This is a genomic window from Halosolutus gelatinilyticus (assembly GCF_023028105.1).
Taxonomy (GTDB): domain Archaea; phylum Halobacteriota; class Halobacteria; order Halobacteriales; family Natrialbaceae; genus Halosolutus; species Halosolutus gelatinilyticus.
Genome location: NZ_CP095491.1, coordinates 3487339 through 3542412, shown reverse-complemented (window position 1 = coordinate 3542412; position 55074 = coordinate 3487339). Strand labels below are relative to the sequence as shown.

Genomic DNA, 55074 nt, shown 5'->3' with positions numbered 1-55074 from the left:
GAGACGTGGGGCTACGTGATCGAGAAGGAACTGTAACCGGAGCGCCCGTGCGCGACGGCCCCGCGATCGAGCCGATCGGCTCGGGCGAAAGGCAACGCCTACGTACGTCCGGTCCCGAACTCCGATCGTGAAGCGCCGTACGGTACTCCGGTCCGCCGGCGTCGCCGCGATGGCGGGGCTCGCAGGCTGTATCGAGGGGATCCAGAGCCACTTCGGTGGAATCCAGGGCGTGATCCCGATCGAAATCACGAACGAGAGCGATCGCGCACAGAACATCCGGCTCGAAGCCTACACGACCGAGACGGATCGCCATACCTACGACGAAAGCTACTCGGTCCGGGCGGACGAACGCGTCCGTCCGCCCCACTTGAAGAAGACCGAACAGCGGTTCCGCGCGGTCCGGTTCGAGGGCCAAGAGTCGAGTTCCGTCGATACCACCCGGATTTCGCCCGAGACGCAACTCGTGTTGATTACCGTCTACGCGGACGACATCGCGATCGAACTCGTGTTCGACGAGAACGAGGCGGAGAACGTGACGGGTGACGGGAACGAGACGGCCGGCGGGAACGAGACGACCGACGACGCGGACCGCGAGACGGACGGCGGCGGCTGATTCTATCGTCTGTCAGGGGTACGGGTGGAACGGCCGATCGAGCCGCGGCTCGAATCCCAGGTCGGCCGGAACCGATCCGGCTCGATCGGCGAAGAACGGCTCACCGGTGAACAGCGGCTGTGCGCCCGGAACGACGACCCGTACGGCTTCGAATCCCAACTGTTCGACGTCGCGCGTGGTGAGCCGTGCCGCGTAGGGCGTCAGCCCGCACTCGGTCGTCCGTGAGACGAGCGTCTCGAGGGCGTCTCGGCCCGTCGGCGCGGGGTCCGGACCGACGCTCGCCGCCGGAATCGTCCGATCGACGTCGACGAACGTCCGCGCGGGCTCGGGGGAGGAGCCGTACTCGCCGATCGCGCCGGAGGCGTCGTCCGCGTCCTCGGGGCCCAGACCGCGCAGTTCCGTCCAGTTCTGAAGCGCCTCCGCGAGCGCCGACGTCGCGGCGGCGGTCGCGTCGAGCGCCGCCGCGGAGCCCGCGGCGAACGACGGCCACGCATCCGGATCCTCCCCCGCTCCGTCGGCGGGATCACGGTGGACGGCGACCGCGACGACGGGAACGTCGATATCCTGCGTGACCAGCAGCGCCGTGACCGCGAGCCCCTCGCTGCGAGCCCGTCGCTCGAGTTTGGCGAAGCGATCGTCGTCGACGTCGAGGCCGAGCGGCTCGAACGTCGAGTACCACGACAGCATCGTCGCGTCGCGTTCGAGCACCTCCGTCAGCCCCGACAGCAGGGCGTCGACGGTCGACGAGCCGAGACCGAGCCCGGTCGTGATCGCCGGCACCAGCCGATCGCCGGGCTGAGGGAACTGCACGGCGGCGGCCGGGAGGTGAACCGTCTCGCCGGTTTCGAGGTTTTCGCCCTCGACCCACCGGCGCTCCGCGCTCGGATCGTACGTCGAGGTGTCGTCCGGGCGAGCGAGGTCGGTCGGCGACACGACGCGCTCCAGATCGTCCTCGCTCGCGTGGACGAACTCCGCATCCCGGTAGACGCCGGCGCAGTACCGTTCGAGCCCCTCGCCGACGGCCTTCATGAACGCGGCGTTCCAGTCCTCGTCGACGCCCGCGGCCTGCTTCGCCGCGCTCGCGTCGCTGAATCCCGCCGTCTCTACCGTCGTCGCCAGGTAGTACGGCGCCGGGAACGACTCGGCCTCGCCGACGCTGGTCACCAGACCGACCCGATCGTCGATCGCCAGCTCGACGCGCTCGACGGCGGTTTCGAGATCGAACGCGTCGTCGTCCCGATCGAGCGATCGGTCCCGCTCGCCGGCCGCGCAGTCACAACCCGGGACGGGCAGAAACCGCCGCCGGGCGTGCGGAACCTCGATCGTGTGGCCGACGATCGAGCGCTCGTCGCCGCTGAAGACGCGGACGCACTCCCGTCCCGCGAGGGCGCCGGCGAACCGCGCCGCGCTCCGATCGGCTCGCGGCTGCTCGGCGGGCGAATCGAGCGTCGACGCGACCCGCGTTCGGAGGCAGTCGAAACAGCCTGTAGCCGGCGCGAAGCCGGAGACTGCGGCGTCGAGTTCCTCGATCGGGTGGCCGCCGACGCCGCCGATCTCGACGCCGATCCAGGGCGTCGATCCCGATCGAGCCGCCTCGTTCGCGCGATCGAAGGTCGCCGCGCCGGCGACGTCGCTGACGATCGCGAACCGAGCGCCGTCGAGGTCGGTCGGATCGGCGTCTCGAACCGTGACGTCGACGTCTTCGAGGGCGGCGACGATCGCCTCGCGGACCGAATCGCCGCCGACGACGTGGACTTCCATACTGCCACGGTTACCGGCGACGGGCAAAAACGCCCCGTTCGCGCGACGGGGCTTCGCCGCGGATCGAGGGCCGGCAACGCATGCGTCCACGCTTTTCCGCCGCGACGTTGACGTGTCGATATGAGCGCGGACGAGCGCAGTATCGGTACGAGCGAACGGATCGACGACGAGGTGAGTCGAAGCGACCTCGTCCACGCGCGGCTCCGCGAGTCGCCGCTCAAACGCTGGTTCCTCCTCGACGGGAACCGGTACGCGATCGCGGGCCTGTTCTCGGTCGTCGTCTTCGCCACGTGCGCGGTGATCGGACTCGCGGGGTACATCCCGGTCACCGATCCGACGACCGCGACGACGCTCGTCGGGTCGATCGTCGGCGGCACGCTTCCGTTCATCACGATCGTCCTCGCGATCAACCAGCTGGTCCTCTCGCAGGAACTCGGCTGGCCGGGAGACCTCGAAGATCGCTTCGAATCCATGGCCGCCTTCCGGCGCGAGGTCGAGGAGGCGACCGAGACGCCGGTCAGTCCGGCGGCGCCGGCCGACTTCCTGCAACTGGTCGTCGACTCCGTCGTCGACCGAACCGAGCAGTTACGACCGATCGCGGGTCAGCCGGACGATCCGCACCGCGCCGCGGTCCTCGAGGACTTCGTCGACGCCGTCGCGAACGAGGGCGCGATCGTCTCCCGATCGCTCGAAGACGCGGATTTCGGCACCTTCGATGCCCTGTCGTCGGTGCTGGGCCACTTCAACGGCGCCCACCTGTACGCGGCCCGACGGATTCGAACGCACTACGCCGACGAGCTGTCGGACGAAGCGATCGAGACGTTCGACCTGCTCGTCGACCTGCTCGGCCTGCTCGCGATCGCGCGCCAGACGTTCAAGACGCTGTACATGCAGTACGAACTCGCTCACCTCTCGAAGGTGTTGCTCGTGGTCGGGTTCCCGACGCTGCTCGGCGGCGGGATCTTCATGATGACCTACACGCGGATCATCGACGCCGTCGGCACGCCGTGGGTGCTCGTGCTCGTCGTCAGCGCCGTCGTGACGTTCGTCTTTCTCCCGTTCGTCGTCCTGCTGGTCTACACGTTTCGGATCGCCTCGATCACCTCCCGGACTGCGGATTTCGGCCCGTTCGTCCCGCGCGTGGAGTTCCGGGAAGACGGAAAGGGACTCGAGGAGAACGCGGACTGACAGCCGCGGAGATCACACCCTACGAAGCGATTTCGGTTTCGTTCGCGGATCGGTTCGATCGATCGACGATCGGAAGGGTGATCGTGAAGATCGACCCCTCGGGCTCGTTGTCGTCGATCTCGATCGATCCGTCGTACCACTCGACGAACGTCCGGACCAGGTGAAGGCCCAGTCCGCTGCCGTCGCTGCGTTCGCCCTTGACGCCGCGGTCGAAGATTCGGTCTCGCATCGATTCCGGAATTCCGGGACCGTTGTCCGCGATGTGAACGGCGATTCGGTCGTCAACCGTTTCGACCGAGACGTCGATTCGCGGCGTCTCTTTGTCGTTGTGGACCACGGCGTTTCGAAGCACGTTGCTGACGGCGGACGCGAGCGCACTGTCCGCGACGACGTCGACATTCGGCGTCTCGTGGAGTTCGAACGCTGCCTCCGGGAACGACTTCGCCGCCTTTTCCACCTCCTCTTCCAGGACCGTTTCGATCGAGATCGAACGGCCGCTGTCGCCCGGCGTCTCGACCGGTTGCGAGAGTTCCGTCGCGATCAACGTGAGATCGACGATGTGCCTGACGGATTGGTCGATACGCTCCAGATAGGGAGCCGTCTCGTCATCGAACGGCGTTCCCTCGAGCGTGTCGGTCAACACCTCCGTCCAGCCGAGCGCGACCATCGTGTCGTTGCGGATGTCGTGACGTAACATTTGGTTTAGCGTCTCGAGCTGTTCGTTGTGCTGTTCGAGGAGCTGATCGTACTGGATGCGCTTGGTGACGTCCTGGATGACCACGTGGTGGCCGTACTCGACCCCGCGCGCGTCGGTGAGTCGCGAGCACGAAACGCGGTACACCCCGCCACCGACCCGGATTTCGGGGTCTCGCTCCTCTGCGAGGATCGCGTCGATCCGTTCGGCCGGCTCCGAGAGCGTCGCGAGCGACTGGCCGACGATCGGACCGGTCACGTCCAGGAACGCGCGCGCGTTTCGGTTAGCCTCGACCACGCGGTGCTTGTCGTCCACGACGAGAACTCCGTTGGGCGTGGTCTCGAGCAGCGATTCGAATGGGACCGGGATGGTATCCAGTACCTGGTACTTGAACAGACTCCACGCGAACACGGACCCGGTGAAGACGAACAGGTACGGCTCGAGTTCGTACGCCGCGCTCAGATCGAACAGCGACGGGCCGACGTAGTAGTACAGCGGCGGGAGAACGACCAGCGGCGCGATGCCGACGACGAGGAGGCCGACCTGGTTGCGCTGCCCGGACGTCGTCGCGACGAACGCTTCGAACAACAACAGAAGCGCGATCCACAGCACCAGATAGGTGTAGACGGCGTCGATGTGGTACCACGGTCTGACGCCGTGATCGAGGTAGACGTCGTCGCCGACCGCGACCATCGTTGGATCCTGGATGATGAGCCCGGGGAACCAGGACGTGAATGCGAGTATGAGGGTGATCGTCGGCATGATCGCCAGCGCGACGATCAGGGAGCGGGTTATCCACCGATCGCGTCCGGTGTATTCGAGCGCGAACAGCAGCGCCGCCGGCGGAATGAGCACCCAGCCGAAATACTGGATCCGCCACCAGAAGAGGCTCCACTCGAGCGTCGTCACCGAGTACTCGAGAACCTTCGTGCCGGCGTAGAACGCACAGCTCCCCATCAACGCGGCGAACGGGACGGCAGCTGGCTGATCGCGGTATCGCCAGGCGATGATCGCGAGAACGGTGCAGATCACGAACGACGCGAAGACGATCGGGGTGTGGGGATTCCACTGAAGCGCAGCGGAGTGAATCGTCGACCAGACCATCTGTGTTACCGACCCACCGGTAGCGCTTCGCACTCGAAAGAGACGGACGGGACGTCACCCGATACACGACGTCCGTGTGACGCTTTCTGACGGTCGGCTTCGCGGGGCGTCGGACACCCGGCGACCGCACTCCGGAATACGATACTTGTCGGGAACGCAGCGATCCACTGCGGCGACTCGACGTCGCCGGGATCCGCGATGCCCGTGTAGGCGACAGTTCGACGGCACATAGGATCCATAGGTGTTACACGTACGCCCGGCACGGAGATAACGTGTACACCTGACGCGCCGCTTCGGAGCGCATTTCGTACGTTTCGTCCCCGGCCCGTCTTCGGACCGGGGCCGCGGCTCGGCCGGGCGACGGCGTCAGTCGTCGTCGCGCAACCGTTCGAGAACCTCGCGGGCGTTCTCGACCGCCCGCTCTTTCTTCGCCGGGTAGGCCTCGACTTTCGCCCGGAACGTGATTCCGTCACCCAGTCGAACTTCGTCCTCGAAGGCCGCCTGCTTGTCCAGTCGCAAGAAGAGTTCGGTGTTCTCGGTGACCCGATCGTCGAGCTCCGCGAGGACGGCGTCTAACTCCTCGAGGTCCGCGAGTCGCGAGAGGACGTGTCGGACGTCGTCGGCCGCCTCGACGCGCGCCGAGAGGACGAGAATCCGATCGCCGTAGTGGCCTTCGCTCTCGACCCGATCGATCTCGAACTCCTCGGGGAGGAACGTGCGAAGCGCCTGCTCGACGCGTTTCTCGTCCTCGGTGGCGTAGCAGAACGTCCGTACGTCGACGTAGTGAAGCGGAATCTGGGGCATCTGCGGACTGTGGATCGATCGCGGGTCGAAGTACCGGCGCGGCCGGTACCTCGCTTATTCGTCGTCTTCGTTCTCGTCGGCCGCTTCGAGGGAGTCCTCGGGTACGCCGGCTTCCTGGCCGTCCTCGAAGCTGATCGTGTAGGTGACGTCGCCGAACATCGACTCCATCGTCTGGGTGATGGTGCCGGTCTCTCCGTCGAACTCGCTGTGCTCGTCGTGCAGGACGACGCGGTCGTCTTCCTCGAAGCTCATGGGCGGTGCTTTCCCGCCTGCGTGTAAAAAGGGACTGATTTGGCCGTCGGCTCTCGATCACCGCGGCCCCGCCCGATCCCACGAAGAGCTGGCAGCGCCCCGAATACCCCGCGCCCGTATCGATCCGTATGCCAACGGATGGCTCTCGGGCCAGTAATTATACTCTATCTAAATATGTAGAAATAATTGTACAGTCACGGAAAGAAATGCTTATGATGCGACGCGCACGGTTACGACTTCAGTAGTAAACGTATGATTCAAAAGCCACTCGACGATTGCATCGGATTCGTAACCGACCACAATCGGATCGTGATCGCGGTGATGCTCGTGCTCACCGCGGGGATGCTGGTCGGAATAACGAACCTCGATACGGCCAGTCAGGCGGGCGGCGACGAGCTCGGCGACACGAGGCCGGCCCAGAAGGCCGAGTACATCGCCGAACACTACGACGACGGCCGCGACGAGGAGGACGCCGCGGTACCGGCGGCCGTCTACGTCCGCGATCCCGACGGCAACGTCCTTTCGAAAACGGCGCTGCTCGACTCGCTTCGCTATCAGCGAGCGGTCGTCGGCGACGATCGGCTCGCCGGTTCCCTGACCGAGCAGGACGGCGAGCGGATCGTCGGCGCCGCCAACCTGGTCGCGGCCCGGGCGGCCGGCGATCCGGAGGCGAGGCTTGACGAGCAGATCACGGCTCTCGAGGGCGCGAGCGACGAGGAGGTCGCCGAACTGGTCCGCGAGACGTTCGCCGAAGGTGCGTCGACGCTGCACCTGCTTCCGACCGACTACGAACCGGGAACGGCGTCAGCCACCGGCCACCGGATGCTCTTCTACCTCGAACCCAACGAGGACGGCGCCGCGCCGAGCGAGGCGACGCGGGTCCTCTACGAGGCGGCCGAGGAACGCGACGATCCCGAGTACTTCACGCTGGGAGAACACGCCATCGTCGAGGCCAACGAGCAGATCAACCAGGATACGGTCGAGCTGATCCTGCCCGTGGCACTGGCGCTCATCCTCGCCGTGCTGGCCTTCAGTTACCGCGATCTCGTCGACGTCGTCGTCGGCATGACCGGCGTGATCGTCTCTGTCCTCTGGATGTTCGGAATTATGGGCTGGCTCGGCGTGTCGGCGGGGATCACGATGATCGTCGGGCCGGTGTTGATCGCCGGGCTGAGCATCGACTTCGGGTTCCACGTGTTCAACCGCTACAGGGAGCAACGCGGGGACGGAGAGCCGGTTCGGCTGCCGATGCGGCGGGCGGTCCGCGCGGTCGCGATCGCGCTCGGACTCGTGACGATCACGGCCGCGATCGGGTTCCTCTCGAACCTCGTGAACCCGCTGGCCGTGATTCGCGATCTCGGCGTCGGGATCACCCTCGGCATCGGCTCCGCGTTCGTCATCTTCCTGACGCTCGTCCCGGCGCTGAAGCTGAGCATCGACGGGCTGCTCGAGCGGTTCGGACTCGATCGCCGCAAACGCCCGCTGGGTCACGGGGCGTACCTCCGGCCGCTCCTCGGCGGCGGCGTGACCCTCGCCGCCCGGGCCGCCCCGATCGTCATCGTGATCGCGGTCGTCGCGGGTGCCTCGGGCGCGGTGGCCTGGACCGCGCTCGACGAGAAGAGCTTCCAGCAGCAGACCGAGGAGACCGCGGAGTGGAAGCAGAACCTTCCCGGACCGCTCGCGTGGGAGGATCCCGACTTCATCCACCAGAGTCAGTACGTTCAGGACACGTACCGGTCGCCGGGAGACGACGAGAGCGACCGGGCGCAGCTACTGATCGAGGGCGACGTGACAGCCGACGGAACGCTCGATCGGGTCGATCGGGGCGTGGAGACGGCCCGCGATCGGGGCGTCGTCTTCGAACGGTCGGGCGTGAGCACCGTCGTCACGCCGGCGTCGGTGATCCAGTCGGTCGCGGCGGAAGATGAGTCGTTCGCGCAGACCGTCGCCGACGCCGACGAGGACGGCGACGGGGTTCCCGATCGCGACCTGGAAGGGGTGTACGATCACCTCTACGAGGTCGCCCCGGAGCAGGCCGCGCTGGTGGTCGAGCGGACCGACGGGGGTGAGGGATCCGACGGATCGCGATCCACGGTGGACGAGTCGTCTACCGACGAGTATCGATCGCTGCGGGCGATCGTTCCGGTCGAGCGGACGAGCGACCTCGACGAGCGGGCCAACGACCTGCGGGCGGCCGCGTCGACGATCGAGGACGGCTCGGACCTCACCGCGACCGCCGTCGGCGAGTCGACGATCGTCCAGGCGGAGCTAGCGGCGCTCACCGACGGCATCTTACAGACGCTGGTGATCGCGCTGTCCGTCATGGGGGTCGCCCTGATGGTCGTCTACCGCGTCGCCCAGGGCAGCGCGACGCTCGGCGCGGTGACGGTCGTCCCGATCGCGCTGGTGGTCGGGCTCGTCGTCGTCGGGATGTACCTGCTCTCGGTTCCGCTGACGCTGTTGACGGCGCTGTTGATGAGCCTGGTCGTCGGGCTCGGCGTGGACTACAACATCCACATCAGTGATCGGTTCGCCCAGGAGTTCGAACGAACTCCCGACGCGTACGGCGCGTTACGGACGGCGGTGACCGGAACCGGCGGCGCGCTCCTGGGAAGTACGCTCACGTCGGTGGGCGCGTTCGGCTCGCTCCTGTTGCACCCGCACCCGCAGATGACGAGTTTCGGAACGATGGTCATCCTCGCGCTCGTCACGTCGTTCCTCGTCAGCGTGTTCGTCCTTCCGAGCCTGCTTCTCGTCTGGGCGCGGTACGTGACGGAGGTCCCCGGGGCCGATCGAGCGAACGAGGACGGGGCCGCTCCGGCCGAAGACTGAGCCGTCCGACTTCGACGGACGGCAAGAATCTTCGACACGGACGGGAGGTTACGCCGACCGTCGTCCGCACCACCACTCGTACCCTGCGCCGACGGCGGACGCGATCCCGAAACAGCCGACCAGAAACGGCGCCCAGTAGATCCAGAACTCGAACCGCGGCGCGAGCGCGTTGCCGATCGCCGTCCCGATCGAAAAGAGCAGGTAGCCGGGCAACGCGAGCGGCGAGAACAGCTGCGTCTCGAACCAGCCGAGAGCGAAGGGAACGACCAGCAGGGCGTAGGTGCCGATCGTCGCGGGGCTCGTGGCGATCCGTCGAAGCGCCTCGACGCTCGGGTTCATCGCTCGCCCTCCGCGTCGAGCAGACCGTGCATGTCGAGGACGTGCGCCGCCGCCAGCCGCGTCAGCTCGACGCGTGCCTCTCGATCGAGCAGGAACTCGGTCGTCTCGAAGAGGTACGCGCTCGCGCCCAGCTCGCGGGCCGCCTTCTGAAAGAGCAACGGCCCCGACAGGTTGGTCTCGCTGGCCGCGAACCGGTGGAACGGCAGGTACCAGGGGACGGCGTCGTCGAGCGCGGCGGCGAGTTCCTCGCCGCGGGCGTCCGGCGAGTGATAGACCGCCTGGCCGACGAACTCTCGGTGGAGGCCGCGGATCCCGAGCGATCGGTGCAGATCGAGGACGACGTCGGGATCGTACCGCTCGACGGCGTCCCAGATACCGCGCGCGAGGTCGGTTAGGGGCTCGCGATCGGCCGGGAAGTGGCGGTTCAGGTCGCCGTCGACGCCCTCCCGCTCGCCGTTCTCGACGGCGACGCGGTTCGTTTCGGGAACCACGACGAGCGTTCCCGCGTCGGGGCGCCACTCGGCGACCTGCCGGGCGACGACGATCCCGCTGCGCTCGTCGCCGTGGACGCCGCCGAACACCATCGCCGTCGGTCCGTCCCGCGGCGCGTCGATCTCGTACAGCGTCGTCTCGTGATCGGTTCCCGGGAGGAGCGGTTCCGCGTTCGTGCTGGCTTCCCCCGCATCGCCGGGCCGACGGGCGGCCGAGAGCGAGCGGTGGGCGGTCGGCAGGCGGCTCGCGAGGCCGGCCGTCACCGATCCGACGACGACCCCGCCGGCAGCCAGAATCGTCCGACGTCTCATCGTCCGGGACAGATAACGCGCACCGTAAAGCGCCTTCCCATCGAGGCTCAGGAGCGGTGTCCCCACCGCTCGCCCGCCTCGTCGTACCGGGCGTCGACGATCCGGTCGAACTGGTCGTCCGACAGCAAGACGTCGATCGCGCCGACGTTCTCCTCGAGTTGCTCGACGGTGCGCGCGCCGACGATCGGCACGCACGCGAAGTCCGGCTGTTCGATCAGCCACCGGAGCGCGACCTGCGCCGGGGTGGCGTCCAGCTCCTCGGCGATCGCGCGGATCTCGTCGAGGACGCGCCAGCCGCGCTCCGAGAGGTAGAAGTCCTCGAACCGATCGTCGAACGACCCGCGCGCGCCGTCGGGACCCTCGAACGTCGTCGGATCGTCCTCGTCGACGCGTTCGTACTTGCCCGTCAAGAAGCCGCCCGCAAGCGGCGAGTACGGACAGACGGCGAGGTTCTGGTCGGTGCAGACGTCGAGATAGTCTTTCACGTCGTCGCGGTAGCCGGCGTGGAACAGCGGCTGAGTGACCTCGAAGTGCTCGTAGTCCTCGACGTCGCTCGTCCAGAGCGCCTTGGTGAGTTGCCAGGCGGCCATCGTCGACGCGCCGAGGTAGTGGACTTTCCCCTCGCGAACGAGATCGGTCAGCGTCGCCAACGTCTCCTCGATCGGCGTCCCTTCGTCCCATCGGTGGATGTAGTAGAGGTCGAGGTAATCGGTTCCCAACCTGTCGAGGGTGCCCTCGATCTGGGCGCGGATGTGCTTGCGCCCCAGCCCCGAGTCGTTCGGGCCGGGTTCGCCCCAGCCGTCGAACGGGAAGTAGACCTTCGAGGCGATCACGAAGTCCTCGCGATCGTAGTCGTTCAGCCACTCCCCGACGTACTCCTCGGAGGTGCCGTGGGGCGTGCCGTAGACGTTCGCGGTGTCGATGAAGTTGATCCCCCGATCCCACGCCGCGTCGAGCAGTTCGTGGGCCCGCTCCCGATCGGTCTCGACCACGCCGCCGGTCTCGCGACCGAAGCGCCACGTGCCGAAACACAGTTGCGAGACCGTCGTTCCCGTCGACCCGAGTCGCGCGTACTCCATACTCGACTCTCCGCTGCGACGGGCAAAATAGTGACGCGGCCGGCAAGCCGCTCGATCGCGCTCGCCGGAGCGTCGGACCGGACGGATCAGCTACCGATCAGTTCGTCGACCTCAGACGCCGAGTTCGTCGAGTAGCGTCCGCGCCGCGGCGCTCGAAGATTCGGGGCCGCGGCCGGTGATGAGATCGCCGTCGACGGTGACGCTCTCGTTTCGGTCGAGTTCGGCGTCCCAGTTGGCGCCGACGGCTCTCACCTCGTTTTCGACCCAGTAAGGGAGCTTCCGGCCGCTTGGCATCCGATCGTCCTCGTCGACGATGTCCGCCTCCCACTCGTTCGGGAAGCCGGTGACGTCGCGCCCGCTGGCGATGAGTTCCCCGTCGCTGCCGCGGGTGAACGCGAGGATGCCGACCGCGTGACAGACCACGAGCGCCGTGCCCTCGTGTCCCTCGACCGTGTCGCGGAGGATTCGGCGGGCGTGGCTGTCCTGATTGACGTCCCACTCGGTGCCGTGGCCACCGGGATAGACGACGGCGTCGTACTCGCCGGCGTCCGCTCGCGCCGTCGGGATCGGGTCGTTCAGCCGATCGTCCGTCTCGTGGACATCGCGGACGTGTTCGGCGGTCTCCTTGCCGACCTGCTCGGGATCGAGCGATCGCTCGTCGATCACGGGTTCGCTGCCGGACGGCGTCGCGACGGTGATCTCGATCCCGGCGTCGGACAGGGTCTCGAGCGGTTCGACGCACTCCTCGCCCCAGTACCCTTCTTCGCTGACGATGAATAGCGCGCGCGTCATGCTCGTTCGAAGCTAGGTCGAGGAACCTAAAAACACCCGGCCCACCCCTCGGTTCTGCCGCGATCGGCGATCGGAACCTGTTCGACGCGCTGACCGTCACAGCCGCCGGACGTGGGCTTTTTCGGCGTCGATCCCTTATCTCCGCTAGGTGATAGCATGGCAGATCGATCCAGCCCGTTCGACGGGATCGAAGAGTTGCTCGATCGACTGAACCGACAGTTCGAAACCGCGGCCCGATCGTGGGATCGAGACGTCGAGAGTCGGGGTCGGTTCGACCTCTCGATGGGAGACGCCGCGACGAGCGTGGACCTCGCGGACGAGGGCGATGAGTTCGTCGCCGTCGTCGACGTCCCCGGCTACGAGCACGACGACATCGACCTCCACCTCGCGGGGGATCAACTCGCGATCGAGGGAGAGCGCGATCAGGAGGTCGAAGAGAGCGAAGATCGGTTCATCCGCCGCGAACGGACGTCCCAGTCGTTCAGTCGCCGGCTGCAGCTTCCGGAGCCGGTCGACGCCGACGGTGCGAGCGCGACGCTCAACAACGGCGTGCTGACGATCACGTTGCCGAAGCTCGAACCCGGCGACGATTCGCAGTCGATCGACATCGAGTGACCGTCGAGCGGACGACTGGACGTCAGTGAAGCGATGCCGCGCACCGTCGCCGGTCCGACGACCCGGTCCTACTCGCCGTCGTGAATGGCGTCGAAGAACCGACGAGGGAGTCGATCGTCGAGGGTCTCCAGTAGGTCGTCGTCGTCCCCGAAGTCGGCAACGCGGTCGAGTTCGAGTCGGCCGCCGGCCATGTCGTGGTGGCCGCCGACGGAGCCTAGTTCGTCGTAGCCGTCGCGGAGCGTCTCGCCGATGTGGACGTTCGGATCGATCGAGCGTGCGCTCAGCCGGATCGCGCCGTCGACGACGCCGTAGGCGAGGACCGTATCGACCCCCTCGAGGTTGAGCAGGTAGTCCGCCGCCTGCGGGAGCGCGTCGGTTTCGGTGGTCGTGCCAACGCTGGCTACCAGGGAGGTGTTTTGCCGCTCGCGGCTCGCGATCGCCCGGCCGATCGCGTCGATCGTCTCCGGCGTGAACGCGCTCCCGTACAGCTGTTCGAGGGTTTCGAGGTCGGCGTACGGGTAGACGGCGAGCGCGGCCTCGTACTCGCGCCGGGTCGGCTCGCGGAGGAAGTCGAGTCGCTCCCGGTGGAGCGCGAACAGCAGCGCCGAGGCCAGCCGCGTGGTCCACTCGACGTCGAGGTCGTCCAGGTACTCGATGAAGATCGTCGCTGTCGCCCCGTACTCGGATCGGACGTCCGCGTAGGCGGCGTCGATCAGCGGCCCCGGATGGTGATCGACGACGATGTCGGGGCGGATCGACCCGTCGAGTTCCGTGTTGGCCCCCGGTTGCGAGTGATCGACGAACGCGAGCAAGTCGTACTCCTCGACCGCGGTTTCGGCCAGTTCCCGGAGGTCGATGTCGAGCATCCGAACGAACGCCCGGTTTTGCTGGTGGGAGATCTCCCCGCCGTAGGCGATCGTCACGTCGTCGACGGCCTGCTGATCGGCGATCGTCTCGAGGGCGATCGCGCTGGCGAGACAGTCGGGATCCGGGTTGTCGTGGCAGACGATGACCAGCGAGTCGGCGTTCGCGAGTAGGGAGGCCAACTCGGCTGCACGAGACATGGCGCCCAATACGAGGAGCAGACGTTTCAACCCCTCCGCCCGTAGTGTGCCGTAATCGGTCCGGCAACGGATCGTTGATTGAGGTAGGAACGGGATACGATCGGAGCGCGGATGGACGGCGGTCGGAAACCGATCGCCGGACACCGGTCCGAGACCCGTCCGCCGCGATCAGCCCTTCGCGTTCGGTACCGCGGCGTCGGACGTGAGTTCGACGACGTGACCGTCGTCGGCGTGCTCGCGCCACCACTCGTTGGCGTCGGAATACTCGTCAAACGATTCGGTTTCCAAACACGTGTTACATGTTGCCGTAAACATCATATCCATCCGTCATTCTGTGCGATAGCACCCGTTCCTGAGCAACAATCATCTCCCATGCGATCGCAGGGTCGCCCGCGTTCGACGGTGCTCGCCTTCGGTCCCGGGTTCAGGTCCCGAACCGATCGGCGACGTCGTCGCGGTCCGTCGGCACTCACCACCGCGGCGCTCTCGCCGAAGCGAGCGGAGGAAGCGATCGAAACCGATGGCGAACCGCGACGAAAATAACTCACGGTCGATCGTGAACTTATTTGCCGACGGGTGCGGAGATCCGGGTATGCGAGACGCGTATCTGATCGGCGCGGGGCAGTCCGACTACGGCGCCTTCCCATCGGAGAGCTACCGATCGCTGTTCCGGACGGCCGTCGAAGCGGCCGTCGAGAGCGTTCCGAAGGGGATCGTCGTGGACGAGATCGACGAAGCGTTCGTCGGTACCCTGGGCGTCGGCGGTCGACAGCTCGGGCTGTCGGGACCCGCGGTGACCGAGTACGCGGGTCTCGACGGGGTTCCCTGCACGCGGGTCGAAAACGCCTGCGCTGCGAGCGGATTCGCGGTCCGACAGGCCGTCCAGGCGATCAAATCCGGGATGGCGGACGTCGTCCTCGCCGGCGGCTTCGAGGTCATGTCCGACGCGAGTTCGGACGCGACGAAGTACTGGCTCGGCGTCTCCGGCGAGACCGAGTGGGAACGCCTCTCGGGAACCACCTTCTCCGGCGTCTACGCCCAGATGGCGTCGGCCCACATGGCCGAGTACGACACCACGCGCGAACACCTTTCTCGGGTCGCCGTGAAGAACCACGCAAACGGCGCGAAAAACCCCCACGCCCAGCTGGGTTTCGAGTGCTCGCTCGAGGACGCCCAGTCGGCGCCCGTCGTCGCCGACCCGTTGAACCTCTATCACTGCTGTCCGACCTCCGACGGGGCCGCCTGCGCCCTCGTCGTCGGCGAAGACGTCGTCGACGAGTTCACCGACGACCCGATCCGTATCGCCGGCGTCGGCGCCGGCAGCGACGCCGTCGGACTCTTTCAACGGGATTCCTACGTGGGGATTCCCGCGAGTCGGCGGGCGGCCGAGGCGGCGTACGGGATGGCCGACGTCGGCCCCGACGACCTCGACTTCGCCGAAGTTCACGACTGCTTTGCGATCGCCGAGCTGCTGGCCTACGAGGATCTCGGCTTCTGTGAGCGCGGCGAGTCCGGACGGTTGATCGAGTCCGGCGCGACCGAACTCGGCGGCGACCTTCCCGTCAACACCTCCGGCGGCCTCAAGTCGAAGGGGCACCCGATCGGGGCGACCGGCGCGGGACAGGTCGTAGAGGCGTTCAAACAGCTCTCCGGCGAGGCGGGCGATCGGCAGGTCGAGAACGCGAGGCGCGGGCTCACGCACAACGTCGGCGGGAGCGGTGGCGCCGCGGTCGTCCACGTATTCGAACGCGAGGACGCGGAGGCGAGCGCCTGATGGTCGCGATCACCGCCGTCGGCGCGTACGCGCCGCGCTTCCGGATCACCGCCGAGGCGTTCCGGGAAGCGTGGGGACAGTTTCAGGCCCCCGGCGTGAACGAGAAGGCGGTTCCGGGAGCCGACGAGGATGCCCTCACTATGGCGTCCGAGGCCGCCGTTAGAGCGCTGGACGCCGCCGGACTGGAAGGCGAGGCGATCACCTGGCTCGGCTTCGGGACTTCGAATCCGCCGCTCGAGGAGGGGGACCTGACGGCGCGACTCGGCGCGATGCTCGCCGTGCCCGACGACGCGCCCCGACAGGTCTTCGCCGGCAGCACGCGGGCCGGAACCCGGGCGCTTCGAGCGGGAACGGACGCGATCGCGGCCGAAGGCGGCCGAGGGTTGATCGTCGCCGCCGACGCGCCGCGGGGCGACCCCGACGACGCGATCGACCACGCCGCCGGCGCCGGGGCCGCGGCGTTCGTCGTCGCGCCGGAGGGACCGGCCGAAATCGTCGATCGGGCCGAGTACGCGGCTCCCTATCCCGGCACCAGGTTCCGCCAGTACGGGGCCCGGTCGACTGAGGGGCTCGAGATCACGCAGTACGATCGGCAGGCGTTCACCGAGACGATCGCCGGGGCCGTCGGTGGCCTCGAAACCGATCCGGAGCCCGACGCGGCGGCGATCCAGGCGCCCGACGGCAAACTTCCGTACCGGGCGGCGGGCGCGGCCGGCGTCGGCGCCGACGAGATCCGAGCATGCGCGACGGTCCACGACCTCGGCGACCTCGGCGCCGCAAGCGTCCCGGTGAGCCTCACTCGCGCGCTGGCCGAGGGGTGCGCGTCGATCCTCGCGGTCTCCCACGGAAGCGGCGCGGGCGCCGACGCCTTCGTGCTGGACGCGACCGCCGACGTGCCGACGAGTACCGCGCTCGATCGCGGCGGGGAGGACGACGCGGCGCTCTCGTACGCCGAGTACCTCCGCCAACGGGGCGTTGTCACCTCCGGCCCGCCGTCGGGGGGAGGGGCGTACGTCAGCGTCCCCTCCTGGCGCCGATCACTCCCCCAGCGGTACCGGCTGGTCGCGGGCCGCTGCGTCGAGTGCGGCGCGCTCTCGTTCCCGCCGGAAGGGGCCTGCGGGGAGTGCGGCGCACTGGCCGACTACGACCCGATCGAACTCGCGGGCGAGGGAACGATCGAGGCGGTTACCACGATCTCGCAGGGCGGCGCTCCCCCCGAATTCGCCGAACAGCAGGCGCAGGCCGGCGATTACGCGGCCGCGATCGTCGCGCTCGGAGCGACGGATGAAGACGAATCCGCAGGCGGGGAGCGCGACGCCGTCAGCGTCCCCGCGATGGGAACCGACGCCGCGCCCGAGACGTTCGCCGTCGGCGATCGGGTCGAGACGACGATCCGCCGGATCTACACGCAAGAGGGCGTCACGCGGTACGGGTTCAAGATACGACCGGCGGGCGACTGATGGGCGTTTTCGAGCCGATTTCCGGTCTGTTCGACCGTGGTTATCCCTCTTTTCTCGATCGTCACCGCCCTCGGACTGGCCGTCTATCTGCTCGATTTCCTGTACCAGTAGCTACTCCGTGTGCTGAAACCATACGGCCGTCCGCCATCACCCGGTCAGCGCCTCGCTCGCCGGTGCAAACGAGATTTCCGTTCCGAGACCTTTGTCGACCGCCCGCTCGTAGAGCATGTTCGCCGCCGCAACCGTCTCGATCCCGGTGCCGCCGCTGTCGAAGACCGTGATCTCGTCGTCGCTCGTCCGACCGGGTTTCGAGCCGGCGACGATCTCGCCCAGTTCCGCGTGGACGTGGTCCTCGGTGACGACGCCGGCGTCGAGCGCGGCGAGGAACGATCCCGCGTCGAACGTCGCCCGCTCCCGGAGGTCCGGGACGTAGGTCGCCCGCTCGATCGTCGTCGTATCCAGCTCCCGGGAATCGCGGCTGTACTGTCCCATCGCGGTAACGTGGGTACCGGGATCGAGTTCGTCACCGTCGAAGACCGGGGCGCTCGACGTCGTCGCCGTGATCACCACGTCAGAGCCGACCACGGCGTCCGCGCTCGTTTCGACGGGCCGGACCGTCGCGTCGAGGACATCGTCGAAGTCCACGGCGAACGACTCGCGGTTTTCGGGCGTGGGCGAGTAGACCCGCACCTCGGCGAACTCGCGGACGGTCGCCGTCGTCTTGAGTTGGCCCCGCGCCTGCGCGCCGGTTCCGATGATGCCGATCGTCTCGGCGTCGTCGCGGGCGAGTTCGTCGACGGCGACCGCGCCGGCGGCGCCGGTCTTGAACGGATTCATGCTCGCGCCGTCGAGCAAGGCGAGCGGTTCCCCGCTGTCGGCGTCGAACAGGGGCGTCACGAACCAGGCGTCCTCGGCGCCGAAGCCGGCCGTGTACAGATAGCCGCCCATCGCCCCTGTCTCCGGGAGAATGGCCGCGTACCCGGTGAGCATCCCCTCCGGGTCGGGATTGAAGAACTTCGATCGGGGCTGTGCGGGCGCACCGTTCCCTCGTTGCCGATAGCCGTCGCGGACGGCGTCGACGTACGCCGCAGGCGGTGCGAGATCCGTAACCTCGTCGCTGGTCAGAAACAGCGCGTCGGTCATACCGAACAACACGAAACGAAGCGGGAAAAGAGGGGAGAAGGCGGAAATCGAGGCGTTTTAATCCGCGTTGAACGGCGGACGGGCGGAGTTGGACTGGACGTCCTCGGAGGCGCCGGTCGGCGTATTAACGAACATTGCGTGGCCGATGATCGCCATCGAAGCGAGCGCACCGATCGGCACCGCTGCTGTCAACGAGATACCCACGAACGTCAACGCAGCGGTGATTCCGAGCAGTGCGACTGGGATGAGGCCAAGGACAATGTCGTAATATCCAGTCATAATCTATCCTATAGTATGGGAAATAGGCATATAAGTGTTTCCCATAATCGGCAGATAGTGCATTAGTCCATGACTCGTATTTGGAGCAGTGGATATACATAACTTATGAGTGAGTTTCAATCCGCTGTTTTCCAACCTCAAATGACGAAAGAAAACCGGCGGACCGACCAATATCTATGCTATCTATCATCTGAATATTAATAATCGCAAGACGACAAGGGGGTGTTTCGGCCGATACGTCGATCGTCACCGTCCAGATTCATAACCATCAATGGTGTTCTTTCTTCCGGACGATTCTTGAGCGTTTACGAGCCGTGATAGGTCACCGATGAGAAACGTCGATCGCGGGGGATCGTCCGGCCGATCGACGCTGGTCGTCGGCCCGCGGGCGTTCCGATCAGGACGTCGAGCGAACGAGCGTCGCGTACCCGAGGCGCCACCCGAGGAGCGCGAGCAGGCCGAATCCCGTCATGACGAGATTGAACGGCCAGACGGCTCCGCCGTCGAACGCCGGCGACGAGCGGAGGATCAGTCCGACGTTCGCCGCGGCGATCCACGCCACCGACACCGAACGAGCAGTACGAGGGGCGGACGTCGCAACGTCGCGAGCGTAGACGCCCGCAACGGGTGCGATCACGAGCCAGCCGAGCGCGAACGGGGCGATCGTCTCGAGCGATGTGATCGGGTCGGCGATCGGGTTGACGTCGTGACTGAGAAGGCCGACGGTCACGAAGCCGACGACCACCGCGACGTCGATCGCGCCGAGCGCCAGCGTTTCGCGGTCGGCGGTCGCGCCTCGGGTCGCCGCTCGGGATATCGCGTCCATAGCTGCGGATCGGTACCGCTCGCCTATTGCAGTCCCGGTTTCGATCGACCCGCGGAAAAAGACCTGACAGGAGAGGAGGATCGGCGACGTGCGCCGCCGAACGCCGTCCAACGGACAGAGCGTCTCCGTGCGAGGGTGGACCCCGCACGCTACTGCTAACGGCCGGGCCGGACTTTGTTATCGACGCCATTCGGAGCGCACCGGGTGGCGCCTCGGGGCGCGTAAGCACCGCCTACGCGCGCTGGAGCGGTACAGGGGACGCGCCGTCCCGGACGATGCGTTCGACGCGATAATTCCAGAATGGACAGCACTAATATAGGAAGAAGACAAATCGGTGCAATGATGGCTGTGGCCGGGAACCGTCAGGCTGGTTGTGAGGGATGCGGCCGAACGGTCTCCCTCGACGAACTGACGACAGTCACGATGCCGGACGGCGATCGGGTGGCTTGCTGTCCGACCTGCGCCCCGCACGCCCGTGCAGCCGCGAACAAGTCCCGCTCGCTCGATCAACGGCGCGGCACCTGCGACGGGTGCACCGGCGAATTTCCCGAAGCCGAACTCCGGGAGATCGCGTTGAACGACGGGCTCGTGGTCGCGTGCTGTTCCTCCTGTGCAGCGTCGGCGCCGGACGAAGACGGCGCGACCGGGGGTTCGTCCGCCGGACCGAACGCCGGCGGCAGAGCCGGCGAGCAGAACCTCTGCAACCAGTGTCACGAGTGGGTCGACGAGGAACTGTTCCGGGTCACGACGATCGACGATCGCACCGAACACCTCTGTACGCCCTGTACGGAACGCGCCGAGGAGAACGGAATCGTCAAAGACGTCGCCCTTCGCACCGCGCGGGCCCGAGAGCTCCTCGGCGTCGAGGAGGGGGCGAGCGACGACGAGATCCGCGCGGCGTTTCACGAACAGGTCAAACGCGCCCATCCGGATCGGAAAAGCGGCAGTGCGTCGGCGTTCCAACTGGTCACAGACGCGTACGACAGACTTCGGAAATCCGACTAGCGCCCGTCGTGGCCGCCGTCCTCCCGCCGGACGAATCCGATGGTGGCCGGGTCGAAGTAGTACGTCGCGTCGCACACGTCACACGGCGTCGATAGCAGGTGGCCGTGTTTGTGGAGCTTCCAGAGTTTCGTCTGGCCCTGTTCCAGTTCGAGCGTCACGGGATGGTCGCAGCCGGGAATCGTACACGGAAATCGGATGTACCAGTTCGGAACTGAGAGCGCCCCCAGCGGCGCGAGTTCGCTGCGAAGCCGACACAGCAGGTTGAAGATGGTAAACGAGAGGTTCTCCCGATCGATCGCCACGCCCTCGACCTCGCCGATGAACCCGCCTCGGAGGGACGGATCGGCGTACAACGGCAGCACCGGGATCCCCTTGGCCAGCGCGTAGCCGGTCTCCTGATTGATCCACGTGCTGTTCGCCGATCGCTCCGTCAAGACGGCGACGACGACGTCGCTGTTGGCCAGCCGTCCCTCGAGTCGTTTCCGCGAGCGGCCCGATTCGACCTCCTCTAAGGCGATGTGGACGCCGATCGGGAAGTTCTTGACCGTCGAGAACAGGTCCTGGACGAGTTCGAGGTCGCCCGGGGCGTGCGAGACGAACACCTGTTCTCCGGTCATACACCTATCTACGCGAGATAGTCGGCTGAAACACCATTAATCTACCTACTGTCCGTCCCGCCGATTCGTCCTCGTGTCGAGAACCCGCTGGGAAAACTCGAGTTCCGAGAGTGTCGAGCCGAGGGTCTCGAACCACGCCCGCTCGACGTGCCACTCGCCGCGCGGCTCACCCTCCGTCGTCGTCGCCCTCGCCTCTACCCGACCGGGCGTCCACGATCGTTCTTCGGCGATGGCGAGCACCGTCCGAACGACCGCGCTGACTTCCTGGCTCGTTATTTCGGGCGCCTCAGCTATCGTTTCGTACTCGACCGTGAAGCCGGCGCCGTCGTCCGGGTTCGAAACGGCGTCCGAGCCGTTCGCGTCGCCCGCGTCCGAATCGTGCCACGTGAACTCCGTGACGTAGATCCCGTGACTCATGAGGCGGTTTTCCAGCGCGACCGCCACGGGATGATCCGTGGTCATGGCTCACCCTTCGACGGGACGGCAAAAAAGCGATCGGGCGCGTTTCGGACGATCGGCTGTTCGACGCAGCGCGATACCGATCTTGCCGGCGCTCAGAGCGGCGCGACGAGGTCTTCGAGCGCCGCTTCGGGGTCGTCGGCCTTCGCGACGCCGCTCGCGAGCAGCACGCCTTCGGCGCCGAGGTCGGCCGCCGCGACGACGTCGTCGCCGGTGCTGATCCCGGCGCCGCAGAGCACGGACGCGTTCCGATCGACGTTCCGGGCCGCTTCGACCGCGTCCTCGACGACGTCGGGATCGGCCTGGCTGACCGGCGTTCCCGTCCCGATCAGTTCCGGCGGTTCGACGGCGACGGCGTCCGGCCCGAGCGCGGCCGCGGCGCCGATCTGCGCCGGGTTGTTCGCACAGACGACCGTCTCGAGGTCCGCGCGCCGTGCGGCCCGAACCGCTCCGTCGAGATCGGCCAGCTTCTGGCGGTGCTCGGAGTGGTTGATCAGCGTTCCCGTCGCACCCGCCTCCGCGACGGTCTCGGCGAGCGTGTGCCCGGTGTTGCTCCCGTAGTCGATCGGATCGACGTGTTGAGCCCACGTCTCCGCGCCCGTCTCCGCGACACGTTCGAGGTGCGCCGCCTGCGGGGCGACGGCCAGCCGGGCGTCCGTCGTTTCGTCGACATCGCGGACGGCTTCGGCGACGTCGACGGGATCACAGGGATACGTCTTGAGGTTTACGAGGACGAACATCGTGATAGGTGCTAGGCTCTCCCGCGTGCAAAAATAGCTTGCGAGTCACTCCGTCCCGCCCGCCGTTTGGAGCCACTCCACCTCACCGTTCGGTCGCCGCGTCGGCTACGAGCCCCAATCCCGAACGCGGCGGACGGGATCGCGGGGAGAGGAGTACAGGTTCCGGAGGGAGACGCCGACGGACCGGTCGGATCAGTCCTTACGCTTGACGACGTCGCCGAGCGTGTAACTGCCGGTCGAGGAGCCGCCCGACCACTCCTCGGAATCGTCGCCGCTGGCGCCCTCGGCGCTCAGATTGATGTCGAGGAAGCGCTCGAGTTTCGACTGCACGCGATCGCTCGGCAGCGTGTCGCCGCGCTCGATCTTGCGGATGAGACTCGCCTTCTCGTTGAGTTCGTTCGCGAGATCGGACTGGCTGAGTCCCTTCTTCTCGCGGGCATTGCGGACCCGGTCGTCGTAATCGGTCGCGAGTTCGTCCATGTCGTCGAACATGTCCTGGCGGCGCGATCGGCTCGACCCGCCGGCCGTCGACCCGGAGCTCGATCCGCCGCTGCTCGAACTCGAGGACGAAGACGAACCCGATCCGGTCGAGTACTTGGTCGACGTACTCGAACTCGACTGCTGTCTCACCTCAGTGCCGAAGTCGGTGCAGTTCGCACACACGTCCAACTTCGCGCCCTCGACTTTGATGGTCTTCGGGGACGACGTCTCGGCGCCACACATCTCGCACTGAACCATGTCACCGTCTATATCGCGGCGGGCCATAAACCATGCGGCGCTAGAAAACGTGTTCGGATCCGGATGGCGCGCCCTCGATACTGCGCCGATCGAGAACACCCTGAAAGCCCCTGACAGCCCCTTTCATCCCCGTTCGCGGTGGCAGCTCGGTCAGCCGCTACGGGTGGGGATGAAAGGAGGCTTTCGTGGTGTTCCTGACTGATCTGTCGGAGTCAGCGGTGAATGCAACACGAGAGAGAATAACCACGGGTCAATCGAGAGCCGACCAGGCGTAGGTGAACCGCTGAAGTGCGGTCACGTGGCCGACCGCCGCGAGGAACACGAGCAGCCAGCCGATCACCGTGAGACCGCCGTACTCGCCCGTAACCGGGTAGGCCACGAAGCCGACGACGCCGATGATGACGAGCCGATCGGCGCGCCCGACGACGCCGCCGTAGACCCGATCGAGGCCGACCGCCTGGGCCTGGGTGCCGAGATACGAGGTCATGACGACCCCGGTAACAGCGAGGAATCCGAGCAGGTAGTTTTCGATGCCGGCCGCCAGCCCGCCGATGATGATGATGTCCGCGTACCGATCGAGGACGTGATCGAGCAAGTCGCCGCCGGCGGAGGCGACCTGCTGTTCGCGGGCGAGCGCGCCGTCGACGATGTCGAGCCAACCGTTCAGGAAGACCAGCGCCGCGGCGACGGCGTACCAGACCGGAGCCGCGCGACCGCCGAGCGCGAACGCTGCGGCGGCCAGCACCGCCATCCCGAACGCCAGCACGCTCACGCCGTCGGGCGACATGCCGACCCGATCGAACCCCTTCACGAACGGGTCGAGGAAGCCGGAAACGTACGGACGAAGCCTGTCGAGCGTCATTGCAGGTACCCCACGAAGTCAACGTCCCCTGCACTCGGTTCCCGATCGCCAGCGATCACAGCCGCGAGTTCGTCCGCGACCAGCGCCGGCGGTCGATCGGTCGTGTCGATCTCGTAGACCGACTCGAGGCCGTGTTCCTCGACTGCCTCGGCGAGGAGCACGTCGAGCGCCTCGCTCTCGGCGTTCTCGCGAGCCTTGGCTTCGTTCTCGCCGCGATCGCGGAGCCGGGCTTCGAGCGCGTCGGGCCGACAGCGCAGGACGGCGACCCGATCGGCTTCGAAGTGGTGCGCCAGGTGGGATTCGATCACGGCGTCGTCGCGCCCATCGAGCCAGTCGGCGATCGCGTCGAGATCCGCAACCAGGCTCTGCCGATCGGCGTCGACCTCGGTGTACAGCTCCTCGGACTCGAGGACGTCGTTGAGGTGGATCACGTTCAGATCCGGCGCGTCCGCCGATTCGTCGGCCTCGAGTCGGAGTTCGAGCAGTTCCGTCGCTGTCGTCTTTCCCGTTCCCGGGGTTCCGGTGACGGCGACCCTCACGTGTCCGGCACCTCCGCGTTGGCGCTCGATTCCGGCGCGGCGTCGCGCTCCCCTTCGGAATCCGCGCTCGCCTCGTCAGGGTCGACGTCGAGATCGGCGAGCGCGGCGTTGAGCGTCTCGACGGCGCGTTCGGTCTCGGCCTCGGTCCCGCAGGTGATGCGGACACAGCCCGGGAGGCCGAAACTCGAACAGTCACGGACGATGACGCCTCGCTCCTGCAGCTCCTCGGCGACCGCCGACGCGTCCCCGACGTCGACGAGGACGAAGTTGCCCTCGCTGGGCCAGACGTGTGCGTCGACGTGCTCGCGCAGGTACTCGCGCGCGTCGATCGCCGTCTCGACGGTGCGATCGACGTGTTCCCGATCGCCGACCGCGGCGAGGCCGGCGCGGCAGGCGAGTTCGCTCGCCGCGAACGGCGTGTTCACGCGGGCGTAGGCGTCGGCCCACTCGTCGGGAACGATCGCGTAACCGAGGCGAACGCCCGCGAGGCCGTAGGCCTTCGAGAACGTCCGGAGGACGGCGACGTCGTCGCGGGCGTCGAAGCCGTCCCGACCCTCGATCAGGGAGACGGCGCTGTTCACGTCGGCGAACTCGCCGTAGGCCTCGTCGACGACGAGCAGCGTCTCGTCGGCCGTTTCGTCGGCCAGCCGTTCGATCTCCTCGAGCGCGATCGTCGAGCCGGTCGGGTTGTGCGGGCTGGTGAGCCAGACGATCCGCTCGTCGTCGTACCGTTCGAGGACGGTCGCGGCGTCCTGGGCGAAGTCGTTCGCGCGTTCGAGCGCGTACGTGCGAACGTCGCCGTGGTGGAACCGGGCGCTCATCCCGTAGTAGGCGAAGCCGGGTTCGGGAACGAGAACGTCGTCGCCCGGCTCCAGCGTCGCCCGGTGGAGGTAGTCGATCGCCCCGTCGCCGCCGTTGGCGAGCCACACCTGCTCGTCGGCGACGTCCCAGCGATCGGCGACGGCGCTCGTGAGGTCGGCGTGGGCGGCTTTCGGGTACGAGTTGACGGTCCCGGCGGCGTCGCGGAGGGCCACGGCGGCCGCGGGCGAGGGGCCGTGCGGGTTCTCGTTCGAGGCGAGTTTGACGAACTCCGAGGGATCGCGCTTGAGTTCGCGGGCGACCTCCTCGATGCCTCGACCCGCCTCGTAAGCGATGTGATCGGACAGGTCGCGCGGTTGCATACGCGAATTCTGTTTCCCGTGGCTCTTAAGGGTGCTTACCTGTCTCGGCCGGCGCGGTCTCGACCGCGTTGGGCGCTGGCTCTCTACTCGGCGCGCTCGTCGTAAAACCGACGGACCGGTTAACGCGATATTTCAGCTATCCTGATGTTAACTACGGGCGGGTGCGTATCCGGTCGATGATGCTCGACAGCCCTCTCAAACGCGTACTGAACGTACTTCGAGCGAACCGTACGACACTCGCGATGGTCGTCCTCGCGATCGGAGCTGCCGTCCTTCCGGTCCCCGTCGCGGCGGACCACGCATTGGCCGTGGTCGAGGGACCCGACGACTTTGGATTCGAATCCGCCCCCGACCCCGTCGAGGTCGAACCGCCACAGACCGCCGAGATCCGCGTGACCAACACCGGCGGCGATCCCTTCACATTCGAGCTTTCGCCCCTCGGCGACCACCTCCACTTCGAGGCGGAAATCGAACCCGAAGCCGACGACGTGACGATCCTCATCGATACCGGGAACGTCGGCGCCGACGAGCCGAAGTCCCTCGGGGCCGACGGGTCCGACCGGAAGTCGCCGCTCCGACGGAACGCGTCCGCAAACGACGCCAGTATTCGAATGGGTCCCAACGCGAACTGCGCCGCGGAACGGCGACCGATCGCGACGAACGAGCGGTCGGCTCATCGAAGCGCTTCGGCGGATTCGCGCCGCTCCCGGAGGTACCGGTAGCAGACGAACACGGTCGTTCCCAACGCGGCGCCGTACCATAGCGTCCCGACCCGGATGACCAACGTCGCGCTAACGGCGACCGTGCGCGAGTAGCCGAGCACGACGAGCGTTCCGACCATGCTGGCCTCGGTGGCGGCCAGTCCGCCCGGTAACAGACTCGCCGCGCCGACGATCGATCCGAGGCCGAACACGAACAGCGCCAGCAGGACCGACCCGCCCGGCGCAAACCCGTCCAACACGATCCACAGCGCGACGCCTTCGAGGCCCCACGCGACGAGGCTGATGCTCACTGCGACGACCAGCGGGCGGGGTCGAAGGAGCGCGTACGAATTCTCGTAGAACTCCCTGACGTCGTCGGCGTAGGCCCCGACGAGCGGCACCGACTCCAGTCCTCCCAAGATCCGAAGGCAGGCGGTTCGCCACCGGAGAAGGGCCAGTCCGCCGAGGAAGATCGCCGTGACGACGAGCAGCGTCGTCGGTGACTGTTCGTACACGGCCGCCCCGAGGAAGGCGAACGCGGCGAGGGCCAACAGGTCGGTGACGCGTTCCGCGCCGACGACCGACGCCGTCCGGTTCACGGATACGCCGCGAAGATCGCGCAGAAACCACGCTTTCCACACTTCGCCGGCCTTGCCCGGCGTGACGGTCATCATCAATCCGCTGATGAACACCAGCAGGCTCGTGCCGATCGGGACGTCGACGCCGAGTTCGCGGAGGTAGTACTCCCACTTGAGAAACCGAACGCCGTAGCCGACGGTTACGAGCGCGAACACGGTGCCGATCCGCCACCGTTCGAGGGAGAGGATCGCCTCGCTGACCGCGTCCGCCTCGCCGAACGCGAAGAGGCCGAAGAAGATGGCGACCGTCAGGATCGCCGTGAGCCACAGGCCGTGTCGTCGAACGACGGTCCGCGCCCGATCGAGCCCGCTCATACGTCCAGCAGCGAGAGGGCGTCCGAGAGTTTGGTGGCGACGTGTCCCGACACGTAGCCGCCGCGTCCGTCGGTTCGTGTCGCGCGCGCACGAATTGCCTCCAGAACGGGCCGATCGCTGATCGTGCAGGCCCGCCCGACTTCCATCGGAAAGTGCGCGTCGCTCCCGCCGGTGATCGCGAGGCCGTGGCTCTCCGCGAACGATCGCGCTCGACGGTTGAACCGCGGGAGCACGCACCGCGAGTTCGTCGCCTCGACGCCGTCGACGCGCTTCGCGATCGCTTCGAGATCGGCGGTGTAGTGTTCGCGGAGGCTGTCGAAGGGGTGCGAGAGAATCGCGAGTCCGCCCTGGTCGTGGACGCGGTCGATCACGGCGAGGGGATCGGCCATCGGCGGCACCTCGCTCACGTTCAGCGCGAGCAGATGGCCCTGCGTCGTCGTTACCTCGACGCCGGGAATCACGGCGAGGTCGTCGGGGGCGAGGGCGGCCACCGCTTCGTAGCCGTCGAGGGTGTCGTGATCGGTGATCGCGATGCCGTCCAGGCCGGCGTCCAGCGCCGCGTCGACCACGTCACGGGGCGAATTTCGCGAGCAGGGGGAGACGTCGGTGTGAACCTGCAGATCGTACCGTCTCACCGAATCACCTCGATCGCGACCGACGGCAGATCGTAGAGGACGGCGACGACCAGGCCGATCCACAGGAGGAGATTCGCGATCGACGGACCGTCCGTGAGGAGGTACTTGGGCTGGCCGGCGATACCCGTCGTGTGGACGAGGTGGTGGTAGCGAAACACGCCGAAGAACGCGAGGGGAAGGGTCACCATCATCGCGGAATTGGTGCGAAAGAACGTGTACAGGGAATAGGCCATCAACAGCGTCGACATGGTCATTACGAGCAGTTGATCGACGTCGTTCTCGGAATACGCCCCAAGAACCCGCCTGGTCTCCCCTGGATCGGTCGTGATCTCCAGTTCGTGGCGGCGTTTTCCGAGCGCGAGAACGAGCGCGAGGAGGAACGTGCTCACGATAAGCCACGGACTCAGGTAGACGTCGATGGCGACGACGCCGGCGATCGCGCGGAGCACGAACCCGATGGCGACGATCAGCACGTCGACGAACACGATCCGCTTCAGGTACAGCGAGTAGAGGACGTTCTGACTGAGATAGGCGAGCAGAACGCCGAGAAACAGCGGGCCGAGACTGTAGGCTGCTCCGAAACCGATCGCGGCGAGGAGGAGTCCGAAGGCGGCGCCGACCGGAACGGAAACCTGTCCGCTGGCGATGGGTCGGTGTCGTTTCTCCGGGTGCTTCTGATCCTCTTCGAGATCGTTGATGTCGTTGAAAATGTACGCCGCGCCCGCGATGGCGGTAAAGGCCGCGACGCCGACGAGCAGGTTGATCCACGCGTCGAGGTCGAGGAGGTTCTTCGAAAAGACGATGCCGAGGAACATTACCCCTTGCTTGTACCACTGCCACGGCCGAATTTCCCGAAGTAATCCGGTGACCGTGGGTACCGGGGTTATCGTACGTGAAGACTCGGCCATCCGGTCGTCAGCGAAAACGAGAACAAGAATGATAAAGGTTCTCCGCATCCGTTTGATATGATGGTCGAGACGGACCAAGAGGCGTCCCGAGAGCGACGGTACGACTCCGTGATCGTTACGGGCGGAACCGGGTTTCTGGGTCTCCACGCGTGTCAGTACTTCCGCGACCGAGGGTGGGACGTCACCGCCTTCGACCTGAAACCGTTCGACGACGAGGACGACACGGCGGGGATCGGCTTCGTCCGTGGCGACGTGCGGGACGAAGAGCGGGTCGCGGACGCGATCGAAGCGGCCGACGCGGACGTGATCGTTCACAGCGCGGCCGCGCTCCCGCTGTGGGACGACGACGTGATCCGGGAGGTGACGGTCGACGGGACGCGGTCCGTGCTGTGGGCGGCCCGCGACCACGGCGTCGATCGCGTGGTGTACGTCTCGTCGACGGCCGTCTACGGAACCCACGACGCCCATCCGATAACCGAGAAGTCCCCGCTGGACGGCGTCGGGCCGTACGGAGAGGCGAAGATCGAGGCCGAAAAGGTCTGCGAGGACTTCCGGCGGATGGGGATGTGCGTTCCGATCCTCCGTCCGAAAACGTTCGTCGGCCCGCAACGGCTCGGCGTCTTCCAGATCCTCTTCGATTGGGTCGAGGACGGCGCGAACGTGCCGCTCGTCGGCTGGGGAACCAACCAGTATCAGCTCCTGCACGTGGACGATCTCGTGCGAGCGATCGGGTTGCTGACCGACGTCGACGCGGACGCGGCGAACGAGACGTACAACGTGGGTGCGACGGAGTTCGAGACGATGAAATCGGACTTCCAGGCGGTGATCGACGAGGCCGGAACGGGCAAGCGCGTGATCGGGACGCCGGCTCTCCTGGCAGTGCTCGCGCTCCGCGTCCTGAACGCGCTCGATCTCTCGCCGCTGTACCCGTGGGTGTACGAGACCGCCCACGAGGATTCGTACGTCTCCGTCGAGAAACTGCGCGAACTCGGGTGGGAGCCCGAGTACTCGAACGAGGAGGCCCTGGTCGACACGTACCGGTGGTACCTGGAGAACTACGAGGAGCGGGGCGATCGGACGGGGCGAGATCACCGCGTCGCGTGGGATCAGGGCGCCCTGAAGCTGGCCAAATTCGCCTTCAAGCGGATTTGACCGCCGAAAGACGACGCGCCGTCCGTCCACGCGGTTGCGGAAGGTCACCCGTTGCTCGAGGTCCGTTCGAACCCGAACACCGTGATCCCGTTGTACCGCTTCTCCGCAACCGGACCGCGGTAGTCGGGCCGCTCGGCCACGGCCTCGAGAATCCGCTGCTCAGTCGACGAATCGGTGTACGAGAGCACGACCCAGACGTCGTCGTAGCCGTCGACGGACGCCCGTATCTCGTCGACCGACGCGTCGGAGTCGATCCGGACGACGGTCGCGTTCGACCGATCGAAGTAGAAGCTGAACGGCCCCTCCGCGAACGGTCTGCTGACGAGGACGACGTCGTCGCCGTCGACGTTCGACTCGACGGCGGCGGCGGCCTCTCGCCACTGCTCTTTCTGGTCCTCCTCGTAGTACGTCGGGAGCGGCGCCACGAGTCCGACGAGAAGCACTCCAACGATCACGTACCGAAGCGTCGGGCGGGAGAGCGTCCGCACGCCGATCGCGATCAGGAGGAAAAACGCCAGCGACGCCCCGATCGAGTAGCGATCCACGAAGATCGGCGCGACGACGTGCGAGACGGCGATCGGGACGAGTATCGGCACGACGAACCAGAGAACGACCGCGTAGACGCCGTTTACCGGCACATCCCCGTGATCGGTCGCCGCCGCTGTTCCGCGGTCGCTCGACGCCGCACCGCGATCGGATTCCGCTGCACCGCGATTCCGCGCCGTTGTCCAGCGGTCGCCCGAGAGTGCGAGCACGAGACACGCCGCGACGACGAGCGAGACGAGGATCGGGAGCGACTCGCCGAACAGGTAGCCGCCGAGGTACGCGGCGAACGTCTGCCTGACGGTCTCGGCCGTCGGCAGCGGAATCCACGAGACGTTGCTCGTTTCGCCGGCGTGCGCCACCATTGTCCGGCGGAACAACCGCACTAGCCATGGGGAGAGCAGTAGCGCGGTGATCCCCTGGAGAGCGATCCAGCGCCGGAGCGTCAGCCGCGAACGGGGGACGATCCGGACGACGGGCCGAGAGAAGACGTACAGGTTCTGGGCGAGGATCGCGAACAATCCGAAGACGTGCGTGTAGCCGAGCAGAACCGTGGCGACGACGTACCAGATGTCGTCTCGAACGTCGGTTTCGTCCGCTCTCTCTCGGTGGATCCGCACGAACCAGTAGAACGAGAGCGCGGTCAGCAGCGCGAGCAGGTTGTACATTCGAACCTCCTGGGAGTACCAGACGTGAAACGGCGAGACGGCGACGAGCGCTGCCGCGATCGCCCCGACTTCTCGATCGAAGAGCCGCCGACCGATCGCGTAGAGGACGAGTACGGTGGCGACACCGACGAGGGCCGACAGTAGTCGCGCGGCCGATTCGCTCGTTCCGAAGATCGCCATCCAGCCCGAAAGGAGGAGAAAGTACAGCGGCGGGTGGGGATCGTTCCCCGGTACGCTGACCAGGAGTTCGTACGGCGTGTTCGACGTGACGAGCGTCACCGAGACGACCTCGTCGAGCCAGTAACTCTCGGCCCCCAATCGGAACAGCCGGAGCGCGGCCGTGAGGACCGCGATCGGATACAGTTCGATCGAGACGCCCCCCGGCGAACGATCCCAGGGTCGTTCCCCGTCCGTATCGGCCGTCGGGGGCTGCGACATAGTCCGATTGCAACGATCTGCCGTATGAATGTTGGGCGGCGATCGAGACTCGCAACCGAGATGTTGTACGCAGACGAACACCGGCGGTGCGACTCGCCGTCGCAGATCGTTCCACCCCGCTATCGGCCTCGAAGCCGTTCGACCCGATCGATCGTCTCCGCGTCTTCGGGGTTCTTGTCGTGGCGGACGCCCACAAAACGCGGGAATCGAAGCGCGTACCCCGACGAGTAGGTCGGCGAGGTCTGGATCTCCTCGTAGCCGACCTCGAAGACGATCGCGGGTTCGAGTTCGACCTCCTGGCCGGATTCCGCGGCGACGTGCGGCTCGAGCAGGTCGGTCAACTCGGCGAGTTTCTCGTCCGTGATACCGGTCGCGACTTTGCCGATCGTCTCCAGGTCGTCCCCGTCGCGAACCGAGAGTTCGAACGTGCCGAGGTAGGTTGCGCGCCGGCCCTCGCCCCACTCGGCGCCGGTGACGACGCAGTCGAGCGTCTCGACGTCTGGCTTGCGCTTTCGCCAGTTCTTCCCCCGCCGGCCCGGCGAGTAGGCGGAATCGGGATTTTTGAGCATGATTCCCTCGTGGCCCGCCTCGAGCGCGTCGGCGTCGATCGACTCGATCTCGTCGGGGTCGCCGGTGAGCCACAGCAGCGAGAGCGCCGGGACGTCCTCGGGGTCCTGGTCGGGTTCCTCTGTGAGAACCGCCTCGAGCCGATCGTGTCGGGTCGTGAGGGGTTCGTCGAGCAGGTCGTCCCCGTCGACGTGTAGACAGTCGAAGAAGACCGGCCTGACGGTGACGTCCTCGCGGACTTTCGCGACGTCGTGTTTGCGCCGGAATCGCTTTAAGACCTCCTGGAACGGCAGCGGCGCCCCGTCGTCGTCGATCGCGACGACCTCCCCGTCGAGGATCGCAGGCCGATCGAGGTGGGCGTCGGCGAACTCGACGACCTCCGGGAGCGCGTCCGTGACCTCCTCCATGTTGCGGGAGAAGACGCGCGTCTCGCCGGTCGCGTCCGGATCCGCGGCGGGCGACGCCGAATCCTCGGTATCGGACTTCGGATCCGCGGCGGCACCCGGATCGTGGTGCAACTGCACCCTCGCCCCGTCGTACTTCCATTCGACGGCCGCCTCGTCCCACTCCTCGAGTGCGTCGGTCACGGTCCCGGCTTGCGCGAGCATCGCCTGAACCGGCCGCCCGAGTTCGAGGTCCGTCGCGTCGAGCCCCTCGACGCCCTCGTCGCGAGCGATTCTGGCCACCTCCCCGTAATCGTTCGACACCTGGAGAGCGCGTTCGACCCGATCGGCGGGCGCGTCGAACGCCGCGGCGATCGCGTCCCTAACCGTACCCTCTCCGACACCGATGCGCATCTCCGAGAGAACGAGTCGGGCGAGGTAGCGCGCCTCCTCGCTCGAACACCGGTTGAAGAGGCCGAACAGGAGGTCGACCTTGCGATCCTGGCTGCCCGCGCCCTCGGTCGTCGCGAGGTCGGTCAGCGTCTCGTGGACCTCGCGGACGGTGAGGTCGCCGGAGCCGCCGTCGTTCCCGTCGGCCCCGCCGCCGGTGAAGGCGCCCAGTCCCTGCTGACCGCCGAACTCGTAGCTTGCCGCCACGTCGCCGATCTCGCCCAGCTCCGCGAGCCGATCCTCGACGTCGTCGGCGTCCACGTTCGTTCCGGCGGCGCGGGCGATCGCCTCGTAACACGTGGTCGGGCCGATATCGAGCGTCGTCGACTCCCACGCCGGGAACACTCGCCCCTGAACGAACCGCGCGATGATCTCCAGATCGTCGCCCGCGTCGACGAGCAGGGCGGTCACGCGGTCGACGATCTCGAGGTCGGCGGGCTCGGCTTCGATCGCGGCGGCGCGATCGGCGAACGTGGCGAACTCCATCGACGGTGTGTATCGCCGGCGAAAATAAAACGGTTCGGAGACGCCGCCATCGGCGCGGGTGCGACGAGCGCCGCGGCGCCGACGGCTCCGTAACGGAGCGGCGGGCGATCAGCGGTAGCCGGACCGCGTCGACGTTCCCGGGAGCTTCGCGACGCCGAGCCAGAACGAGCCGATCTGTCGAACGAGGTCGTCGAACCGGTCCCGATCGGTCGGCTTCACGAGATAGGCGTTCGCGTAGCGACGGTACGACTCTTCCACCTTCGCCGGTTCGTCCGTCCGCGCGATCACGATCACGGGGATCGGATCGGCCTTGAGCGCCGTGAGGAGTTCGTAGCCGTCACCCTCCGGAACGTCGGGGTCGAGCAAGACGAGATCCGGTTTCATCTCGTCCGAGAACTCGCCGTTCCGACGAACGAACTCGAGCGCATCCGCCGCGTCGGACGTCACGTGAAGCGTGTTCGGCGCGTCGAGCGCCTCGAACGACTTCCGAAATCGCCGCGCGTCGGCGGGATCCGATTCGATCAACAGAATATCGTACGAATACCCGCGGGTGGAGGGAAGACCCATGTCGGTCACTGTCGACCGAGAGGGGCGGCGGCGGTATAAAGCTCACTGGGCTTATATACGGACTGAAAATATCGCATTCGGTACGGAGAACGAAACGCTCCGAAAGCCCGCGACACCCATCGCCGCGAGGCGGGCCGGAACCCCGCGAGGGCTGGGCGCGGCATGCCGATCCGATCGTAGTCGATCGTCGCGGCGTCGCCGTCGATGACCCCCAATTCGAGTTTCTCGGTTCGGTTTCGGACCGCGTTGGCCGCCATGCTGAGTGCGTCGGCGATCGCGGTGATCGGCGACATCGTCCTTCCGGAGGTGAGACGAGATCATGCGGTCGGGCTGGTCGAACGACGAAGCCACAGCCGCCGTTCGGTCGACGTTTGAAAGGCGGCGTTCCCGACCGTCGTCGGGTGTCGATCGCCCGCGACCGGTCCCGAGCCGCGGGTCTCCAGAGGGCTGCTTTAAAGACCGTCGAACACGCACTCGGAGGTATGCCAGCAGGAGACCTCGCGTCGCGGGTCGCGGACGTGCTCGCGGTCGACGCCGACGAGTTCCGGGAGCGCGCCGCCCAGGACGCCGACGTGATCGTCGACGCAGTTGAGGACGGGGTCTTCGACAATCCCCAGGCGATCGTCGGGTTCGAGTACGAGTTCTACGCGGTCAAGTCGGACGACTGTACGCTCCGACGGGTGCCCCGACGGCTGCTCGAACTCATCGGCTTCGAGAAGGAACTCGGGCTCCACAACGCGGAGATGACGACCAGTCCGCAGCCGCTGAACGTCCACGGACTGCGCGCCCAGGAATCGGAGGTGAAAGCGCGCCTGCAGACCGCCCTCGGCGTGACCAGTTCCGAACGGATGCGGCTGGTCAGCGACGGACTGTGGACGATCCCGCCGGAGGGAGAGGAGGCGGGGACGTATCTCACCGACAGCGTCGAACGGACCGTCGGCGGTCCCGACGGCGCCAGGTCGATCCGGATCGCGACCAACATGAGCGGGTCGGCGCGGTACCACGCGATGGCCAACACCGACCAGGCCGAGTCGGCGGGCATGTGCATCCAGGCGCCGCACGTGTCGCTGCGAGCGGACACCGTCATGCCGGAGAGCCTCATCACGTCGATCCAGCCCCACTACCAGGTCCCCCACGCGATCGACCTGCCGGACTACTTCAACTACGCGCTCCGGATCGCCGGGCCGCTGCTCGCGCTCGGAGTCAACTCGCCGTTCTTTCCGGCGGACCTGTACGACGAGGACGCAAGCGCCGAGGACGTTCTCCGGGACGGTTGGATGGAACACCGCATCAGCGTCTTCGAGACCGTCCTGAACGACCCCATGACCGGCGAGGGGAAGGTCCGGTTCCCCCGCGATCTGGGAAGCGTCCAGGAGGCGATCGATCGGATCGCGAGCGACGACACGATCGTGCCGATGCCGGTCGATCCGGGCGAGCGGTTCGACGATCGGTTCCCGCACTTCCGGCGCAAGCACGGCACCTACTGGCGCTGGGTCCGGCCGGTCTTCGACGGGCCCACGCGATCGGCCGCGAACGCGCGCATCGAGTTCCGACCGATTCCGGCGCAGCCGACCGTCCGCGACGGAATCGCCTTCCTCGCGGCCTTCGCCGGCCTCATGGAGAGTCTCACGCGACTCGAACACCCGGTCGTCGAACTCGACTGGCAGCTCGCTCGCGAGAACTTTTACGCGGCGATGCGAAACGGGCTGGACGCCGAACTCGACTGGATCACCAACGACGGAAAGGAGACGACCGACAGGCTCGCCGTCTACGAGGACCTGCTGGCCCACGCCGAGGACGGGCTGACCAACCGCGGACTGAACGACGAGGAAGCCGCGAAGTACCTGTACCCGCTGCGCCGGCGGGTCCGTCAGAACGTGACGCCCGCCTCCTGGAAGCGCGAACAGGTCCGCGGGGCGCTCGACGACGGCGCCGACCTCGCCGACGCGATCGCGACGATGCAACGGCGGTACGTCGATCGGCAGTCGAAGACGCTGCTCGAGGGGAGTTTCGCCGACTGGATCGGGGACTGAGCGCCGACCCGCGCGGTCGGTTCGCGGCCCGACGGCGACGCGACCGAGGCGAACGCAACCCGTGGCCGCAAGTGATTAAGTACCCACGTACGAGAGTGTGAGATATGGTTACCTTCCTCTCCGGGGGCACCGGGACACCGAAGTTATTAGACGGTGCTGCGGCCGCATTTTCGCCGGAGGAGACAACCGTCGTCGCCAATACGGGCGATGACATCGAACTCGGCGGGCTCTTCGTCTCGCCCGACGTCGACACGCTGCTCTTCCAGGGCGGCGGCGTCCTCGATCGGGAGACGTGGTGGGGTATCAACGGCGACACGCACCGGACCAACTCGGCGCTGATGGACGTCGCCGCGGCCGCGGACCTCCCCGACGGCCCGCAGTACCTCTCAGCGGAGGCGCAGACCGCGGGCAGGGAACTCGCGCGCTGGCGGCGCTTCTCCGGTATCGCGGAGTTCATGACGATCGGCGATCGCGACCGGGCCGTTCACATCACCCGGACGAGCCTCCTCGATCAGGGATTCACGCTGAGCGAGGCTACCCGACGCCTGGCCGACGCGTTCGGGCTGACGATCGACATCCTGCCGATGAGCGACGATCCCGTGGCCAGTCTGATCCACACCGATCGGGGGATGATGCATTTTCAGGAGTTCTGGGTGGGCCACGGGGGCGAGCCGACCGTCGAGAACGTCGAGTTCCGCGGCTCCTCCCGGGCCGAACCCGCGCCGGGCGTGCTCGAGGCGCTCGAGGAGACGGTCGTTATCGGTCCGTCGAACCCCGTCACGAGCATCGGACCGATGCTCGCGCTGCCGGGGGTCGCGAAGGCTCTCAGTCGGACTCCCGTCGTCGCCGTCTCGCCGTTTCTCGGGGACGACGTCTTCTCCGGCCCGGCCAAGGACCTCATGGAGGCCGTCAACGCGGAGCCGAACACGAACGGGCTGGCGACCGCCTACCCGTTCGCGGACGCGTTCGTCATCGACGACGACGATCCCACCGAGTTCGATCGGCCGACGGTCCGGACAGATATCCGGATCGACTCCCCCGAGGACGCCGCGCGGGTCGTGAACGCGATCGACGACGCGATCGACCTCGTCTCCTGACACCGATGTTCACGCCACCGCTCGCCCTCGCGAGTCTCAGCGGCGAGGCGGACGCCGGCTGGGCCCGCGCGGGCGCCGCCCACGCCGGCGCCGCGTTCCTCGGCGGCATCGCGCTCGACGACGACGCGAGAGAGGCTGCTCGAAAGCTCGTCGCCCGCGATCGAAACGAGTTCCTTCCGGCCGATCCGCTCCGGTTCGTCGATCGACAACTGGTCGCGCTCGCCGACGCCGAGATCCAGCCAGCGTTCAACGTCCGGAGTACGACGCCCGAGCCGATAGTCGAGGCCGCGCGGGTCTGTCGCGACCGGGACGCCTTCCTCGAGATCAACGCCCACTGCCGCCAGGACGAACTCTGCGCCGTCGGCTGCGGCGAGACGCTCCTTCGGGACGAACCTCGGCTTCGGGAGTTCGTCGAACGAGCGGCCGACACCGGCGCGACGGTCGGCGTCAAGGTCCGCGCGGAGGTTCTCGGCGTCGACCTGCCGGCGCTCGCGCGGACGATCGAGGACGCGGGCGCCTCGTTCGTCCACGTCGACGCGATGGACAGCGAGTCGGTGATCGCCGACGTCGCCGAGGCGAGCGACCTGTTCGTGATCGCCAACAACGGCGTTCGCGACGACGCGACCGTTCGGGAGTACGCCGACTACGGCGCCGACGCCGTCAGCGTCGGGCGGCCGAGCGACAACCCGGCCGTGCTCGAACGGGTGCGCGAGGCCGTCGATCGGCGGCTTGGATCGGCCTTCGAACTCGACGCCGGAACGCGCTAATACGCCCAGACGTTCGGATCGAGTATGAGTTGCCGAGCGTTATTCGGCGTCGACCTCCGCCGGGAGCACGATCACGGGGACCTGACCGGCCCTTGTGAGCTGGCTGGACAGGTTCCCGCTCAGAAGCGACGAGAGTCGGCCGCCCGGTCGTGGAACGAACGCGATCGCCGTCGCGTCGGCCTCGGCCGCGGCCGCGACGATCTCCTCGACGACGTCCGTGCCGTAGCGGCGTTCGGTCTCGACGTCGTACGCGGTCGTCCCGAAGTAGTTCTCGACGAATTCGAAGATCTCGTCCGCTTGCTCCTCCATCGCCGCCAGCGGCGCCTTGTCCGGCGCGCCGCCGCCTTTCTCGATGACGTTTACGACGTGGATAAGCACGTCGCTGTCGCCGAGGTGGGCGGACAGCGCCCGGCACGTCGTTTTCGCGTCCGACTCGTTCGCGATCGGAACGACGATCCGCTGGAGCAAGTGCGAGGACATTGGATCGGTCTCGACTCGAGGTACGGCCGAGCGCCACATCAAGCCTCCGACAGCGGGCCCGAAGCGGTGCCGGGTCGCCGTCGAGACGAATGCACAACGTTCAAGCCGATCTCGACAAGTGTCTCTGCATGTTTATCACCATGTCTGATTGGACTGTGCGCTCGCAAGGCCAACGCTATCGAGCGATCCCGTCCTCGAAGAGGTGACCCGACGTGAACGCTGACGAAGAACTCGCGAAGGACCTCGGTCCGATCGCCGCGCTGACGATCGGCGTCGGCACGATGATCGGCGCCGGCATCTTCGTCCTGCCGGGCTCCGCCGTCGGAGAACTGGGACCGCTGGCGGCGCTGGCGTTCGTGATCGGCGGGGCGATCGCCCTGCTCACCGCGCTCTCGGCGTCCGAACTCGGTACCGCGATGCCCGTTTCGGGGGGCGCCTACTACTACGTGAATCAGGGACTCGGTCCCCTGTTCGGCTCGATCGCCGGCTGGGGCAACTGGATCGGGCTCGCGTTCGCCTCGGCGTTTTACATGTACGGCTTCGGCGAGTACGTCAATCAGTTCGTGAGCGTATCGTCGCTGGCGATCGGTCCCGTCGGCCTCGAGTCCGCCCAGTTGATCGGGCTGGTCGGCGCCGCGTTCTTCATCACCGTTAACTACGTCGGTGCCAAGGAAACTGGGTTGTTACAGAACCTCATTGTCATCATCCTGGTCGGCATTCTCTCCGTCTTCACGTTGTTCGGTCTGCTAGACGCGAATGTGGAGACGCTCCGCCCGATTGATCCGTTCGGCTGGGGGGAGTTGCTCCCGGTGACCGGGATCATATTCGTCTCGTATCTCGGCTTCGTCCAGATCACGTCCGTCGGCGAGGAGATTCAGGACCCCGGCCGAAACCTCCCCCGAGCGGTCATCGGGAGCGTCGTCATCGTCACGGCGATGTACGCGCTGATTCTGCTCGCCATACTTGCGGCAGTCGAAACCGACGTCGTGGCGAACAACGAGACCGCAGTTGTCGACGTCGCGCGGCTGTTGATGGGGCCGGTCGGCGCCGCGGCGCTACTGTTTGGCGGCCTGCTGGCGACCGCCTCGTCGGCGAACGCGTCGATCCTCGCGTCCTCGCGGATCAATTTCGCGATGGGCCGGGACAAACTCGTCACGCCGAAGATCAACGAGGTCCACCCGCGGTTCGCGACGCCCTATCGTGCGATCGCGATCACCGGCGGACTCATCCTCCTGTTCATCGTGGCCGGTAACCTGGAACTGCTGGCGACCGCTGGGAGCGTGCTCCACCTCATCGTCTACGGGCTGTTGAACCTCGCGTTGATCGTCTTCCGCGAGGCCGATCCCGAGGGGTACGATCCCGACTTCGAGGTTCCGTTCTATCCCGTAACCCCGATTCTCGGCGCGGTGTGTTCGTTCGCGTTGATCGCATTCATCGAGCCGTTCGTGATCCTGCTGTCGATCGGATTCGTCGCCTTCGCCGCGATCTGGTATCTCGGCTACGCCCGCTCGCAGGTCGAGGTGCCGGGCGTTCTCGCGCAGTACGTTCTCAGGCGGTCCGAGGAGTTGCCGGACTTCGCGGTCTCCGCGACGACGGCCGTCCAACCCGGCGAGGGCGATTACCGCGTGATGGTTCCGCTGGCCAACCCGGCTCACGAGAAACACCTCATCACGCTTGCGTCGGCGATCGCCGACCAGCACGACGGGACGGTCGTCGCCGTCAACATCGTGCAGGTTCCCAACCAGACGTCGCTTGCGGCCGCGCGCGAGCAGGAGGAGCACGACGCGGCCGCGCACCTGCTCGACCAGGCGCGCGCGGACGCCGAGACACACGGCGTCGACGTCGAAACGCACGCGGTCCTCTCCCACCGCGGCATCGAAGAAGTGTTCGACGCGGCGCGGCGGTACGGCGCGGACACCTGCGTCATGGGATGGGGGCCGAACTCGCACCGATCGCCGGGCCGCGCCGAAACCGCGATCGACGAACTCGCCCACTCGCTGCCCTGTGACTTCCTGGTCTTTCGGGACCGAGGGTTCGACCCCGCTCGGATCCTCCTCCCGACCGCCGGCGGTCCCGATTCGGAGCTCGCGGCGACGATCGCGCGCACCCTCCGGGATCAGTACCGCGCCGACGTAACGCTGTTCCACGTCGCCGAGAACGGAGACCGCGAGAACGGCGAGCGGTTCCTCCGATCGTGGGCCGCGGAACACGGCCTCGGGGACGCGACGCTCAGCGTCGAAACGGGGGACGTCCAGCGGCGGATCGCGGATGCCGCTTCGGACGCGACGCTCCTGATCATCGGGGCCACGGAGAAGGGGCTGCTCTCGCGGCTCGTCCGCAGGACGCTCGTCCTCGACGTCCTCGAAGACGTCGACTGTTCGGTGCTGCTCGCGGAGAAACGCCACGAGCGGAGCCTTCGCGAACGGATCTTCGGAACGAAATCTCGATCGGCCGACCGGTCCGAGATCGGCGTCACGCCCGAACCGTCGACCCCCGATCCGACGGAGATCGAAGAGGAACCGCCGTGATCGACTAGATCGCTCGTCATTTCGAGACTCGCGTTGGCGGCACGGATACGCAGGCGACGGGTATAATCCTCGTCCGGTTCGAGATGCACCGGTCAGTCGTTTCGACAGGTCACTCGACCGATCGAAGCGCGACCGTCGAGCGAACACGCAGAACGCGAGCTATGAGGTACCTCATCATCGTCGGGGCGGGCGATATCGGCGGTCCGCTCATCGACATCGCGACGCGATCGGGAGCCGAAGTGGTAGTCGTCGAACGGAATCCGGCGAAGGCGAACTACGTCGCCGACGAGTATGACTGTCTGATCCTCAACGCGGACGCAACGATCAAAAATACGCTCGAGGACGCCGGCGCCGATCGGGCCGACGCCATCATCACGACGACCGACAAGGACGCGACGAACATCATGGTCTGTCTGCTCGCCAAGCAGTTCGACGTCCCGAGCATCGTGTCGGTCGTTCACGACCCCGAGCACATGGCGCTCTATAAGCAGATCGACGTGAACCTCATGGAGAACCCGCAGCAGCTGATCGCGGAACACCTGTTTCGGGCGGTCGATCTGCCGTCGATCGTCGACTACCTGCGGATCGGCAAGGAGGCGGAAGTGTTCGAGATCGTCGTCGACGAGGGCGCCCCCATCGCGAACAGGACGATCGACGAGGCGGCCAGGGAGGGGATCATCCCGAGCGACGTGCTGATCGTCGCGATCGAACGCGAGGGGGACGATCGACCGATCACGCCTCGCGGAAACGTCACGATACACCCCGGCGATCTCCTGACCGTGTACTCGGCGTTCGGCGCCGAACCCCGATTGACGGGCGTGTTTAGCGACGACGATCGGTGACGGGCGATGGGAGCGACGGGCCACCAGTACGAGCCGATTACTTGACTCGCGGCGGCCCGTCTCTCCGCGAGAACGCGGGCCCGACTGCCGACGAGTTCCGCTCGCCAGCGCGATCACACACTCGACCATGAAGGCAGCGAGGGAGGCGATCGCACGAGATATCGGCCGCATTCTCCAGGCACTGGCCGGACTGATGTTCGTCTCGGTTCTCGTTCCGCTCGTCTGGGGCGAGTACTACGCCGTCCCGGTCATGATCGCGTCCGGAACGGTTCCGTTCGCGCTGGGCCGGGTCCTCTCGACGAGGTTTCGGGCGGCCGTCGAACTCGAAAAACGCCACGGGATGATCGTCGCCGCGCTCGGCTGGTTCTTCGTCGCGATCTTCGGCGCGCTGCCGTTTTTCCTGCTGGCCTGGACGGTCGAACTCGCGCCGGCGTCGCTCTCGACCCCGCCGCAAACGACGACGCTCGCCGCCTTCACCGATCCGCTCAACGCGGTGTTCGAGAGTATGAGCGGCTTTACCGGCACGGGGTTGACGATGACCGACGACGAGGCGGTCCTTCCGCGGACCCTCCAGTGGTGGCGGTCGTTCACCCAGTGGGTGGGCGGCGTCGGCGTCATCGTCCTCACGACGGCGATCCTCGCGCGCCCCGGAAGCGGATCGCTGACGCTCTACGAGAGCGAAGCGCGCACCGAGAAGATCCACCCGAGCATCGTCTCGACCGTCCGGACGATCTGGTGGATCTTCATCCTCTTTACGCTCCTCTCGATCATGCTGCTGTGGCTCGCCGGGATGGGGCCGTGGGGCGCGATCAACCACGCGATGACCGGGCTCTCGACCGGCGGCTTCTCGATCACGGACGAGTCCATCGCCAGCTACGACAGCGTCGCGATCGATTTCGCGCTGCTTCCCGTGATGATCCTGGGGAGCATCGCGTTCTCGATTCACTACCTGATTCTACAGGGCCAGCTGAACAACTTCTACGACGACCTCCAGACCCGGTGGATATTCATCTACATGACCGCGGGTTCGATCGTCGTCTGGGCGATCGTCTACGGCTACGGCACGTACGACTCGCCGTTCGAAGCCCTCAGGTACGGCCTCTTTCAGTTCGTCTCCGCGGCCACGTGCACCGGCTTTCAGACGGCCGTCGACGAGACCAACGTCGCGCTCGGCCGGTGGCCGGTCCAGGCGCAGCTGACGATCTCGATCGGGATGGTGATCGGGGCCGCCGCCGGCTCGACGGTGGGCGGAATCAAGCTGATTCGAGCGCTCACCCTCCTTAAGGGCGTCCGGTATCGGATCACGGACGTGTTCTATCCGCCGACCGCCGTCCGCCGATTGCAGATCGACGGTCGCCGGCTCGACGAGACAGCGGCGAGCCGCGAGGTCGAAGAGGCCGCGATCGTCACCTTCCTTTGGATCACCTTCCTCGTCCTGGGCGTGCTCGTCCTGCTCACCGTCCTCCCTGCCGGCGAGTATCCGCTCGAAAACGTCATCCTCGAGGTGGCGAGCACGCAGGGCAACGTCGGGCTGTCGACGGGGATCACCGGATCGGAGACGTTACCGGCTCTCGGCAAAGTGATGTTCCTGTTCAACATGTGGATCGGACGGCTCGAAATCGTCCCGGTCCTGGTCGCGTTGCGGGCGCTGTTCCGCCGCGGAGGGCTGTACGAATGAGCCGCCCCCGATCGGCGGAACGACTCGTCGATGCGGGACCGGACGATCGGATCTACCGGTTGCTACTGCTGCTCGGTCCGTTCGGTGTCGCCCTCGTCGCGACGATCGGCCGATCGGCCGTCACCGTCGGGATCGCGGTCGCGTACATCGGCGTCTTCGTCGGGTACGTCCTCTACAAGCGTCTCCGGTGACGTCCCGTCGTGGGACCGGCGCGCAGTCGGTCCCGAATTCGTCGCCGCCGTGAGTCCGCCCGTCGGCGGTCGGGATCGACGCGACGGACTACCCTGAGGGAGTCTTCTGCGCCGGCGTCGACTGTTCCGGACACGAACTCACCGTGAAGGAAAACGTCGAGCCGTCACCCGGTTCGGACTCGACCCAGATCTCGCCGCCGTGTCGTTCGACGATCCGTTTACACAGCGCGAGCCCGATCCCGGAGCCGGCGTGATCGTCGATCGCGTGCAACCGCTGAAAGAGGTCGAAGATACGCCGTTGATCGTCGGGTTCGATGCCGATCCCCTCGTCGGTGACCGAGAGAACCCACTCGTCCGCGCGCCGTCGCGCCGACACGGTGATTCGAGGCGGCGCGTCGCCGCTGTATTCGATCGCGTTCGACAGCAAGTTCTGAAACACCTGTCGGAGCTGCCCGGCGTCCCCGCGAACGCAGGGGAGTTCCTCCGCGACGATCTCCGCGTTGTGTTCTTCGATGGACACCTGCAGATCGCGCTGTACGTCGTCGAGGACCGCGTTGAGATCGACCGGGCCGAGGGGCTCGCCCTGGGAGTCGACTCGCGAGTACGCGAGCAGGTCGTCGACCATCGCCCGCATTCGATCGGCCCCGTCGACGGCGAACGCGAGGAACTCGCGGCCGTCTTCGTCCAGATCCGCCGCGTACCGATCGTCGATGAGTTGCAGGTACTGCGAGATCATCCGCAGCGGCTCCTGCAGGTCGTGCGAAGCGGTCGACGCGAAGGAGTCGAGCCGTTCGTTCGACGCCTCCAGCTCGATGACCGCGTTCTCGAGGTCGGCCCGGATCCGCCTCAGCTCTTCGTTCCGGCGGTCGAGCTCCCGCTCGCGGGTGATCGCTCGGGCGTCGTGGATCCCGATCGCGAGTCCGGCAACCGAGCCGATCGAAAGGGCGACCGCTCGCGTCGTCCACGAGAACGAGTACTCGGGGGCGGGGTGGATCGCCCGGAGCAGGAGGAACGTAAACATCACGCCGACGCCCGCGAGGCTCCACGATACGATTCGAACGTACAGATCGGGCTCGATGTCCGTGTCGCCGAGCCACCCGCCGACGTACAGAAACAGGGCACCGGGGAGACTGATCAACAGAAAATCGACCGACGCGTCCAGGAGGGGCTGTCCGATCACCACGGAGTACGCCGTCTCGCAGATTGCGATCACGATGAACAGAATGCCAAACGCAGTGATATACCGCGACCGGTGCGACATTAGCCCGGATAGGCGGTAGCTGTATTTGAGGCGAGCGGTCGGTCTTCGTCAGGATCGTTGTCACCAGTCTCGTACGGTGCGGGCTCGGTTCGGTTCGATCCGGAACCCGAGGGGGCCAGTATCGACGGAATAATCAGCCCTAAGCCGCAGGAGCGCGCACGGGTTCGCATGGACGACCCCGCGCGGAACGCGGAACTCGCACTCCTGCTCGAGGTCGCGGGGACCCCCAAGCCGGGGAACGTCGATCGGCGCCGGGACCTCGACGACCTCCGGTTCGAGCACTTTCTCGCCGGCGCCGTCGGCGCGCGCGAAGGGCTCGACCTGGCGGCCGACGGCGCCGCGATCGGCCCCGCGTTCGAACGCGCGATCGAGGGAATGGCCGCGCACGGGGAGAACAGCCAGTTCGGGGCGCTCCTCCTGCTCGTTCCCCTCGTCCGAGCCGCTCGCGAGGACCTCTCCCAGCCCGTCGTCGAGTCCGTCGTCGAGGGGACGACCGTCGCCGACGCGGCCGCCTTCTACCGCGCGTTCGAGCACGTCGACGTCTTCGTCGGCGACCCGCCGGCGGACATGGAGCCGCTGGACGTGCGCCGCGGTGCCGACGCCGTCCCCGCGCTGGAAGAGCGCGGGTTGACGCTGCGCGGCGTGATGGACCGCAGCGTCCCCGGCGACGACGTCGCCCGCGAGTGGGTCCGGGGCTTCGATCGCTCGTTCGCCGCCGCCGAGCGGCTCGCCGACGCCGACGGCCCGCCGACCGATCGGGCCGCGGCCGTCTTCCTCTCGCTGCTCGCGGAGCGACCCGACACGCTCGTCGCGAAGCGCCACGGCGAGGCCGTCGCGGCCGAGGTGACCGACCGGGCCGCCGCCCTCGCCGATCGCGACGCCCTCGAAACGGAGCCCGGCGCCGTCGAGGCCTTTGCCGAGGAACTCGTCGATCGCGGCGTCAACCCGGGGACGACGGCGGATCTGACCGCGGCCGGGCTGTTCATCGCGCTGGAACATGGGGCGGTCGGGATATGAACGGCGACGAGAGCGATTCGAACCCCGGAAGCGAGGAACGAGCTGAGTGGCCCGTCTCGCTGTCGGGCGTCACCGAGACGGTCGTGACGACGCTCGGCCCGAACGGACTGTGGAACGCCGCCGCGCTCGGGCTGTTCGCCGGCGATCCGGTCACCGCACGGACCTGGGGGAACACCCGAACGCGGCGCAACTTCCACCGCCAGGGCGAGGCGTACGTGCAGTTTACGACCGATCCCGGCGACTTCGCCGACGCCGCGCTGTCGATCTACGAGCTCGAGGAGCCGGTCCTGCCGTCCGCGGACGCGTGGGTTCGCGTCGACGTCGAACGGGTCGACTCGGGGACGGAAGGCGAGACGGAGTGGGAGGAGTGGACGCTCGAGCCCCGCGAGGCCGAGGTTCTGGACGAACGCGTGCCGACCGTCGATCGCGGCTTCGGCGCGGTCGTCGAAGCGACCGTCGCCGCCTCCCGCCTCGGCGTCGAAGGCTACGACGACGAACGACTCCGGGACCGCCTCGAGCACTGTGCGGCGATCGTCGATCGGGCCGGCGGGCCGCGGGAGCGCGAGGCGCTCGATCGCGTTCGCGAGCACGCGGAGTGGTGACCGCGGGAGCCGCGCCCCCAGGGCGACAATCGGTCGCGAGGGGCGCCGGTTCGGCCGCAAGGGGACGTCGATCGCGCCTCGCCGCGGGCGGCACTTTTGTCGGTGGACGAGGTATACCGTCGCGTGTCGTTCGAGAAATCCGGCCCTCGTCGGCGGCTCGGCAGTTCGTCCGATGAGCGCCACGACGAGCGCCGCGCTCTGGGAGGTCGGTGAACCGGTGTCCGTTCACGTCGACCTCGACCTCGTCGCGCTCGTCGCGGCCATCGTCGGCCTCGGCGTCGCGGCCCAGTTTCTCGCCGCGAAGTACCGCGTCCCCAGCGTGCTGTTTCTCATCACCGCGGGCGTCGCCATCGGACCCGAGGGTCTCGGGATCGTCACGGTTGATACCTTCGGCGCGGCGCTCTCGACCGTCGTCGGCGTGAGCGTCGCCATCATCGTCTTCGAGGGGTCGTTTCGACTCGACGTCGAGACCCTCCGAAACGCGCCGCGAGCGGTGGGGTGGCTGATCACGGTCGGCGCGGCGATGACGTTCTTCGGGACCGCCCTGACGGTTCGGCTCCTGCTCGGCCCGAGCTGGGACGTCTCGTTTCTCGTCGCCGCGCTCCTGATCGCGACCGGCCCGACGGTCATCACGCCGATCCTCGCGGTGGTGCCCGTCCGCGAGGCGGTCGCGACGACGCTCGAAACGGAGGGCATCGTCAACGACGTCACCGCCGCGGTCCTCGCGATCGTCCTCTTCAAGGCAATGACCGCCCGCGCGCTATCGCCGTGGGGGTACGTCTTCCTGTTCGCGGAGCGTCTCGCGATAGGGGTCCTCACCGGCCTCGCGATAGCGGTCGTCGTCTGGTTTCTCCTCACGCGAGTCGACCTCCCGACCGAATCGGCGCCGCAGACGGCCCGGCTGCTCGCGCTGGCCGCGGCCGTCGTCGCGTTCGCGATCGCGGACTCGGTGTTCTCGGAGGCCGGCATCGCGGCCGCGGCCACCGCCGGGTTCACGCTCGGAAACCTCGATCTGCCCCACCGGGAGGGGATTCTGCAGTTCAAACAGGACGTGACGCTGCTCGTCCTCTCGTTCGTGTTCATCTCGCTCGCGGCGCTGCTCGAGTTCTCGGAACTCCTCGCGCTCGGCGTCTCCGGCCTCGCCGTGGTCGCGGTGGTGACGCTCCTGCTTCGTCCGCTGGTCGTCTTCGTTTCGACGATCGGCGGCGGATTCTCGACCCGCGAACGGCTGTTCATCAGCTTCGTCGGTCCGCGGGGGATCGTTCCCGCGTCGGTCGCGACGCTGTTCGCCGTTCGCCTCCGGACGGGGCCGCCCCCGACGGATCCCCTCGGTGCGGATATCTTACTCGGCACGGTCTTTCTCGTCATCCTCGTGACGGTCGTCGTCGAGGCGGGCTTCGCGAGACACATCGCGGCCGCGCTCGACGTTTAGCCGGTGCTACGAGTCGGGACGCCGACAATCTATTCAGCCGAGCGGCGATCTGCCGACGAACTGCTTGATGACCCGCCCTTCGGCCCGGTGGAGGATGCCACTGGCCGTCGACTGGCTGACGTCCAACGCCTCCGCGAGATCGACGACCGAACACTCGCGCGGACTGTCGTAGTACCCTCGCTCGATCGCCTCGGTGGTGAACTGCCACTGCCGATCCGTAAGCAGATCCATCACGTCGATCGACTGGGTGATCGAGAGTATCTCGAACGCGATGTCGGCGGCCTCCAGCCCGCTCGTGAACTCCGAGAGTCGTTCGTGCGAGGTTGTTAGTTCCACGAAAATCCAGCCGTCTCGAACGATCAGGGGAAATTCCGCCAGCGTCCCCGCCAACCGCGCCACGCGATGCGGCTCCGGCTCCGAGAGCACGTATTGGATCATCAGTGCCCCGCGGTCGATCTGGAGGACCTCGTACGACCGCATGTCGGGGGATTCGTCGAAGTGACGGACGATGGCGTCCGGGTCCGAAACTTCCGCTTCCAGGACCGAAAGCAGCCCCTCGTCCGTGGGTCGAGCGGACAGGATTCGGAACTCGTCGTTCGGGCGGTCGCTCGAGAACCGAGCCAATCGTTCGAAGGGAGGTTTGAGTTTCAACCGCACTCGAGGCATGGTTCTCGTTACCGCTCCACCGGCCTTAATATGGACGCGAATATAATCGCGTGAAGGTACACGACGGACTCCCCCTTGTCGGCCTACATGGATCAACAGATGCCACCGAGGGCGAGTAGGCGACTGGTACGAACGTCGGGCCGGTCGAGACCGACGGCCCATCGGTTCGTTCGATCGCATCCGACGAATCGACTCGCGGAACCATCCGTTTCAAGGGGACCGCTCGGTCGGAGGGTGGTTCGGTGACGCGTCTGCTCAAAACGTCCGGATTCCTCGGGCTCGTCGTGGCGATGGTCGTCGGATTGTACCAAGGGTATCTCTTCGCGGTCGATACGGCCCCGCCGTTCTGGGTCGTCAACGGTCACGTCCACCTCGGCGTCTTATCGATCCTCGCGATCGTAACCGGGTTCGCCGTCGACGCGCTCACGATCGAAGGGCGGCTACGAAGGGGTATTTCCGGGCCCTACCTCGTCGGTCAATGGTTACTGCCCGGCACGTGGTGGGTCGCGTTTGGAACCGGAAACGAGGCGCTGCTGTCGACGATATTCCTTTGGGGAGGCTGCCTGATCGTTGCGATGAGTCTCATGGCCTGGCGGGTGGCGACGGAGCCGACGGCGACGACGCGGACGCCATCTCCGGGACAGTGATCCGGGCCGATCGTCGACGAGCCCACCACCGAGCGCGGTCCGCATACCGAGGGGAGTCGCGTTCGGCCATCAGCGAAAATGGTGCGTTATAAGAGTCTCTAGACGGAATCCCCTCTATGGCAATCAAGCCGGCCTACGTCAAGAAGACCGGGAACATCCTCCTGGAGAAGTATCCGACCGCCTTCACGACCGACTTCGAGCAGAACAAAGAGAGCGTCGAGAAGCTCACCAACGTCGAGTCGAAGGGCGTCCGGAACCGGATCGCGGGCTACGTCACGCGAAAGAAAGGCGGCGAAGCGTCGGCGTAAGGCTGTTCTCTCGTCCCGAAAGTCGATCCGCCAGCGACTGGCGAGCGATCGCACCGCCGATCGACCGCGCCGCCGTTCGTCCCGTCTCCCGGTCCGCCGTCCGTTTCGGCTGCGGAACCGTGGTCGGCCGCGCCCGCAATCGGTAGTCGCGTCCGCGATCGATCGAGGCGTCGCCGCGGGAAGCGTATGCGCGTCGGGGAGAGACGATCCGCGACCGAGTTCGAGATTTAAAAGCAGGCGTTATTCGCCGAAGCCGGATTCCATGTAGACTGCGGCGACGAGCGAGACGGCGGCGACGCCCAGGGACATCGTCGCCCCGACGAGTCCGGTGAGGAGCGTCAGTTCCGGCCCGACGAACAGCAGCGCCATCCCCTGGTAGCCGCTTACGAGGAAGACGATCACCATGAGAAACGCGACGGCAGAAAGAAGCGTCGCGCCGGTGTTGAAGGGCGTATCGAACAGTCCGAGGCCGCTGGAACTCGCGGTCGAACCCGTCATCGGTCCCACCTCGCGGCGCGGCCGATCGGTTCGCAAGCGGTGCTCGTCGCGAGTCGGTCACTTCGCTCCCGCTCCTGCTCGATCCGGATTCGACCGTCGGCGGGGAGGTCCTGCTGGTTGGACATCGCTCAATACGTGCCACTCTGGTTTCTTAAGCGCTTCTATGGATCGGCACCGCCGATGCGACCGGCGGACTGGTACGGATGCCCACGCGACGAAAACCCAAACGGTTTTGCGGACACGACTCGGAGGGACGGAAAATGGCAGTACGAGTAGGCGTACTCGGCGCAACCGGTGCCGTCGGACAACGACTCATTCAGCTTCTCGACCCGCATCCCGACTTCGAAATCGCGGCGCTGACCGCGAGCGACTCGAGCGCGGGCAAGACGTACCGACAGGCGGCCAAGTGGCGCGTCGACAGTCCGATTCCGGCCGACGTCGCCGACATGACCGTCACCGCGACCGACCCCGACGATGTCCCCGGCGACGTCGATCTACTGTTCTCCTCGCTTCCCTCAAGCGTCGGCGCGACGGTCGAACCGCCGTTCTGCGAGGCGGGCTACGTCGTCTCGTCGAACTCCTCGAACAGCCGAATGGCCGAGGACGTTCCCCTGATCATCCCGGAGGTCAACGCCGAACACCTCGATCTGCTGGAGGTCCAACGCGACGAGCGCGGCTGGGACGGCGCGCTGGTCAAGAACCCTAACTGCTCGACGATCACGTTCGTTCCGACGCTGGCCGCTCTCGCCGAGTTCGGCCTCGAGAGGGTCCACGTCGCGACCCTTCAGGCCGTCTCCGGCGCCGGCTACGACGGCGTCACCTCGATGGAGATCATCGACAACGCCATCCCCTACATCGGCAGCGAGGAGGACAAACTCGAGACCGAGTCGCGCAAGCTGCTCGGCGAGTTCGACGGGGCCTCCCTGTCGCACGACGGCGTCGAGGTCGCCGCCTCCTGTAACCGCATCCCGACGATCGACGGCCACCTCGAGAACGTCTGGGTCGAAACCGCAGAGGATCTCGCGCCCGAAGACGCGGCCGCGGCCATGCGGGAGTACCCGTCGCTCGACCTGCGCTCCTCGCCGGACCCGCTCATTCACGTCTTCGACGACCCCGATCGGCCACAACCCCGCATGGACCGCACGCTCGGCGACGGCATGGCGATCGCCGCCGGCGGCCTGCGCGAGTCCACGTTCGGACTGCAGTACAACTGCCTCGCGCACAACACGATCCGCGGCGCCGCCGGCGCGAGCGTGCTGAACGGCGAATTGCTGCTCGAAAACGGCTACCTCTAGGGCGGAACGACGCGGCCGCCGATCGTCGCGAACGCCGCGTTAGGTTCTCCGAAACGACAGTCTCGTTGTCGCGATCGAAGTCGCGACGCGTACAAGTACGCTCGGCGTCTATAGCGGACATGATTCCTTCGCTTACCGATCCCGAGAGCTTGACGTCGTTCGGCGGTTTCTCCGCGAGCGAGACCGGTTCGGCGCTCGATCTCCTCGCCAACCGGCGGCGGCGGTCGGTGCTGCGATTGCTCCGCGATCGGCCGAACCCCGTTTCGCTGGCCGACCTCGCGGAACGCGTGGCGATCGAGGAACGCGAGGCGGACGGGGAGATCTCCGGCGTCCAAGGGGCCGTCCCGACGGCCGACCTGCGGCGAGTCGAGATCTCGCTGCGCCACGCCCACGTCCCGACGCTCGCGGACGCCGGTGCCGTAGCGTTCGACACGGACGAAAACGTCGTCTCCCTGACCGACGAGGGCCGCACGCTGCTGGACCGGTCGACCCTCATTCTCGGGCCAAACAATGCAAGCACCACCCCCACGACACTCCGTTGAATAGCATCGAGTTATGCCCACCGAGGAGCAAGCGGTCCAATTTCTCGAAAGTCTCGGGCTGACCGAGTACGAGGCTCGCTGTTTCGTCGCGCTCAGCCGAGTCCCGATGGCGACCGCGTCCCAGATCGCGAACCTCTCGGACGTGCCCAGATCTCGGGTCTACGACGCGGTCGATCGCCTGCACAGGCGCGGACTCGTGGACGTCCAGCAGTCGGAGCCGCGAAAGTACCGCGCGATCTCCTCGGACGCTGCCCTCGAGTCGCTCAAAGAGCGATACGAAGCGTCGCTCGACGCGGCCGCGGAGGCGCTCTCGAACCTGCACCGATCGAAGGAACTCGAGGAGAAAGGCGCCTGGGCGATCGCGGACCACGAGCACGTCACCGACCGCATCAGGAGCTTTCTCGACGAGGCGACGGACGAGGTCTACGTCCTCGTCGTCGCCGACGAGGCCGTCGATCGGGAGTTCAAAGCCGACCTCGCCTCGGTTACGGACGGCGTGACGACGCTGATCGAAGTCCCGTCCCGGGAGAGCAAAGCGGAGCTCGACGACGCCGTTCCGGCGGCCGACGTGGTGGTCACCGACCTCGCGGACGATCCGGCGATGATCGAGGAGAAGCGGCTCGGACGGATCATCATGGTCGATCGGCGATCGGTGCTGCTCGGTGCTCTGACGATAGGACCGCGACCCGGACGGTACGACGAGACGGCGATCTGGGCTAGCGGTCCCGATCACGGACTGGTCGTCGGACTTCGCCACATCCTCGGCGCCCGGATCGACGACCAGAACGTCTTCGAGTGATCGCGACTAGCCGTCCGGCCGCGGACGAACGACGTCCCCGTCACTCCTCGGAATCCTTTTCGATCGGTCCGCCGACGGTGAGAGTCCCGTCACCGCAGCTTCTCAGATCGGGACGATCCGAGTCGAAACGCCACGTGGATGCTAAAACGGCGGCGGTCGGACTGGGCGGGGCCTACGGAAGCACCTGATTCTCGAGGTCGGTATCGGCCCCATGCTCGGCGAATCGCCGGGCGTTCCCAGCGACGATGTCGGCGAGGCGCTCGTAGTAGTTCGGCGTGTGGCCCGCGTTGTGCGGGGTGATCTGGACGTTGCCGAAGTTCCACAGGGGGTGATCTTCGGGGAGCGGTTCGGGATCGGTCACGTCAAGCGAGGCGCCGCGGATCCGGTTCGATCGCAGTGCCGCGACCAGGGCATCCGTCTCGACGACAGGACCGCGGGCGATGTTGACGAGCACGGCCCCCGGGTCGAGCGTCTGGAACGCGTCGCGGTCGATCAGGCCGCGTGTCGTTTCGGTGAGTGGACAAGCCAGAACGAGGTAATCCGTCCGGGCGAGCGCCGCGTGGAACTCGTCGTCGAACCCGATCACCTCGTCCGTCGGACCGCCCTTCTCCGGTGAGTAGCGGACACCGATCGTCTCGACGCCGAACGGCTCGAGCCGCGTGCAGACGGCCCGCCCGATCGCGCCGAGGCCGACGATCGTGACGGTCGAGCCCTGCAGCTCGTGAGCCTGGTAGTGGCGCCACTCCCGGCGGCGCTGTCGTCGCTCGGCCACGTGGAACCGACGGGCGAAGTGTAGGATCGCGCCGAGGACGTGTTCGCCGATGTTCGGGCCGTGGACGCCCGAGGCGTTCGTGACCGCGACGTCGCGCGCCTCGAGTTCGTCGAGCGGCAGGTGACCCGTGCCGGCGTACGCGCACGCGAAGACGTCGAGATTTTCGGCGACTCCGAGCAGGTCCCGGTCGAGCGTCATCCCGGTGACGAACCGCGCATCTTGGATCGCCGCTCGCTCCCGATCCGGCGTCCGCGCGAGCTCGACGGTCAGCTCCGGCAGGCGATCGCGCAGCGCATCGGCGTACCGTTCGACCGGGATCCCGTGCGTTCCCTTCCGCAGTACGAGCACGTCGCTTCCCCCGGTATCGATGGATTCGTCGGGACCGTTGCTGTCGGAATCAGTCATGTAGAGTTCCTCGGACGGCGGTCCCAAAAGCGTTGGTCTCGCGGCGTGCACCGCCGAATGCTCCCGTCCGTCGTGTCGTATGGTTCCCAACAGGAATTTCACGGTGTTTAATATGGACGGCTGAGTCTCAACGGCGTATGGAACGCGTAGACGTCGCGATCGTCGGCGGCGGCCCCGCAGGTGCGTCCGCGGCCGAACGGGCCGCGGCTCACGGCGCCGAGACGGTCCTGTTCGAGCAGGGCGTCCCCCGCGAGGATCGGGACGGACTCGGCCCGGACTCGACCGACGCCGCCGGGATGCTCGGATACTGGATCGACATCATGGATTTCGATTACCGGGAGATTCCGGACGACGTCGTCCTGCGGGAGCTCGAGGGAACGGACTTCATCGGGCCCTCGAACGCCGTCGAGTTGAACGCCACCGGGATCGAGTCGAGTTATTCCAAATTCGGGTACACCTTCCACCGCGCTCGGATGGACGACTGGCTCCACGAGCGGGCCGCGGACGCCGGCGCCGACCTGCGGGTTGGGACCAGCGTCAAATCGCTCGAGACCGACCTCCGGTCGTCCAGTTCGAAGGGGCCGGTCCACGCACTGACCCTCTCGAACGGCGACCAGCTCGAGGCCCAATACGTCGTGCTCGCCGACGGCCCGCAGCGCCGGGTCACTCTCGACGCCCTCGATCAGTTCACTGGCCCCGGCCGGAGCGTCTCAGACCACCTCTCGCCGCCCACGGCGAACCACATCGCGTACCAGGAGTACCGCGAGTTCCCGCCGGAACTGTTCGAGGAGTTCGAGGACCGACTCGAGTTCTGGTGGGGGTACATGCCCGGCGAGACCGCCTACCCGTGGGTGTTCCCCAACGACGGCACGGTCGCCCGCGTCGGCCTCACGATGCCGATCGGGATGGAGCTCTCCGACGTCGACAATCCGGGCTCCTACAAGCTCCTGAAGCCGACCGACGACAAGATCCCCTCCGGAAGCGAGTACATCCGTCGGCTCCTCGAACTCGAGTACGGCGACGAGTACGACGTCGCAGAAGACATCCCGATCGTCGAGGACCGCGGCAAGTCGAAGGGAACCGAAACGTACCCCATCTCCTCGACCCGACCGATCGACTCGCCCGTCGGCGCGAACATCGCCGTCGCCGGCGGCGCCATGGGAACCACGTCGGCGTTCCACGAGGGCGGCTACCACGTCG

At 66.8% G+C, this 55074-nt stretch carries 56 protein-coding genes and 1 pseudogene (2 of these 57 cut by a window edge); 26 read left to right on the top strand and 31 right to left on the bottom strand.

The window, feature by feature from the left end:
• A protein-coding gene (locus tag MUH00_RS17375) for a GNAT family N-acetyltransferase (protein WP_247000744.1) crosses the window boundary here: on the top strand, window positions 1–36 show its end. The gene continues 375 nt to the left of window position 1, outside the view; 36 of the gene's 411 nt are visible here — the last part of the coding sequence; its start codon lies off the left edge, out of view; its stop codon occupies window positions 34–36.
• A 91-nt stretch (window positions 37–127) separates the two neighbouring features.
• Entirely contained in the window at window positions 128–613 is a 486-nt protein-coding gene (locus MUH00_RS17370; protein ID WP_247000742.1) for a twin-arginine translocation signal domain-containing protein, read from the top strand.
• 12 nt (window positions 614–625) lie between these two features.
• On the opposite strand, the gene MUH00_RS17365 is transcribed toward MUH00_RS17370, so the two are convergent.
• Window positions 626–2374 carry a YcaO-like family protein gene (locus MUH00_RS17365; RefSeq protein ID WP_247000740.1) on the bottom strand — a complete coding sequence of 583 codons (1749 nt, stop codon included), beginning with the start codon at window positions 2372–2374 and terminating at the stop codon, window positions 626–628.
• Between the two features lie 120 nt (window positions 2375–2494).
• Here MUH00_RS17365 and MUH00_RS17360 point away from each other — a divergent pair, with 120 nt between their 5' ends.
• Entirely contained in the window at window positions 2495–3562 is a 1068-nt protein-coding gene (locus tag MUH00_RS17360) for a DUF7972 family membrane protein (RefSeq protein ID WP_247000738.1), read from the top strand.
• Window positions 3563–3581: 19 nt separating this feature from the next.
• Here the strand turns inward: MUH00_RS17360 and MUH00_RS17355 are convergent, their stop codons facing one another.
• The 3 genes from MUH00_RS17355 to MUH00_RS17345 form a co-directional block, all read right to left on the bottom strand.
• On the bottom strand, window positions 3582–5360 hold the full coding sequence (locus tag MUH00_RS17355) for a histidine kinase N-terminal 7TM domain-containing protein (RefSeq protein WP_247000736.1): 1779 nt from the start codon (window positions 5358–5360) through the stop codon (window positions 3582–3584).
• A 366-nt stretch (window positions 5361–5726) separates the two neighbouring features.
• Complete coding sequence (locus MUH00_RS17350; RefSeq protein WP_247000734.1) at window positions 5727–6164, bottom strand: RNA-binding protein; 438 nt, start codon at window positions 6162–6164, stop codon at window positions 5727–5729.
• Between the two features lie 54 nt (window positions 6165–6218).
• Complete coding sequence (locus MUH00_RS17345; RefSeq protein WP_247000732.1) at window positions 6219–6416, bottom strand: DUF1918 domain-containing protein; 198 nt, start codon at window positions 6414–6416, stop codon at window positions 6219–6221.
• A 252-nt stretch (window positions 6417–6668) separates the two neighbouring features.
• On the opposite strand from MUH00_RS17345, the gene MUH00_RS17340 reads away from it, so the two are divergent.
• Entirely contained in the window at window positions 6669–9248 is a 2580-nt protein-coding gene (locus MUH00_RS17340) for an efflux RND transporter permease subunit (RefSeq protein WP_247000730.1), read from the top strand.
• Window positions 9249–9296: 48 nt separating this feature from the next.
• Here the strand turns inward: MUH00_RS17340 and MUH00_RS17335 are convergent, their stop codons facing one another.
• The 4 genes from MUH00_RS17335 to MUH00_RS17320 form a co-directional block, all read right to left on the bottom strand.
• Window positions 9297–9587: a hypothetical protein gene (locus tag MUH00_RS17335; protein ID WP_247000728.1), complete on the bottom strand. Its 291-nt coding sequence runs from the start codon at window positions 9585–9587 to the stop codon at window positions 9297–9299.
• The gene (locus tag MUH00_RS17330; RefSeq protein WP_247000726.1) at window positions 9584–10390 is read right to left on the bottom strand and encodes a succinylglutamate desuccinylase/aspartoacylase family protein; all 807 of its coding nucleotides are present in this window, start codon (window positions 10388–10390) and stop codon (window positions 9584–9586) included. The genes MUH00_RS17335 and MUH00_RS17330 overlap by 4 nt, the downstream gene beginning before the upstream one ends.
• Before the next feature lie 47 nt (window positions 10391–10437).
• Window positions 10438–11469: an aldo/keto reductase gene (locus tag MUH00_RS17325; protein WP_247000724.1), complete on the bottom strand. Its 1032-nt coding sequence runs from the start codon at window positions 11467–11469 to the stop codon at window positions 10438–10440.
• 111 nt (window positions 11470–11580) lie between these two features.
• The gene (locus MUH00_RS17320) at window positions 11581–12261 is read right to left on the bottom strand and encodes a type 1 glutamine amidotransferase domain-containing protein (protein WP_247000723.1); all 681 of its coding nucleotides are present in this window, start codon (window positions 12259–12261) and stop codon (window positions 11581–11583) included.
• Window positions 12262–12417: 156 nt separating this feature from the next.
• Between MUH00_RS17320 and MUH00_RS17315 the strand changes: the two genes are divergently transcribed.
• Entirely contained in the window at window positions 12418–12876 is a 459-nt protein-coding gene (locus MUH00_RS17315) for an Hsp20/alpha crystallin family protein (protein WP_247000722.1), read from the top strand.
• 68 nt (window positions 12877–12944) lie between these two features.
• On the opposite strand, the gene MUH00_RS17310 is transcribed toward MUH00_RS17315, so the two are convergent.
• The gene (locus MUH00_RS17310; RefSeq protein WP_247000721.1) at window positions 12945–13940 is read right to left on the bottom strand and encodes a DHH family phosphoesterase; all 996 of its coding nucleotides are present in this window, start codon (window positions 13938–13940) and stop codon (window positions 12945–12947) included.
• Between the two features lie 592 nt (window positions 13941–14532).
• Here MUH00_RS17310 and MUH00_RS17305 point away from each other — a divergent pair.
• Both MUH00_RS17305 and MUH00_RS17300 read left to right on the top strand, forming a co-directional pair.
• Window positions 14533–15714 carry a thiolase domain-containing protein gene (locus MUH00_RS17305; protein WP_247000720.1) on the top strand — a complete coding sequence of 394 codons (1182 nt, stop codon included), beginning with the start codon at window positions 14533–14535 and terminating at the stop codon, window positions 15712–15714.
• A complete protein-coding gene (locus MUH00_RS17300) occupies window positions 15714–17174 on the top strand; it encodes a zinc ribbon domain-containing protein (protein ID WP_247000719.1) in 1461 nt (486 codons plus the stop codon). The genes MUH00_RS17305 and MUH00_RS17300 overlap by 1 nt, the downstream gene beginning before the upstream one ends.
• 147 nt (window positions 17175–17321) lie before the next feature.
• Here MUH00_RS17300 and MUH00_RS17295 read toward each other — a convergent pair whose 3' ends face one another.
• The 3 genes from MUH00_RS17295 to MUH00_RS17285 all read right to left on the bottom strand — a co-directional run bounded on the left by MUH00_RS17295 (window position 17322) and on the right by MUH00_RS17285 (window position 19422).
• The gene (locus MUH00_RS17295) at window positions 17322–18317 is read right to left on the bottom strand and encodes an ornithine cyclodeaminase family protein (RefSeq protein ID WP_247000718.1); all 996 of its coding nucleotides are present in this window, start codon (window positions 18315–18317) and stop codon (window positions 17322–17324) included.
• 57 nt (window positions 18318–18374) lie between these two features.
• The gene (locus MUH00_RS17290; protein ID WP_247000717.1) at window positions 18375–18596 is read right to left on the bottom strand and encodes a DUF8015 family protein; all 222 of its coding nucleotides are present in this window, start codon (window positions 18594–18596) and stop codon (window positions 18375–18377) included.
• 397 nt (window positions 18597–18993) lie between these two features.
• The gene (locus tag MUH00_RS17285) at window positions 18994–19422 is read right to left on the bottom strand and encodes a DUF3054 domain-containing protein (protein WP_247000715.1); all 429 of its coding nucleotides are present in this window, start codon (window positions 19420–19422) and stop codon (window positions 18994–18996) included.
• Between the two features lie 342 nt (window positions 19423–19764).
• On the opposite strand from MUH00_RS17285, the gene MUH00_RS17280 reads away from it, so the two are divergent.
• Entirely contained in the window at window positions 19765–20427 is a 663-nt protein-coding gene (locus tag MUH00_RS17280; RefSeq protein WP_247004002.1) for a J domain-containing protein, read from the top strand.
• On the opposite strand, the gene MUH00_RS17275 is transcribed toward MUH00_RS17280, so the two are convergent.
• The 7 genes from MUH00_RS17275 to hisC form a co-directional block, all read right to left on the bottom strand.
• On the bottom strand, window positions 20424–21044 hold the full coding sequence (locus tag MUH00_RS17275) for a toll/interleukin-1 receptor domain-containing protein (protein ID WP_247000713.1): 621 nt from the start codon (window positions 21042–21044) through the stop codon (window positions 20424–20426). The two genes, MUH00_RS17280 and MUH00_RS17275, sit on opposite strands and share 4 nt — an antisense overlap.
• A 45-nt stretch (window positions 21045–21089) precedes the next feature.
• Window positions 21090–21506: a DUF8159 domain-containing protein gene (locus tag MUH00_RS17270; protein ID WP_247000711.1), complete on the bottom strand. Its 417-nt coding sequence runs from the start codon at window positions 21504–21506 to the stop codon at window positions 21090–21092.
• Window positions 21507–21598: 92 nt separating this feature from the next.
• Window positions 21599–22243 carry a triose-phosphate isomerase gene (gene tpiA / locus MUH00_RS17265; protein ID WP_247000708.1) on the bottom strand — a complete coding sequence of 215 codons (645 nt, stop codon included), beginning with the start codon at window positions 22241–22243 and terminating at the stop codon, window positions 21599–21601.
• A gap of 192 nt (window positions 22244–22435) precedes the next feature.
• Window positions 22436–22981: a multiprotein bridging factor aMBF1 gene (locus MUH00_RS17260; RefSeq protein ID WP_321576077.1), complete on the bottom strand. Its 546-nt coding sequence runs from the start codon at window positions 22979–22981 to the stop codon at window positions 22436–22438.
• Between the two features lie 250 nt (window positions 22982–23231).
• A complete protein-coding gene (locus MUH00_RS17255; protein ID WP_247000706.1) occupies window positions 23232–23843 on the bottom strand; it encodes a CDP-alcohol phosphatidyltransferase family protein in 612 nt (203 codons plus the stop codon).
• Window positions 23840–24382, bottom strand: coding sequence for an adenylate kinase family protein (locus MUH00_RS17250; protein ID WP_247000705.1), 543 nt, complete (start codon window positions 24380–24382; stop codon window positions 23840–23842). Before MUH00_RS17250 ends, MUH00_RS17255 begins: the two co-directional genes overlap by 4 nt.
• Window positions 24379–25563, bottom strand: a complete 1185-nt coding sequence (hisC, locus tag MUH00_RS17245; protein ID WP_247000703.1) for a histidinol-phosphate transaminase — start codon at window positions 25561–25563, stop codon at window positions 24379–24381. Before hisC ends, MUH00_RS17250 begins: the two co-directional genes overlap by 4 nt.
• A 242-nt stretch (window positions 25564–25805) precedes the next feature.
• On the opposite strand from hisC, the gene MUH00_RS17240 reads away from it, so the two are divergent.
• Complete coding sequence (locus tag MUH00_RS17240) at window positions 25806–26285, top strand: hypothetical protein (RefSeq protein ID WP_247000701.1); 480 nt, start codon at window positions 25806–25808, stop codon at window positions 26283–26285.
• Here the strand turns inward: MUH00_RS17240 and MUH00_RS17235 are convergent.
• Genes MUH00_RS17235 through MUH00_RS17225 form a run of 3 tightly spaced genes read right to left on the bottom strand, consistent with a single transcriptional unit; the run spans window position 26237 to window position 28760 of the window.
• Window positions 26237–27217, bottom strand: a complete 981-nt coding sequence (locus MUH00_RS17235) for a lysylphosphatidylglycerol synthase transmembrane domain-containing protein (RefSeq protein ID WP_247000699.1) — start codon at window positions 27215–27217, stop codon at window positions 26237–26239. The two genes, MUH00_RS17240 and MUH00_RS17235, sit on opposite strands and share 49 nt — an antisense overlap.
• Window positions 27214–27852, bottom strand: coding sequence for a PHP domain-containing protein (locus tag MUH00_RS17230; protein ID WP_247000697.1), 639 nt, complete (start codon window positions 27850–27852; stop codon window positions 27214–27216). The genes MUH00_RS17235 and MUH00_RS17230 overlap by 4 nt, the downstream gene beginning before the upstream one ends.
• On the bottom strand, window positions 27849–28760 hold the full coding sequence (locus tag MUH00_RS17225) for a UbiA prenyltransferase family protein (RefSeq protein ID WP_247000695.1): 912 nt from the start codon (window positions 28758–28760) through the stop codon (window positions 27849–27851). The genes MUH00_RS17230 and MUH00_RS17225 overlap by 4 nt, the downstream gene beginning before the upstream one ends.
• 60 nt (window positions 28761–28820) lie before the next feature.
• On the opposite strand from MUH00_RS17225, the gene MUH00_RS17220 reads away from it, so the two are divergent.
• Entirely contained in the window at window positions 28821–29912 is a 1092-nt protein-coding gene (locus MUH00_RS17220) for an NAD-dependent epimerase/dehydratase family protein (protein WP_345780933.1), read from the top strand.
• Between the two features lie 44 nt (window positions 29913–29956).
• Here the strand turns inward: MUH00_RS17220 and MUH00_RS17215 are convergent, their stop codons facing one another.
• The 3 genes from MUH00_RS17215 to MUH00_RS17205 form a co-directional block, all read right to left on the bottom strand.
• Window positions 29957–31561 (bottom strand): glycosyltransferase family 39 protein, encoded by a 1605-nt coding sequence (locus tag MUH00_RS17215; RefSeq protein WP_247000691.1) that lies wholly within the window; start codon window positions 31559–31561, stop codon window positions 29957–29959.
• A 119-nt stretch (window positions 31562–31680) separates the two neighbouring features.
• Entirely contained in the window at window positions 31681–33447 is a 1767-nt protein-coding gene (ligA, locus tag MUH00_RS17210) for an ATP-dependent DNA ligase LigA (protein ID WP_247000688.1), read from the bottom strand.
• Between the two features lie 108 nt (window positions 33448–33555).
• The gene (locus tag MUH00_RS17205) at window positions 33556–34014 is read right to left on the bottom strand and encodes a response regulator (protein ID WP_247003997.1); all 459 of its coding nucleotides are present in this window, start codon (window positions 34012–34014) and stop codon (window positions 33556–33558) included.
• Window positions 34015–34496: 482 nt separating this feature from the next.
• Here MUH00_RS17205 and MUH00_RS17200 point away from each other — a divergent pair, with 482 nt between their 5' ends.
• The 3 genes from MUH00_RS17200 to MUH00_RS17190 all read left to right on the top strand — a co-directional run bounded on the left by MUH00_RS17200 (window position 34497) and on the right by MUH00_RS17190 (window position 37911).
• Window positions 34497–36047, top strand: a complete 1551-nt coding sequence (locus tag MUH00_RS17200; protein ID WP_247000686.1) for a glutamate-cysteine ligase family protein — start codon at window positions 34497–34499, stop codon at window positions 36045–36047.
• 104 nt (window positions 36048–36151) lie between these two features.
• Window positions 36152–37144, top strand: coding sequence for a 2-phospho-L-lactate transferase (gene cofD, locus MUH00_RS17195; protein ID WP_247000684.1), 993 nt, complete (start codon window positions 36152–36154; stop codon window positions 37142–37144).
• 5 nt (window positions 37145–37149) lie between these two features.
• On the top strand, window positions 37150–37911 hold the full coding sequence (locus MUH00_RS17190) for a tRNA-dihydrouridine synthase (RefSeq protein WP_247000682.1): 762 nt from the start codon (window positions 37150–37152) through the stop codon (window positions 37909–37911).
• 39 nt (window positions 37912–37950) lie between these two features.
• On the opposite strand, the gene MUH00_RS17185 is transcribed toward MUH00_RS17190, so the two are convergent.
• Window positions 37951–38391 carry a universal stress protein gene (locus MUH00_RS17185; RefSeq protein WP_247000680.1) on the bottom strand — a complete coding sequence of 147 codons (441 nt, stop codon included), beginning with the start codon at window positions 38389–38391 and terminating at the stop codon, window positions 37951–37953.
• Window positions 38392–38603: 212 nt separating this feature from the next.
• Between MUH00_RS17185 and MUH00_RS17180 the strand changes: the two genes are divergently transcribed.
• The 4 genes from MUH00_RS17180 to MUH00_RS17165 all read left to right on the top strand — a co-directional run bounded on the left by MUH00_RS17180 (window position 38604) and on the right by MUH00_RS17165 (window position 43630).
• Window positions 38604–40919 (top strand): amino acid permease, encoded by a 2316-nt coding sequence (locus tag MUH00_RS17180; protein WP_247000678.1) that lies wholly within the window; start codon window positions 38604–38606, stop codon window positions 40917–40919.
• Window positions 40920–41080: 161 nt separating this feature from the next.
• Entirely contained in the window at window positions 41081–41761 is a 681-nt protein-coding gene (locus tag MUH00_RS17175; protein ID WP_247000676.1) for a potassium channel family protein, read from the top strand.
• A gap of 127 nt (window positions 41762–41888) precedes the next feature.
• The gene (locus MUH00_RS17170) at window positions 41889–43439 is read left to right on the top strand and encodes a TrkH family potassium uptake protein (protein WP_247000674.1); all 1551 of its coding nucleotides are present in this window, start codon (window positions 41889–41891) and stop codon (window positions 43437–43439) included.
• On the top strand, window positions 43436–43630 hold the full coding sequence (locus tag MUH00_RS17165; protein ID WP_247000672.1) for a hypothetical protein: 195 nt from the start codon (window positions 43436–43438) through the stop codon (window positions 43628–43630). Before MUH00_RS17170 ends, MUH00_RS17165 begins: the two co-directional genes overlap by 4 nt.
• 88 nt (window positions 43631–43718) lie before the next feature.
• Here MUH00_RS17165 and MUH00_RS17160 read toward each other — a convergent pair whose 3' ends face one another.
• On the bottom strand, window positions 43719–44843 hold the full coding sequence (locus tag MUH00_RS17160; RefSeq protein ID WP_321576076.1) for a sensor histidine kinase: 1125 nt from the start codon (window positions 44841–44843) through the stop codon (window positions 43719–43721).
• A gap of 216 nt (window positions 44844–45059) precedes the next feature.
• Between MUH00_RS17160 and MUH00_RS17155 the strand changes: the two genes are divergently transcribed.
• From MUH00_RS17155 to MUH00_RS17145, 3 genes and pseudogenes are all read left to right on the top strand, one after another.
• Window positions 45060–45908 carry a triphosphoribosyl-dephospho-CoA synthase gene (locus tag MUH00_RS17155; RefSeq protein ID WP_247000668.1) on the top strand — a complete coding sequence of 283 codons (849 nt, stop codon included), beginning with the start codon at window positions 45060–45062 and terminating at the stop codon, window positions 45906–45908.
• Window positions 45905–46510: a DUF447 domain-containing protein gene (locus tag MUH00_RS17150; RefSeq protein ID WP_247000666.1), complete on the top strand. Its 606-nt coding sequence runs from the start codon at window positions 45905–45907 to the stop codon at window positions 46508–46510. Before MUH00_RS17155 ends, MUH00_RS17150 begins: the two co-directional genes overlap by 4 nt.
• Window positions 46511–46682: 172 nt before the next feature.
• A pseudogene (locus MUH00_RS17145) lies at window positions 46683–47939 on the top strand (cation:proton antiporter); the annotation flags it as partial.
• Between the two features lie 36 nt (window positions 47940–47975).
• On the opposite strand, the gene MUH00_RS17140 reads toward MUH00_RS17145, so the two are convergent.
• On the bottom strand, window positions 47976–48608 hold the full coding sequence (locus tag MUH00_RS17140) for a helix-turn-helix domain-containing protein (protein WP_247000664.1): 633 nt from the start codon (window positions 48606–48608) through the stop codon (window positions 47976–47978).
• Between the two features lie 242 nt (window positions 48609–48850).
• Between MUH00_RS17140 and MUH00_RS17135 the strand changes: the two genes are divergently transcribed.
• Window positions 48851–49255 carry a DUF8059 family membrane protein gene (locus MUH00_RS17135; protein WP_247000662.1) on the top strand — a complete coding sequence of 135 codons (405 nt, stop codon included), beginning with the start codon at window positions 48851–48853 and terminating at the stop codon, window positions 49253–49255.
• A 116-nt stretch (window positions 49256–49371) separates the two neighbouring features.
• Entirely contained in the window at window positions 49372–49563 is a 192-nt protein-coding gene (locus MUH00_RS17130; protein WP_247000660.1) for a 30S ribosomal protein S17e, read from the top strand.
• 240 nt (window positions 49564–49803) lie between these two features.
• Here MUH00_RS17130 and MUH00_RS17125 read toward each other — a convergent pair whose 3' ends face one another.
• Window positions 49804–50061: a hypothetical protein gene (locus MUH00_RS17125; RefSeq protein WP_247000658.1), complete on the bottom strand. Its 258-nt coding sequence runs from the start codon at window positions 50059–50061 to the stop codon at window positions 49804–49806.
• Entirely contained in the window at window positions 50058–50186 is a 129-nt protein-coding gene (locus MUH00_RS22895; protein WP_256464796.1) for a hypothetical protein, read from the bottom strand. The genes MUH00_RS17125 and MUH00_RS22895 overlap by 4 nt, the downstream gene beginning before the upstream one ends.
• Before the next feature lie 135 nt (window positions 50187–50321).
• Here MUH00_RS22895 and asd point away from each other — a divergent pair, with 135 nt between their 5' ends.
• The 3 genes from asd to MUH00_RS17110 all read left to right on the top strand — a co-directional run bounded on the left by asd (window position 50322) and on the right by MUH00_RS17110 (window position 52697).
• On the top strand, window positions 50322–51356 hold the full coding sequence (gene asd, locus MUH00_RS17120; protein WP_247000656.1) for an aspartate-semialdehyde dehydrogenase: 1035 nt from the start codon (window positions 50322–50324) through the stop codon (window positions 51354–51356).
• A gap of 119 nt (window positions 51357–51475) precedes the next feature.
• Window positions 51476–51898: a DUF7344 domain-containing protein gene (locus MUH00_RS17115; RefSeq protein WP_247000654.1), complete on the top strand. Its 423-nt coding sequence runs from the start codon at window positions 51476–51478 to the stop codon at window positions 51896–51898.
• A 13-nt stretch (window positions 51899–51911) separates the two neighbouring features.
• Entirely contained in the window at window positions 51912–52697 is a 786-nt protein-coding gene (locus tag MUH00_RS17110) for a TrmB family transcriptional regulator (protein ID WP_247000652.1), read from the top strand.
• Between the two features lie 172 nt (window positions 52698–52869).
• Here MUH00_RS17110 and MUH00_RS17105 read toward each other — a convergent pair whose 3' ends face one another.
• Entirely contained in the window at window positions 52870–53874 is a 1005-nt protein-coding gene (locus MUH00_RS17105) for a D-2-hydroxyacid dehydrogenase (RefSeq protein WP_247000651.1), read from the bottom strand.
• A gap of 137 nt (window positions 53875–54011) precedes the next feature.
• Here MUH00_RS17105 and MUH00_RS17100 point away from each other — a divergent pair, with 137 nt between their 5' ends.
• Window positions 54012–55074 carry the 5' portion of an NAD(P)/FAD-dependent oxidoreductase gene (locus MUH00_RS17100; protein ID WP_247000650.1) on the top strand. The gene runs 329 nt beyond the window's last position, so only the first 1063 of its 1392 coding nucleotides appear in the window; its start codon is at window positions 54012–54014; the stop codon falls past the right edge of the window.

Bases quoted from the DNA above. Each gene is read 5' to 3' on its own strand.
- MUH00_RS17365 (WP_247000740.1), bottom strand. From the start codon at position 2,374: ATGGAAGTCCACGTCGTCGGCGGCGATTCGGTCCGCGAGGCGATCGTC.
- MUH00_RS17360 (WP_247000738.1), top strand. From the start codon at position 2,495: ATGAGCGCGGACGAGCGCAGTATCGGTACGAGCGAACGGATCGACGAC.
- MUH00_RS17355 (WP_247000736.1), bottom strand. From the start codon at position 5,360: ATGGTCTGGTCGACGATTCACTCCGCTGCGCTTCAGTGGAATCCCCAC.
- MUH00_RS17350 (WP_247000734.1), bottom strand. From the start codon at position 6,164: ATGCCCCAGATTCCGCTTCACTACGTCGACGTACGGACGTTCTGCTAC.
- MUH00_RS17345 (WP_247000732.1), bottom strand. From the start codon at position 6,416: ATGAGCTTCGAGGAAGACGACCGCGTCGTCCTGCACGACGAGCACAGC.
- MUH00_RS17340 (WP_247000730.1), top strand. From the start codon at position 6,669: ATGATTCAAAAGCCACTCGACGATTGCATCGGATTCGTAACCGACCAC.
- MUH00_RS17335 (WP_247000728.1), bottom strand. From the start codon at position 9,587: ATGAACCCGAGCGTCGAGGCGCTTCGACGGATCGCCACGAGCCCCGCG.
- MUH00_RS17330 (WP_247000726.1), bottom strand. From the start codon at position 10,390: ATGAGACGTCGGACGATTCTGGCTGCCGGCGGGGTCGTCGTCGGATCG.
- MUH00_RS17325 (WP_247000724.1), bottom strand. From the start codon at position 11,469: ATGGAGTACGCGCGACTCGGGTCGACGGGAACGACGGTCTCGCAACTG.
- MUH00_RS17320 (WP_247000723.1), bottom strand. From the start codon at position 12,261: ATGACGCGCGCGCTATTCATCGTCAGCGAAGAAGGGTACTGGGGCGAG.
- MUH00_RS17315 (WP_247000722.1), top strand. From the start codon at position 12,418: ATGGCAGATCGATCCAGCCCGTTCGACGGGATCGAAGAGTTGCTCGAT.
- MUH00_RS17310 (WP_247000721.1), bottom strand. From the start codon at position 13,940: ATGTCTCGTGCAGCCGAGTTGGCCTCCCTACTCGCGAACGCCGACTCG.
- MUH00_RS17305 (WP_247000720.1), top strand. From the start codon at position 14,533: ATGCGAGACGCGTATCTGATCGGCGCGGGGCAGTCCGACTACGGCGCC.
- MUH00_RS17300 (WP_247000719.1), top strand. From the start codon at position 15,714: ATGGTCGCGATCACCGCCGTCGGCGCGTACGCGCCGCGCTTCCGGATC.
- MUH00_RS17295 (WP_247000718.1), bottom strand. From the start codon at position 18,317: ATGACCGACGCGCTGTTTCTGACCAGCGACGAGGTTACGGATCTCGCA.
- MUH00_RS17290 (WP_247000717.1), bottom strand. From the start codon at position 18,596: ATGACTGGATATTACGACATTGTCCTTGGCCTCATCCCAGTCGCACTG.
- MUH00_RS17285 (WP_247000715.1), bottom strand. From the start codon at position 19,422: ATGGACGCGATATCCCGAGCGGCGACCCGAGGCGCGACCGCCGACCGC.
- MUH00_RS17280 (WP_247004002.1), top strand. From the start codon at position 19,765: ATGGCTGTGGCCGGGAACCGTCAGGCTGGTTGTGAGGGATGCGGCCGA.
- MUH00_RS17275 (WP_247000713.1), bottom strand. From the start codon at position 21,044: ATGACCGGAGAACAGGTGTTCGTCTCGCACGCCCCGGGCGACCTCGAA.
- MUH00_RS17270 (WP_247000711.1), bottom strand. From the start codon at position 21,506: ATGACCACGGATCATCCCGTGGCGGTCGCGCTGGAAAACCGCCTCATG.
- tpiA (WP_247000708.1), bottom strand. From the start codon at position 22,243: ATGTTCGTCCTCGTAAACCTCAAGACGTATCCCTGTGATCCCGTCGAC.
- MUH00_RS17260 (WP_321576077.1), bottom strand. From the start codon at position 22,981: ATGGTTCAGTGCGAGATGTGTGGCGCCGAGACGTCGTCCCCGAAGACC.
- MUH00_RS17255 (WP_247000706.1), bottom strand. From the start codon at position 23,843: ATGACGCTCGACAGGCTTCGTCCGTACGTTTCCGGCTTCCTCGACCCG.
- hisC (WP_247000703.1), bottom strand. From the start codon at position 25,563: ATGCAACCGCGCGACCTGTCCGATCACATCGCTTACGAGGCGGGTCGA.
- MUH00_RS17240 (WP_247000701.1), top strand. From the start codon at position 25,806: ATGGTCGTCCTCGCGATCGGAGCTGCCGTCCTTCCGGTCCCCGTCGCG.
- MUH00_RS17235 (WP_247000699.1), bottom strand. From the start codon at position 27,217: ATGAGCGGGCTCGATCGGGCGCGGACCGTCGTTCGACGACACGGCCTG.
- MUH00_RS17225 (WP_247000695.1), bottom strand. From the start codon at position 28,760: ATGGCCGAGTCTTCACGTACGATAACCCCGGTACCCACGGTCACCGGA.
- MUH00_RS17220 (WP_345780933.1), top strand. From the start codon at position 28,821: ATGGTCGAGACGGACCAAGAGGCGTCCCGAGAGCGACGGTACGACTCC.
- MUH00_RS17215 (WP_247000691.1), bottom strand. From the start codon at position 31,561: ATGTCGCAGCCCCCGACGGCCGATACGGACGGGGAACGACCCTGGGAT.
- ligA (WP_247000688.1), bottom strand. From the start codon at position 33,447: ATGGAGTTCGCCACGTTCGCCGATCGCGCCGCCGCGATCGAAGCCGAG.
- MUH00_RS17205 (WP_247003997.1), bottom strand. From the start codon at position 34,014: ATGGGTCTTCCCTCCACCCGCGGGTATTCGTACGATATTCTGTTGATC.
- MUH00_RS17200 (WP_247000686.1), top strand. From the start codon at position 34,497: ATGCCAGCAGGAGACCTCGCGTCGCGGGTCGCGGACGTGCTCGCGGTC.
- cofD (WP_247000684.1), top strand. From the start codon at position 36,152: ATGGTTACCTTCCTCTCCGGGGGCACCGGGACACCGAAGTTATTAGAC.
- MUH00_RS17190 (WP_247000682.1), top strand. From the start codon at position 37,150: ATGTTCACGCCACCGCTCGCCCTCGCGAGTCTCAGCGGCGAGGCGGAC.
- MUH00_RS17185 (WP_247000680.1), bottom strand. From the start codon at position 38,391: ATGTCCTCGCACTTGCTCCAGCGGATCGTCGTTCCGATCGCGAACGAG.
- MUH00_RS17175 (WP_247000676.1), top strand. From the start codon at position 41,081: ATGAGGTACCTCATCATCGTCGGGGCGGGCGATATCGGCGGTCCGCTC.
- MUH00_RS17170 (WP_247000674.1), top strand. From the start codon at position 41,889: ATGAAGGCAGCGAGGGAGGCGATCGCACGAGATATCGGCCGCATTCTC.
- MUH00_RS17165 (WP_247000672.1), top strand. From the start codon at position 43,436: ATGAGCCGCCCCCGATCGGCGGAACGACTCGTCGATGCGGGACCGGAC.
- MUH00_RS17155 (WP_247000668.1), top strand. From the start codon at position 45,060: ATGGACGACCCCGCGCGGAACGCGGAACTCGCACTCCTGCTCGAGGTC.
- MUH00_RS17150 (WP_247000666.1), top strand. From the start codon at position 45,905: ATGAACGGCGACGAGAGCGATTCGAACCCCGGAAGCGAGGAACGAGCT.
- MUH00_RS17140 (WP_247000664.1), bottom strand. From the start codon at position 48,608: ATGCCTCGAGTGCGGTTGAAACTCAAACCTCCCTTCGAACGATTGGCT.
- MUH00_RS17130 (WP_247000660.1), top strand. From the start codon at position 49,372: ATGGCAATCAAGCCGGCCTACGTCAAGAAGACCGGGAACATCCTCCTG.
- MUH00_RS17125 (WP_247000658.1), bottom strand. From the start codon at position 50,061: ATGACGGGTTCGACCGCGAGTTCCAGCGGCCTCGGACTGTTCGATACG.
- MUH00_RS22895 (WP_256464796.1), bottom strand. From the start codon at position 50,186: ATGTCCAACCAGCAGGACCTCCCCGCCGACGGTCGAATCCGGATCGAG.
- asd (WP_247000656.1), top strand. From the start codon at position 50,322: ATGGCAGTACGAGTAGGCGTACTCGGCGCAACCGGTGCCGTCGGACAA.
- MUH00_RS17115 (WP_247000654.1), top strand. From the start codon at position 51,476: ATGATTCCTTCGCTTACCGATCCCGAGAGCTTGACGTCGTTCGGCGGT.
- MUH00_RS17110 (WP_247000652.1), top strand. From the start codon at position 51,912: ATGCCCACCGAGGAGCAAGCGGTCCAATTTCTCGAAAGTCTCGGGCTG.
- MUH00_RS17105 (WP_247000651.1), bottom strand. From the start codon at position 53,874: ATGACTGATTCCGACAGCAACGGTCCCGACGAATCCATCGATACCGGG.